The 55,102-nt window shown below is 65.6% G+C and carries 57 protein-coding genes and 1 pseudogene (2 of these 58 running past the window's edge); 15 read left to right on the forward strand and 43 right to left on the reverse strand.

The features are described from left to right. From AC0QDI_RS02430 to AC0QDI_RS02475, 10 genes are all read right to left on the reverse strand, one after another. A protein-coding gene (locus AC0QDI_RS02430; protein ID WP_474664900.1) for a YcaO-like family protein crosses the window boundary here: on the reverse strand, nucleotides 1-970 show its 5' portion. Its footprint begins 794 nt before the window's first position; only the first 970 of its 1,764 coding nucleotides appear in the window; its start codon is at nucleotides 968-970; its stop codon lies off the left edge, out of view. 172 nt (nucleotides 971-1,142) lie between these two features. After that, a complete protein-coding gene (locus AC0QDI_RS02435; protein WP_474664902.1) occupies nucleotides 1,143-2,381 on the reverse strand; it encodes a cation:proton antiporter in 1,239 nt (412 codons plus the stop codon). Nucleotides 2,382-2,529: 148 nt separating this feature from the next. After that, nucleotides 2,530-4,017 carry an MATE family efflux transporter gene (locus tag AC0QDI_RS02440; RefSeq protein WP_474664904.1) on the reverse strand — a complete coding sequence of 496 codons (1,488 nt, stop codon included), beginning with the start codon at nucleotides 4,015-4,017 and terminating at the stop codon, nucleotides 2,530-2,532. Continuing rightward, on the reverse strand, nucleotides 4,014-4,643 hold the full coding sequence (locus tag AC0QDI_RS02445) for a TetR/AcrR family transcriptional regulator (protein ID WP_474664906.1): 630 nt from the start codon (nucleotides 4,641-4,643) through the stop codon (nucleotides 4,014-4,016). Before AC0QDI_RS02445 ends, AC0QDI_RS02440 begins: the two co-directional genes overlap by 4 nt. Nucleotides 4,644-4,877: 234 nt before the next feature. Then, on the reverse strand, nucleotides 4,878-5,324 hold the full coding sequence (locus tag AC0QDI_RS02450) for an RNA-binding protein (protein WP_474664908.1): 447 nt from the start codon (nucleotides 5,322-5,324) through the stop codon (nucleotides 4,878-4,880). An 84-nt stretch (nucleotides 5,325-5,408) separates the two neighbouring features. Further along, nucleotides 5,409-5,627, reverse strand: coding sequence for a DUF1918 domain-containing protein (locus AC0QDI_RS02455; protein ID WP_474664910.1), 219 nt, complete (start codon nucleotides 5,625-5,627; stop codon nucleotides 5,409-5,411). Nucleotides 5,628-5,725: 98 nt separating this feature from the next. Next, complete coding sequence (locus AC0QDI_RS02460) at nucleotides 5,726-6,076, reverse strand: hypothetical protein (RefSeq protein WP_474664912.1); 351 nt, start codon at nucleotides 6,074-6,076, stop codon at nucleotides 5,726-5,728. Continuing rightward, entirely contained in the window at nucleotides 6,073-6,882 is an 810-nt protein-coding gene (locus tag AC0QDI_RS02465; RefSeq protein WP_474664914.1) for a succinylglutamate desuccinylase/aspartoacylase family protein, read from the reverse strand. The genes AC0QDI_RS02460 and AC0QDI_RS02465 overlap by 4 nt, the downstream gene beginning before the upstream one ends. 94 nt (nucleotides 6,883-6,976) lie before the next feature. Continuing rightward, nucleotides 6,977-7,153: a hypothetical protein gene (locus AC0QDI_RS02470; protein ID WP_474664916.1), complete on the reverse strand. Its 177-nt coding sequence runs from the start codon at nucleotides 7,151-7,153 to the stop codon at nucleotides 6,977-6,979. Between the two features lie 75 nt (nucleotides 7,154-7,228). Beyond that, nucleotides 7,229-7,906: a type 1 glutamine amidotransferase domain-containing protein gene (locus AC0QDI_RS02475; protein ID WP_474664918.1), complete on the reverse strand. Its 678-nt coding sequence runs from the start codon at nucleotides 7,904-7,906 to the stop codon at nucleotides 7,229-7,231. Between the two features lie 150 nt (nucleotides 7,907-8,056). Here AC0QDI_RS02475 and AC0QDI_RS02480 point away from each other — a divergent pair, with 150 nt between their 5' ends. Continuing rightward, nucleotides 8,057-8,521: an Hsp20/alpha crystallin family protein gene (locus tag AC0QDI_RS02480; protein WP_474664920.1), complete on the forward strand. Its 465-nt coding sequence runs from the start codon at nucleotides 8,057-8,059 to the stop codon at nucleotides 8,519-8,521. 201 nt (nucleotides 8,522-8,722) lie between these two features. On the opposite strand, the gene AC0QDI_RS02485 is transcribed toward AC0QDI_RS02480, so the two are convergent. Next, nucleotides 8,723-9,724, reverse strand: a complete 1,002-nt coding sequence (locus AC0QDI_RS02485; protein ID WP_474664922.1) for a DHH family phosphoesterase — start codon at nucleotides 9,722-9,724, stop codon at nucleotides 8,723-8,725. Between the two features lie 149 nt (nucleotides 9,725-9,873). Here AC0QDI_RS02485 and AC0QDI_RS02490 point away from each other — a divergent pair, with 149 nt between their 5' ends. Together AC0QDI_RS02490 and AC0QDI_RS02495 are read left to right on the forward strand one after the other, a co-directional pair. Next, nucleotides 9,874-11,052: a thiolase domain-containing protein gene (locus tag AC0QDI_RS02490; protein WP_474664924.1), complete on the forward strand. Its 1,179-nt coding sequence runs from the start codon at nucleotides 9,874-9,876 to the stop codon at nucleotides 11,050-11,052. Then, the gene (locus AC0QDI_RS02495) at nucleotides 11,049-12,497 is read left to right on the forward strand and encodes a zinc ribbon domain-containing protein (protein ID WP_474664926.1); all 1,449 of its coding nucleotides are present in this window, start codon (nucleotides 11,049-11,051) and stop codon (nucleotides 12,495-12,497) included. Before AC0QDI_RS02490 ends, AC0QDI_RS02495 begins: the two co-directional genes overlap by 4 nt. A gap of 140 nt (nucleotides 12,498-12,637) precedes the next feature. Here the strand turns inward: AC0QDI_RS02495 and AC0QDI_RS02500 are convergent, their stop codons facing one another. From AC0QDI_RS02500 to AC0QDI_RS02515, 4 genes are all read right to left on the reverse strand, one after another. Beyond that, nucleotides 12,638-13,297 (reverse strand): hypothetical protein, encoded by a 660-nt coding sequence (locus AC0QDI_RS02500; RefSeq protein WP_474664928.1) that lies wholly within the window; start codon nucleotides 13,295-13,297, stop codon nucleotides 12,638-12,640. A 124-nt stretch (nucleotides 13,298-13,421) separates the two neighbouring features. Further along, nucleotides 13,422-14,420: an ornithine cyclodeaminase family protein gene (locus tag AC0QDI_RS02505; RefSeq protein WP_474664930.1), complete on the reverse strand. Its 999-nt coding sequence runs from the start codon at nucleotides 14,418-14,420 to the stop codon at nucleotides 13,422-13,424. Between the two features lie 84 nt (nucleotides 14,421-14,504). After that, entirely contained in the window at nucleotides 14,505-14,717 is a 213-nt protein-coding gene (locus AC0QDI_RS02510; RefSeq protein ID WP_226041891.1) for a DUF8015 family protein, read from the reverse strand. 296 nt (nucleotides 14,718-15,013) lie between these two features. Further along, nucleotides 15,014-15,439 (reverse strand): DUF3054 domain-containing protein, encoded by a 426-nt coding sequence (locus AC0QDI_RS02515; RefSeq protein ID WP_474664932.1) that lies wholly within the window; start codon nucleotides 15,437-15,439, stop codon nucleotides 15,014-15,016. Between the two features lie 349 nt (nucleotides 15,440-15,788). Here AC0QDI_RS02515 and AC0QDI_RS02520 point away from each other — a divergent pair, with 349 nt between their 5' ends. Beyond that, on the forward strand, nucleotides 15,789-16,502 hold the full coding sequence (locus AC0QDI_RS02520) for a J domain-containing protein (RefSeq protein WP_474664934.1): 714 nt from the start codon (nucleotides 15,789-15,791) through the stop codon (nucleotides 16,500-16,502). On the opposite strand, the gene AC0QDI_RS02525 is transcribed toward AC0QDI_RS02520, so the two are convergent. The 11 genes and pseudogenes from AC0QDI_RS02525 to ligA form a co-directional block, all read right to left on the reverse strand. Beyond that, a complete protein-coding gene (locus tag AC0QDI_RS02525) occupies nucleotides 16,487-17,113 on the reverse strand; it encodes a toll/interleukin-1 receptor domain-containing protein (protein WP_474664936.1) in 627 nt (208 codons plus the stop codon). The two genes, AC0QDI_RS02520 and AC0QDI_RS02525, sit on opposite strands and share 16 nt — an antisense overlap. A 58-nt stretch (nucleotides 17,114-17,171) precedes the next feature. Then, nucleotides 17,172-17,606 (reverse strand): DUF8159 domain-containing protein, encoded by a 435-nt coding sequence (locus tag AC0QDI_RS02530; RefSeq protein WP_474664938.1) that lies wholly within the window; start codon nucleotides 17,604-17,606, stop codon nucleotides 17,172-17,174. Between the two features lie 79 nt (nucleotides 17,607-17,685). Beyond that, nucleotides 17,686-18,330 carry a triose-phosphate isomerase gene (gene tpiA, locus AC0QDI_RS02535; RefSeq protein WP_474664940.1) on the reverse strand — a complete coding sequence of 215 codons (645 nt, stop codon included), beginning with the start codon at nucleotides 18,328-18,330 and terminating at the stop codon, nucleotides 17,686-17,688. Between the two features lie 76 nt (nucleotides 18,331-18,406). After that, nucleotides 18,407-18,949 carry a multiprotein bridging factor aMBF1 gene (locus AC0QDI_RS02540; protein WP_474664941.1) on the reverse strand — a complete coding sequence of 181 codons (543 nt, stop codon included), beginning with the start codon at nucleotides 18,947-18,949 and terminating at the stop codon, nucleotides 18,407-18,409. An 83-nt stretch (nucleotides 18,950-19,032) separates the two neighbouring features. Further along, on the reverse strand, nucleotides 19,033-19,650 hold the full coding sequence (locus AC0QDI_RS02545) for a CDP-alcohol phosphatidyltransferase family protein (RefSeq protein WP_474664943.1): 618 nt from the start codon (nucleotides 19,648-19,650) through the stop codon (nucleotides 19,033-19,035). Beyond that, nucleotides 19,647-20,201, reverse strand: coding sequence for an adenylate kinase family protein (locus tag AC0QDI_RS02550; protein ID WP_474664945.1), 555 nt, complete (start codon nucleotides 20,199-20,201; stop codon nucleotides 19,647-19,649). Before AC0QDI_RS02550 ends, AC0QDI_RS02545 begins: the two co-directional genes overlap by 4 nt. Further along, nucleotides 20,198-21,352 carry a histidinol-phosphate transaminase gene (hisC, locus tag AC0QDI_RS02555; protein WP_474664947.1) on the reverse strand — a complete coding sequence of 385 codons (1,155 nt, stop codon included), beginning with the start codon at nucleotides 21,350-21,352 and terminating at the stop codon, nucleotides 20,198-20,200. The genes AC0QDI_RS02550 and hisC overlap by 4 nt, the downstream gene beginning before the upstream one ends. A gap of 137 nt (nucleotides 21,353-21,489) precedes the next feature. Further along, nucleotides 21,490-21,663: a hypothetical protein gene (locus tag AC0QDI_RS02560; RefSeq protein ID WP_474664949.1), complete on the reverse strand. Its 174-nt coding sequence runs from the start codon at nucleotides 21,661-21,663 to the stop codon at nucleotides 21,490-21,492. 76 nt (nucleotides 21,664-21,739) lie between these two features. After that, nucleotides 21,740-21,907 (reverse strand): annotated as a pseudogene (locus AC0QDI_RS02565) (ATP dependent DNA ligase); the annotation flags it as partial. Between the two features lie 6 nt (nucleotides 21,908-21,913). Beyond that, nucleotides 21,914-22,693 carry an SDR family NAD(P)-dependent oxidoreductase gene (locus tag AC0QDI_RS02570; protein ID WP_474664951.1) on the reverse strand — a complete coding sequence of 260 codons (780 nt, stop codon included), beginning with the start codon at nucleotides 22,691-22,693 and terminating at the stop codon, nucleotides 21,914-21,916. A gap of 136 nt (nucleotides 22,694-22,829) precedes the next feature. After that, entirely contained in the window at nucleotides 22,830-24,611 is a 1,782-nt protein-coding gene (ligA, locus tag AC0QDI_RS02575) for an ATP-dependent DNA ligase LigA (protein ID WP_474664953.1), read from the reverse strand. Between the two features lie 103 nt (nucleotides 24,612-24,714). On the opposite strand from ligA, the gene AC0QDI_RS02580 reads away from it, so the two are divergent. After that, complete coding sequence (locus AC0QDI_RS02580) at nucleotides 24,715-26,268, forward strand: glutamate-cysteine ligase family protein (RefSeq protein WP_474664955.1); 1,554 nt, start codon at nucleotides 24,715-24,717, stop codon at nucleotides 26,266-26,268. Between the two features lie 33 nt (nucleotides 26,269-26,301). Here AC0QDI_RS02580 and AC0QDI_RS02585 read toward each other — a convergent pair whose 3' ends face one another. Continuing rightward, on the reverse strand, nucleotides 26,302-27,699 hold the full coding sequence (locus AC0QDI_RS02585) for an FAD-binding oxidoreductase (protein WP_474664957.1): 1,398 nt from the start codon (nucleotides 27,697-27,699) through the stop codon (nucleotides 26,302-26,304). 255 nt (nucleotides 27,700-27,954) lie between these two features. Here AC0QDI_RS02585 and AC0QDI_RS02590 point away from each other — a divergent pair, with 255 nt between their 5' ends. The 3 genes from AC0QDI_RS02590 (at nucleotide 27,955) to AC0QDI_RS02600 (ending at nucleotide 31,205) form a co-directional block, all read left to right on the forward strand. Continuing rightward, nucleotides 27,955-29,388, forward strand: coding sequence for an FAD-binding oxidoreductase (locus tag AC0QDI_RS02590; RefSeq protein WP_474664959.1), 1,434 nt, complete (start codon nucleotides 27,955-27,957; stop codon nucleotides 29,386-29,388). Between the two features lie 61 nt (nucleotides 29,389-29,449). Continuing rightward, entirely contained in the window at nucleotides 29,450-30,442 is a 993-nt protein-coding gene (gene cofD / locus AC0QDI_RS02595) for a 2-phospho-L-lactate transferase (RefSeq protein WP_474664961.1), read from the forward strand. Nucleotide 30,443: 1 nt separating this feature from the next. Continuing rightward, entirely contained in the window at nucleotides 30,444-31,205 is a 762-nt protein-coding gene (locus AC0QDI_RS02600) for a tRNA-dihydrouridine synthase (RefSeq protein ID WP_474664963.1), read from the forward strand. 136 nt (nucleotides 31,206-31,341) lie between these two features. Here AC0QDI_RS02600 and AC0QDI_RS02605 read toward each other — a convergent pair whose 3' ends face one another. The 9 genes from AC0QDI_RS02605 to rpl7ae form a co-directional block, all read right to left on the reverse strand. Next, nucleotides 31,342-31,902 (reverse strand): hypothetical protein, encoded by a 561-nt coding sequence (locus AC0QDI_RS02605; protein ID WP_474664964.1) that lies wholly within the window; start codon nucleotides 31,900-31,902, stop codon nucleotides 31,342-31,344. Nucleotides 31,903-31,904: 2 nt separating this feature from the next. Continuing rightward, entirely contained in the window at nucleotides 31,905-32,294 is a 390-nt protein-coding gene (locus tag AC0QDI_RS02610) for a hypothetical protein (protein WP_474664966.1), read from the reverse strand. 163 nt (nucleotides 32,295-32,457) lie between these two features. Further along, entirely contained in the window at nucleotides 32,458-35,508 is a 3,051-nt protein-coding gene (locus AC0QDI_RS02615) for an FAD-binding and (Fe-S)-binding domain-containing protein (RefSeq protein WP_474664968.1), read from the reverse strand. A 190-nt stretch (nucleotides 35,509-35,698) separates the two neighbouring features. Continuing rightward, on the reverse strand, nucleotides 35,699-36,301 hold the full coding sequence (gene sod, locus AC0QDI_RS02620; protein WP_474664970.1) for a superoxide dismutase: 603 nt from the start codon (nucleotides 36,299-36,301) through the stop codon (nucleotides 35,699-35,701). Between the two features lie 216 nt (nucleotides 36,302-36,517). Beyond that, nucleotides 36,518-36,937: a DUF7344 domain-containing protein gene (locus AC0QDI_RS02625; protein WP_474664972.1), complete on the reverse strand. Its 420-nt coding sequence runs from the start codon at nucleotides 36,935-36,937 to the stop codon at nucleotides 36,518-36,520. Nucleotides 36,938-37,199: 262 nt separating this feature from the next. Beyond that, entirely contained in the window at nucleotides 37,200-37,664 is a 465-nt protein-coding gene (ndk, locus tag AC0QDI_RS02630) for a nucleoside-diphosphate kinase (RefSeq protein ID WP_098726848.1), read from the reverse strand. Continuing rightward, a complete protein-coding gene (locus tag AC0QDI_RS02635) occupies nucleotides 37,661-38,035 on the reverse strand; it encodes a 50S ribosomal protein L24e (protein ID WP_474664974.1) in 375 nt (124 codons plus the stop codon). The genes ndk and AC0QDI_RS02635 overlap by 4 nt, the downstream gene beginning before the upstream one ends. 3 nt (nucleotides 38,036-38,038) lie before the next feature. Then, nucleotides 38,039-38,263: a 30S ribosomal protein S28e gene (locus AC0QDI_RS02640; RefSeq protein ID WP_006184658.1), complete on the reverse strand. Its 225-nt coding sequence runs from the start codon at nucleotides 38,261-38,263 to the stop codon at nucleotides 38,039-38,041. A gap of 11 nt (nucleotides 38,264-38,274) precedes the next feature. Beyond that, the gene (gene rpl7ae / locus AC0QDI_RS02645) at nucleotides 38,275-38,637 is read right to left on the reverse strand and encodes a 50S ribosomal protein L7Ae (protein ID WP_098726850.1); all 363 of its coding nucleotides are present in this window, start codon (nucleotides 38,635-38,637) and stop codon (nucleotides 38,275-38,277) included. 315 nt (nucleotides 38,638-38,952) lie between these two features. Here rpl7ae and tmcA point away from each other — a divergent pair, with 315 nt between their 5' ends. Then, on the forward strand, nucleotides 38,953-41,241 hold the full coding sequence (tmcA, locus tag AC0QDI_RS02650) for a tRNA(Met) cytidine acetyltransferase TmcA (protein WP_474664977.1): 2,289 nt from the start codon (nucleotides 38,953-38,955) through the stop codon (nucleotides 41,239-41,241). 303 nt (nucleotides 41,242-41,544) lie between these two features. Here tmcA and AC0QDI_RS02655 read toward each other — a convergent pair whose 3' ends face one another. Further along, nucleotides 41,545-42,285, reverse strand: coding sequence for an SDR family NAD(P)-dependent oxidoreductase (locus tag AC0QDI_RS02655; protein ID WP_474664979.1), 741 nt, complete (start codon nucleotides 42,283-42,285; stop codon nucleotides 41,545-41,547). A gap of 167 nt (nucleotides 42,286-42,452) precedes the next feature. Between AC0QDI_RS02655 and AC0QDI_RS02660 the strand changes: the two genes are divergently transcribed. Further along, complete coding sequence (locus AC0QDI_RS02660) at nucleotides 42,453-42,938, forward strand: DUF456 domain-containing protein (protein ID WP_474664981.1); 486 nt, start codon at nucleotides 42,453-42,455, stop codon at nucleotides 42,936-42,938. Nucleotides 42,939-42,982: 44 nt separating this feature from the next. Then, complete coding sequence (locus tag AC0QDI_RS02665; protein ID WP_474664983.1) at nucleotides 42,983-43,153, forward strand: DUF8014 family protein; 171 nt, start codon at nucleotides 42,983-42,985, stop codon at nucleotides 43,151-43,153. A gap of 80 nt (nucleotides 43,154-43,233) precedes the next feature. Here AC0QDI_RS02665 and AC0QDI_RS02670 read toward each other — a convergent pair whose 3' ends face one another. From AC0QDI_RS02670 to AC0QDI_RS02685, 4 genes are all read right to left on the reverse strand, one after another. After that, complete coding sequence (locus AC0QDI_RS02670; protein ID WP_474664985.1) at nucleotides 43,234-44,958, reverse strand: glutamate--tRNA ligase; 1,725 nt, start codon at nucleotides 44,956-44,958, stop codon at nucleotides 43,234-43,236. Between the two features lie 128 nt (nucleotides 44,959-45,086). After that, entirely contained in the window at nucleotides 45,087-45,764 is a 678-nt protein-coding gene (locus AC0QDI_RS02675; protein ID WP_474664987.1) for a DUF8159 domain-containing protein, read from the reverse strand. 163 nt (nucleotides 45,765-45,927) lie between these two features. Beyond that, nucleotides 45,928-46,980, reverse strand: coding sequence for a geranylfarnesyl diphosphate synthase (gene idsA3 / locus AC0QDI_RS02680; RefSeq protein ID WP_474664989.1), 1,053 nt, complete (start codon nucleotides 46,978-46,980; stop codon nucleotides 45,928-45,930). Nucleotide 46,981: 1 nt separating this feature from the next. Next, a complete protein-coding gene (locus AC0QDI_RS02685; RefSeq protein ID WP_474664991.1) occupies nucleotides 46,982-48,334 on the reverse strand; it encodes an RNase J family beta-CASP ribonuclease in 1,353 nt (450 codons plus the stop codon). 445 nt (nucleotides 48,335-48,779) lie between these two features. Here AC0QDI_RS02685 and trkA point away from each other — a divergent pair, with 445 nt between their 5' ends. Next, entirely contained in the window at nucleotides 48,780-50,111 is a 1,332-nt protein-coding gene (gene trkA, locus AC0QDI_RS02690) for a Trk system potassium transporter TrkA (protein WP_474664993.1), read from the forward strand. A gap of 185 nt (nucleotides 50,112-50,296) precedes the next feature. Beyond that, complete coding sequence (locus AC0QDI_RS02695) at nucleotides 50,297-51,835, forward strand: TrkH family potassium uptake protein (RefSeq protein ID WP_474664995.1); 1,539 nt, start codon at nucleotides 50,297-50,299, stop codon at nucleotides 51,833-51,835. Between the two features lie 51 nt (nucleotides 51,836-51,886). Here AC0QDI_RS02695 and AC0QDI_RS02700 read toward each other — a convergent pair whose 3' ends face one another. Then, nucleotides 51,887-52,627 carry an isopentenyl phosphate kinase gene (locus AC0QDI_RS02700; RefSeq protein ID WP_474664997.1) on the reverse strand — a complete coding sequence of 247 codons (741 nt, stop codon included), beginning with the start codon at nucleotides 52,625-52,627 and terminating at the stop codon, nucleotides 51,887-51,889. Continuing rightward, the gene (gene mvk / locus AC0QDI_RS02705; protein WP_474664999.1) at nucleotides 52,624-53,610 is read right to left on the reverse strand and encodes a mevalonate kinase; all 987 of its coding nucleotides are present in this window, start codon (nucleotides 53,608-53,610) and stop codon (nucleotides 52,624-52,626) included. The genes AC0QDI_RS02700 and mvk overlap by 4 nt, the downstream gene beginning before the upstream one ends. A 126-nt stretch (nucleotides 53,611-53,736) precedes the next feature. On the opposite strand from mvk, the gene AC0QDI_RS02710 reads away from it, so the two are divergent. Both AC0QDI_RS02710 and AC0QDI_RS02715 read left to right on the forward strand, forming a co-directional pair. Beyond that, a complete protein-coding gene (locus tag AC0QDI_RS02710; protein WP_474665001.1) occupies nucleotides 53,737-54,006 on the forward strand; it encodes a hypothetical protein in 270 nt (89 codons plus the stop codon). A 213-nt stretch (nucleotides 54,007-54,219) separates the two neighbouring features. After that, nucleotides 54,220-55,102: the 5' portion of a DUF354 domain-containing protein gene (locus AC0QDI_RS02715; RefSeq protein ID WP_474665003.1), read on the forward strand. The gene runs 317 nt beyond the window's last position; the window shows 883 of its 1,200 coding nt (coding positions 1-883); the start codon lies at nucleotides 54,220-54,222; its stop codon lies off the right edge, out of view.

Genomic DNA, 55,102 nt, shown 5'->3' on the forward strand with positions numbered 1-55,102 from the left:
CGGGCTGGGGGAACTGGACCGCCGCGGCGGGCAGGTGTGTCGGGTCGCCGGTTTCGAGGGCCTCGCCCGGCACCCAGCGGTGTTCCTCGGCGGAGTCGTACGCCGGTGCGTCGTCCGGCCGTACGAGGTCCGTCGGCGCGACGGCGTTCTCGAGGTCGTCCTCGCTCGCGCGGACGAACGCCGAGTCGCGGTAGACGCCGGCGCAGTAGCGCTCGAGGCCTTCGCCGACGGCTTTCATCAGGGCAGCGTTCCAGTCGTCGGCGACGCCGGCGGCCTGCCGGGGCGCGCTCGCGTCGCTGTAGGCGGTCGTCTCCGCCACGGTCGCCAGATAGTAGGGGGCCGGGAACGACTCCACCTCGGCGATGCTCGAGACGGGACCGACGCGGTCGTCGATCGCCCGTTCGGCGCGTTCGACCGCTCCCTCGAGGGCGAGCGTTTCGGCGTCGCGCTCGAGCGATCGATCCCGATCCGCATCGGCGCACGCACAGCCCGGAACGGGCAGGAGTTCCCGGCGGGCGTGTGGCACTTCGCGTACCTGCCCGATGATCGAACCGTCGTCGCCCGAGAGGACGCGAACGCACTCCCGGCCCGCGATCGCACCGACGAGTCGCGCTCCGGCCCGATCGGCTTGCGGGGTGTCGGCTCGGTCCTCGAGATTCGACGCGACCCGGGCGCGGAGGCAGTCGAAACAGCCGGTAGCGGGCGCGAATCCCGAGATAGCGGCGTCAACCGCCGGAATCGGGTGGCCGCCGACCCCGCCGATCTCGACGGCGATCCAGGGCGTTCCGCCCGAACGGGCGGCCTCGTTCGCCCGATCGAACGTCGCCGAACCGGCGACGTCGCTGACGACGGCGAAGCGTGCATCGGCGAGATCCGACGGCTCGGCGTCACGGACGCCGATATCGATGTCATCGAGTGCGGCGACGACCGCCTCGCGGACGGGATCGTCACCCACGACGTGAACGTACATACCCCTACCTGCTGGCGCGGGCGGCAAAAACGCCCCGCTCGAGAGTCACCGTGGCTATCTTCGAGCGGCGACGCTATCACGAACGTCGTGCACACGGTCAGCTGTCACTGCGTCCCAGTACACCCGCGACCTGCCGTACGGGTGCGTCGAAACTGACCGACGGCCGTCCGATTCAGTCCTCGGTCGGAACCGCCGAATCGACGTAGACGAGTTCGTCCGCCGCCTCGAGCAGGCCCACGCCCCAGGTGACGGTCACGGGGACGAGCGCGGTCGTGAAGACGGCGATAAAGACGAGAATCGAGAACAGCTCCGCGTCGATGACGCCGGCCTCGTAGGCGACCTGCGCGATGATGATCTCGACGGTCCCGCGACCGTTCATGCCGAAGCCGACGACCAGGCCCTCGCGCGAGGTGAGCGACGTCGGGAGCGAGAACAGCCAGGAGCCGACGATCTTGCCGAGGAACGCGATGGCGACCAGGACGGCGAGCACGGCGAACGAGTCGAAGAAGACGTCGAACGTGATCTGGAACCCGACCGTGACGAAGAAGACCGGAGCGAACAACCCCATCGCGAGGTCGTACATGACCGTGTGCATGTGCTCGTAGAGGCCGGGCTCAACGTCGGACTGTCGGAGGAACATCCCCGCCATGAAGCCGCCGATGATCATGTGCAGGTCGGCGAGCGTCGCGAGCTGTGCGAACAGCAAGGAGACGAGCAGCGCGAACGTAAACGCCGTCGTCCGATCGACGAAGCCGTATCGTGCGCGCTGACGTTCGATGTACCGCCACGCGATCGGGAGGAACCGATAGCCGATCACGAGCGTCGCCGCGAAGAAGCCAAACGCCTGCAGGAGGATCACGCCGATCTCGTTCGGATCGAGTCCGCCGGCGGTGACGTAGCTATCGACGCCCGCGTACGCGATGAGCACGCCCACGTCGGAGGCAAGCGCGCCGCCGAGTAATACGTTCGCGATCCGGGTGTCCAGTAGCTCGAGGTCGGCGAGGATCCGGGACTTCGTCGCGAGCGACGTGGCGGCCATCGCGAGTCCGAGGAAGAGCGCCGCGCCGACGGAGATTCCGAGCCAGACGCCGGCCGCGTAGCCGAGTCCGAACGGGATGACGAACGCGCCGAAGGCGATCAACAGCGACTGCGGGCCGAGCGCGAACAGTTCGCGGAGGTCGACCTCCATGCCGACGTAGACCATGAGGAGGAAGACGCCGAGTTCGGACAGCACCGAGAGCAGTTCCGAGGGGTGCAAGAGGCCGAGCAGCGCGGGACCGAAGGCGATGCCGGCGAACAACTCCCCCATCATCGTCGGGTAGCCGAGGCGCTCGGCGAGCGCGCCGAACACCCACGCGACCGACAGGACGAGCAGAAGGCTCAGAATGTCGATACTGACGGTCTCGACCATCGGCTACCTCCCCGCAGCGCGACTCGAGCGGTTGGCTCTCCGTTCTCGGTTGTCGAGCCGCCAGTACGAACTGTCGAGGCGGAATCGCATAGTGACTCGGCTCGTGAGTTCGTCACCTCACGGGCACTTTACTGAATGGGGTGGTCCGTTAGTCGTTCGTGCTCGCGTCCGTCTCAGCGACCTCGAGGTCGTCGCCGAGACCGGGAGCCGCCGGCCCGTCGGTCACGTCGGCGTCGCGCCAGGTCCCTCTGCGGTACCAGCCGTAGGCGAGGCCGGCACCGACGACGTTCGAGGCGGCGAACGCGAGCCAGATTCCGCGGTACTCCATCGCCCCTTGCGCGAGGACGTAGGCGATCGGGAGTCGGACGACCGCGTAGGTCACGAGGACGATCGCCGCCGCGGTGAGCGTCTTCCCGGTGCCGCGGAAGCTCCCGTTGTAGGCCCGCATCACGCCGATGAAGCCGAACGACGGCGCGACGTACCGGAGGAACGTGACGCCGACCTCGATGACTTCGGGATCGTCGGTGAACGCGGCGGTGATCGGTCGTGCGCCGAGCCACGCCACGACGCCCAGCGCCCCGAGGACGACGAACGTGGTTCGAGCGGCGAAGTTGGCGGCCGCTTCCGCGCGCTCGGGTTTGTCGGCACCGACGTTCTGTCCGGTCATCGTCTCGACGCCGCGGGCGACCGCGATCGCCGGCAGGAAGATGACAGAGAACACGCGGGTGCCGATGCCGTAGGCCGCGACGACGTAGGTCGGGAACAGGCCGACGATCACCAGTAAGAGGTTGATCGACAGGGCTCTGCCCATGCCCTCGATCGACGCCGGAAACCCGATACGAACGAGTTTCGTGGCGAACGAGAAGTCCGGACGCATCTGGCGGAGCCGAATCCGGACGCCCCGCGTCCCACGGAACATGATCACCAGCCCGACGACCAGCGCGAGGGCGCGGGAGAAGACCGTGGCGATCGCCGCCCCCTCGATACCGAGTTCGGGGAACGGCCCCCAGCCGAAGATCAGGAACGGGTCGAGGGCGACGTTGAGGAGAACGGAGCCGAGCATCACCAGCATCGGCGTGATCGTGTCGCCGTAGCCCCGCATCAGCGCGATGAAGACGAAGAACCCGAACATGAAGGGCATCCCGAGCGAGATGACCTCCATGTAATCGGTCGCCAGCGGCAACACGTCCGGCGACGCGCCGAGGAGCCCGAGCAGTCCGTCGACGAAGACGTAGCCGATCAGTCCGAGGATCAGCGCACCGAGCAACGAGAGGGCGACGGTCTGCGAGGCGGCGTACTCCGCCTCGCTCTCCTCGTTCGCGCCGATGTGCTGGGCGACGAGTACGCTCCCGGCCACGGACAGTCCCATGCCGACCGAGATGAGTAAGAAAACCATCGGGAACGCGAAGCTGATCGCCGCGAGCGCTTCGGTGCTGTACTGGCCGAGCCAGAACGTGTCGATGAGGTTGTAGGCCGTCTGCAACAGGTTGGTGACGATGATCGGCAGCGAGAGGTAGAACAGCGGTGCCGCGATGCCGCCCTCGGTCAGATCGAACTCTTCGCGGCCCTTGAACAGCCCGGAGAGTCGATCGAGACGCCGCGAGAGCCACTCCGCGAGGCGACCGAGGAGGCTCATTCGACGGCCTCCGCGTCCTCGTCAGTCGTCGCATCCCGCTCGGTCGCCCCGTCCGGCCGCAGGATTTCGTCGATGTACTCGTGGACGTACTGGCGCGTCCGTTCGGGCGGGCGATCGACCGCGGCCGCTCGCGTCTGTGCGCCGTGAAACAGCGTGACGAGGAAGTCGGCCGTCTCGTCCGGATCGATAGCCGCACGGAACTCCCCCGCCTCGAGGCCGTCCGCGACGAGGGTCGCGATGCGCGCTTGGAGCGCGCGGTCGAACGCGCCCAGTTTCTCCCGATACACCTCGTTGTACGGCGCTTGAGCCTTGATCTCGAGGATCGCCGTCCGGAACTCCTCGGCGGACTCCTCGTCCGTCGGCGTCAGCAGCTCCTCGAGGAATTCGTGGAGCCGTTCGGCCGGCGTTTCGCCCGGAATCGTCTCGGTTCGCTCCTCGAATCGGTTCAGGAGATACTCCAGAAACGACTCGAGGAGGTCCTGCTTGCCCTCGAAGTGATAGTGGAGGGTCCCCTTGCTTTTGGTCGATTCCTCGGCGATATCCTGCATCGTCAGATCCGCGTAGCCGTGCGTACAGAGCGCTCGATACGTCGCTTCCATAATATCGTCGATCGTCTCGTCAGTCATTCAGTGCGTATCGGAACTTACTGACTGGCCAGTCAAAAGCCCTTCGTCCCCGGTGAACCGCGTCCGGTCGGATCCGCGAATTGTGCCCGGCGGAGCGCGTTCAGTCGGGTCGGCGCGTTCCGCTGGCGGACGAGAGTGGCGGGACACGGCGGGCCGGCTGCCGCCGCTGAACGGTAGCAATCGGCCGAAAACGGCGTCCGAGGGTGAGATTTCAGCGAGCGACGGCGAAGACGGTTACTCCCGCTCTCGGAGTCGCTCGAGGACTTCCTCGGCGTTTTCGACGGCCCGTTCTTTCTTCGCCGGGTAGGCCTCGACCTTTCCGCGGAAGGTGATGCCCTGTCCGAGGCGGACGTCTCCGGCGAAGGCCGCCTGCTTGTCGAGCCGCAAGAAGAGTTCGGTGTTCTCGGTGACCCGCTCGTCGAGTTCGTCGATCAGTTCGTCGAACGACTCGAGGTCGGCCAGCCGCGAGAGGACGTGGCGGACGTCGTCGGCCTTCTCCACGCGTGCCGAGAGGACGAGGATGCGATCGCCGTAGTGGCCTTCGCTCTCGGCGCGTTCGATCTCGAACGGCTCGTCGCCGCCGGGGAGGAACGTTCGGAGCGCCTCCTCGACGCGTTTCTCGTCCTCGGTGGCGTAACAGAACGTCCGTAAATCGACGTAGTGAAGCGGAATTTGTGGCATCTGCGATTCGAAATTCGGTCTGGTGGGCGCGGTGGTGACGGTCGCTGAGACGGGTCGAGGGGCGAACCGACTCGCGAACGGGCTCTATTCCTCGTCGGCGTCGGCGTCTGTCTCCTCGTCGGCGTCGTCGGCCGCCTCGAGGTCGTCCTCGGGGACGCCGGCCTCCTGGCCGTCGTCGAAGCTGATCGTGTAGGTGATGTCGCCGAACATCGACTCCATCGTCTGGGAGACGGTGCCGATCTCGCCGTCGAACTCGCTGTGCTCGTCGTGGAGGACCACGCGGTCGTCTTCCTCGAAGCTCATGGGTGGTGATTCCCCGTCTGCGTGTAAAAAGGGACTGATTCGTTGCAACAGGGACCGTCACGCACGATCGTCCATCGGCCGCGGTCGAAAGATCGTCCCTATAGCCGGCCGCTCGAGCCGCCACCCTTCCGATCGCGCCACCACTCGTAGCCGAAGCCGACGACGGCGGCGATGCCGGCGGTACCGCCGAGGAACGGCACCCAGTAGACCCAGAAATCGAGACGCGGCGCGATGACGTTGCCGATCGCGGTCCCGATGGTAAAAATCAGGTAGCCCGGCAGTGCGAGCGGCGAGAAGAGCCGCGTCTCGAGCCAGCCCAGTCCGAACGGGACGACCAGGAGCGCGAACGTGGCGAGCGTCGCCGGACTCGTCGCGATCCGACGGAGCGACACGGGCAATAGACCGTCGCGCTCACCGTCGGTGGGCCGGCTTCGATTTCCGACAGTCATGCGCCACCCCCGACCTCGAGCAGGCCGTGTAGCTCGAGGACGTGTGCGGCCGCCAGTCGCGACATGTCGACCATCGTGGCGTGATCGAGCAGGAACTCGGTGGTCTCGAAGAGGTACGCGGTCGCCCCGAGTTCGCGCGCGGCGTGTTGGAACAGCAACGGCCCGGTGAGGGAAGTCTCACCGGCCGTGAACTTGTGGAACGGCAAATACCACGGGACGGCATCTTCGTCGAGACGGTCGGCGAGTCGCTCTCCGTGGGCGTCGGGGGAGTGAAAGATCGCCTGCCCGACGAACTCCCGATGGAGGCCGTAGACTCCGAGGGACCGATGGAGGTCGAGCACGACGTCCGGCTCGTGAGCTTCGACGGCGTCCCAGACGCCCGCTGCGAGTTCGCTCCGGGGCTCACGGTCGGCCGGAAACTGCCGATTCAGATCGCCGTCGACGCCGCGCTCGTCGTTTTCGACGGCCACGCGATTGGTCTCGGGAACGACGACGAGCGTCCCCGCGTCGGGACGCCAGTCGGAGATTTCGCGAGCGGCCTCGATCCCGCTCCGTTCGTCGCCGTGGACGCCGCCGAAGACCATCGCGGTCGGCCCGTCGTTCGGCGCGTCGATCTCGTACAGCGACGTCTCGTGGGCGGTTCCCGAAAGGATCGTCTCCGTGTTCGACCTCCCTTCACCGGTACCGGACGGCTCGCGAGCCGCCTCGAGCAGGCGCTCGTTGCTCGGCGGCCGACTCACAAATCCTGACACGGCAATTCCTGCGAGCACGCTCGCGCCGCCGGCCAGATACGTCCGACGTCTCATTGGACGGGAGAAGAACGGACGAGCTAAAGCCCCTTGTCATTCGTGACGCGAACAGTGTCAATTCGGTTGTAGGTCGACGCGGAGCGGGCGTCGCTTACCGAACGCTTTCGAGCGCGACGGCGGTGTCCGACATGAGCCACGCGTCCTCGCTGTCGACGCGTTCGATACTGAGCGCGAAAAACGACTCCCGTCCGTTATCGACGGTGATGCGGTAGCCGCGACTCCGTACCGGCCCGGTCCGTGCAGCGGTGTTCGATTCAGCGGGAACCACAGGTACTCCTTGGATGGCGCGCGTATAACGGACTCGGATCGAGCGGGCCGCGGATCGAGCGGGTCGTGGGGCCGATCAGACGTCCAGTTCCTCGAGCAGGGTCTCGGCCGCGGCGCTCGAGGAGCCGGGGCCGCGGGCGGTGACGAGGTCGCCGTCGACGGTGACGCTCGTGTCGGCATCGAGTTCGGCGTCCCAGTTTCCGCCCGCTTCTTTCACTTCGTCCTCGACCCAGTAGGGGAGCTTGCGGCCGTCGGGCATGCGATCGGCCTCGTCGACGATGCCCTCCTCCCACTCGTTGGGGAAGCCGGTCACGTCCCGACCGTTGACGATGAACGCGCCGTGGCTGTCGCGCGCGAAGCCGAGCATGCCGACGGCGTGGCAGACGACCAGCGCCTTGCCGTCACCCTCGACGATGTCCCGGAGGAGTTCGCGGGCGTGTTTGTCCTGGTTGATGTCCCACTCGGTGCCGTGGCCGCCGGGGAAGACGACGGCGTCGTACCCCTCGGCGTCGGCCTGTGCGACCGGGATCGGATCGTTCAGTCGCTCGTCGGTCTCGGCGACCTCGCGGACGTGCTCGGCGGTCTCCTCGCCGACCTGTTCCGGATCGAGCGATCGCTCGTCGACGACCGGCGGATCGCCCGACGGCGTCGCCACCGTGATCTCGACGCCTGCCTCGGTGAGCGTCTCGAGGGGCTCGACGCATTCCTCTCCCCAGTACCCTTCTTCGCTGACGACGAATAGTGCGTCCGTCATATGCGTTCCTAGGACGGCCGGCGTAAAAACGACCAGCCCACCCCTCGGTTCTGCCGCAATCCCCCGCAAACACGTTGGTCGGGGAGACAGTCACTCCGACCGAGGGTGGCCTTTTTCGCCGTCGGTCGTCTACGTTCGGTAGGTGACACCATGGCAGATCGACCGCGTCCGTTCGACGGTATCGACGACCTGCTCGACCGATTGAACCGCCAGATCGAGACGGCGGCGCGCTCGTGGGAAACGCAGGTCGACAACCGGAGCAAGCTCGACCTCTCGACGGGCGGCTCGACGACGAGTCTGGACCTCGCCGACGAGGGCGACGAGTTCGTCGTCACCGTCGACGTCCCCGGCTACGAGAGCGACGACCTCGAGTTGCGCCTCTCCGGCGAGTCGCTGGCCGTCTCCGGGCAGCGAGAACATAGTCAGGAGACGGGCGGCGACGAAGAGAACTACATCCGTCGAGAACGGAAGACCGAATCGTTCAGCCGGCAGATTCGGCTTCCCGACCCGGTCGACGCCGACGCGGTGCAGGCCAGCGTCAACAACGGCATCCTGACGGTGCGGCTGCCGAAGCGCGAGGCGGACGACGAGGCGCACTCGATCGACATCGACTGAGACGGTTTGCTGTGACGATGTACCGGCACAATCGCGAACCGTCCTGCGAGTGCGCCGGTACATCGGGATAGCAGACCGTCTGAAGCGCTCCGCATCGGTCGAACAGCCGGCGACGAGTCTAGCGTCGGTCGAACGGTCATCGACGAGTCGTGTGTCGGTCGAGCGACCATCGACGGGGCGGACCGTTCGTCGGCTTCGGCATCAATCGTCGAGGTTCAGGGCGTCGAAGAACCGACGGGTGAGCCGCCCGCCGACGAACTCGAGGAGTGCGCCGTCGTCGTCGTCGTCCTCGTCCGCGAAGAGCCCGAGTTCGATCCGGCCGCCGGCCATGTCGTGGTGGCCGCCGACCGCACCGAGTTCGTCGAAGCCCTCTTCTAGCGTCTCGCCCATGTGAACTCGCGGATCGATCGAGCGACCGCTCAATCGGATCGCGTCGCCGACGACGCCGTAGACCAACACGGTGTCCACTCCCTCGAGGTTGAGCAGGTAGTCCGCCGCCTGCGGAAGCGCGTCGGTTTCGCCGGTCTTGCCGACGCTCGCGACGAGGGATGAGCCGCGCCGCTCTCGACTGGCGATCGCCCGGCCGATCGCGTCGAGCGTCCCCGGAGAGAACGCGCTGCCGTACAGCTGCTCGAGGATCTCGAGATCGGCGTCGGGATAGACGGCGAGCGCGGCCTCGTACTCGCGTCGCGTGGGTTCGCGGACGAAATCCAGCCGCTCGCGGTGGAGCGCGAAGAGGAGCGCGGAGGCGAGCCGCGTCGTCAGGTCGACCTCGAGTTCCTGTAGATACTCGATGAAGATGGTCGCGGTCGCGCCGTACTCGGCGCGAACGTCCTCGAACGCGGCGTCGGCCGACTCGCCCGGGTGGTGATCGACGACGACGTCGGGAGTGACGTCCGCCGGCACTTCGGTGTTCGCCCCCGGCCTGGTGTGGTCGACGAAACTCAGGCTGTCGTACTCCCCGATAGCGGTCCGCGAGAGCGGCCGGAGACTGATCTCGAGGAGGTTGACGAACGCGCGGTTTTGCTGGTGGGATATCTCGCCGCCGTAGGCGATCGTCACTTCCTCGACGTCGTGGTCTCGGGCGATCGCTTCGAGCGCGAGCGCGCTGGCGAGACAGTCCGGATCCGGATTGTCGTGACAGACGATCGCCAGCGAGTCCGTCGCCTCGAGGACGGACACGAGCTCGGCCGCGCGTGACATACCGGATTTACGGTGACGAGACGCTTGAATCCCGCGTCGAGTCTCACGGAGTACGACAGGCCGTCGGCTCGATAAGCGGACGGACGTTCGTGATGATCGACCGTTACAAAGCGTACAGTTATTTCACACCGGGCATCCGAACCACGTGTATGCGAGACGCGTACCTCGTCGGTGCGGGGCAGTCGGATTACGGGGCTTTCCCGTCGGAGAGCTACCGATCACTGTTCCGGACGGCGTTCGATGCGGCGACGGACAGCGTACCGAAGGGACTCGAGGCCGACGACGTCGACGAGGCGTTCGTCGGTAACCTCGGCGTCGGCGGCCGCCAACTCGGCCTCTCCGGACCGGCGGTAACCGAACACGTCGGCCTCGACGGCGTCCCCTGTACCCGCGTCGAGAACGCCTGCGCGGCCAGCGGCTTTGCGGTGCGACAGGCCGTCCAGGCCGTCAAATCGGGAATGGCGGACGTCGTCCTCGCGGGCGGCTTCGAGATCATGTCGGATATGAGCTCGGACGCGACGAAGTACTGGCTCGGCGTCTCGGGTGAGACCGAGTGGGAACGCCTCTCCGGCACCACGTTCTCCGGCGTCTACGCCCAGATGGCCAGCGTCCACATGGAACGGTACGGGACCACGCGCGAACACCTCTCCCGGGTCGCCGTCAAGAACCACTCGAACGGCGCGAAGAATCCCCACGCCCAGTTAGGATTCGAGTGCTCGCTCGAGGACGCCCAGTCCGCCCCGGTCGTCGCGGACCCGCTCAATCTCTATCACTGCTGTCCGACTTCCGACGGCGCGGCGTGTGCGCTGATCGTCAGCGAGGACGTCGTCGACGACTACACGGACGACCCGATCCGGGTCGCCGGCGTCGGTGCCGGGAGCGACACCGTCGGCCTCTTCCAGCGCGATACGTACACCGGCGTGCCGGCGAGCCAGCGGGCGGCCGAATCGGCCTACGAGATGGCCGGCGTCGAGCCCGACGAGCTCGACTTCGCGGAGGTCCACGACTGCTTCGCGATCGCGGAACTGCTGGCCTACGAGGATCTCGGGTTCTGTGAGAAAGGCGAGGCCGGAGAGCTCATCGAGTCCGGCGCGACCGAACTCGGCGGCGACCTCCCCGTCAACACCTCCGGCGGACTGAAGTCCAAGGGCCACCCCATCGGTGCGACGGGTGCCGGACAGGTCGTCGAGGCGTACAAACAGCTCTCCGGGAAGGCGGGCGAGCGACAGGTCGAGAACCCCGCCCGCGGACTGACCCACAACGTCGGCGGCAGCGGCGGTGCGTCGGTGATCCACGTCTTCGAGAAGGAATCGGAGGTGGACGCATGAGCGCGATCACCGGCGTCGGCGCGTACGCGCCCCGGTTCCGCATCAGTTCCGAGGCCTTCGAGGAAGCGTGGGGCCAGTTCCACGCCGCCGGCGTCACCGAGAAGGCCGTCCCCTCGGCCGACGAGGACGCCCTGACGATGGCCTACGAGGCGGCGACGCGAGCGCTCGAGGCGGCGGCGACCGATCCCGCCGACATCGACTGGCTGGGCGTCGCGACCTCGCGACCGCCGGCGGCCGAGGAGGACCTGACCGTCCGGCTCGGGGCGATGCTGGCCTGCTCCGAGTCGGCGACCGGACAGGTGTTCACCGGCAGCACCCGCGCCGGCACCCGCGCGCTCTGGGCCGGCATGGACGCGCTCGAGGCCGACGCGACGACCGCGCTCGTCGTCGCTGCCGACGCGCCACAGGGCGACCCCGACGACGGGATCGACCACGCCGCCGGGGCCGGCAGCGCGGCGTTCGTCCTCGGGCGCGAGGGACCCGCGGAGATCGTCGATCGCGCCGAATACTCCGCGCCGTATCCCGGCACCCGGTTCCGGGACACCGGCGAAGACGAGACGCAGGGGCTGGGCATCACCCAGTACGACCGGCAGGCGTTCACCGAAACCATCGGCGGTGCCGTCGACGGCCTCGAGGTCGACCCCGATCCCGAAGCGGCCGCGATCCAGGCTCCCGACGGCAAACTTCCCTACCGCGCGGCCGGCGCGGCCGGCGTCGGTACCGACGAGATTCAGGCGGCCGCCACGGTCCACGAGCTGGGCGACCTCGGTGCCGCGAGCGTGCCACTATCGCTCGCACGGGCGCTCGAGGACGGCTACGAATCTATCCTCTCGGTTTCCCACGGTAGCGGGGCGGGTGCGGATGCATTCGTCGTCAGCGTTGCGTCGGAGACGCAACGAAGCGAGGGTGACGTGCCGACCGTGACCGCACTCGAGGGCGACGACCCGCTCACCTACGCCGAGTACCTCCGGCAGCGCGGCATCGTGACCACGGGGCCGCCGTCGGGCGGCGGCGCGTACGTCAGCGTCCCCTCCTGGCGGCGCTCGCTTCCCCAGCGCTACCGGCTCGAGGCCGGCCGCTGTTCGGAGTGCGGGACGCTCTCGTTCCCGCCGGAAGGCGCCTGCGACGACTGCGGTGCGCTCGCCGAGTACGAGCCGGTCGAACTCGCCGGCGAGGGAACGATCGAGGCCGTGACGACCATCTCTCAGGGCGGCGCGCCGCCGGAGTTCGCCGAACAGCAGGCCCGTTCGGGCGACTACGCGGCCGCAATCGTCGCGCTTGAAACCGATAGCGGCGACGAGACCGTCAGCGCCCCGGCGATGGGAACCGACGCCGATCCCGCGGACTTCTCGGTCGGCGACCGAATCGAGACGACGATCCGCCGGATTTACACGCAGGAAGGCGTCACCCGGTACGGGTTCAAGATCCGGCCCGCGGGCGAGTAGCGAGTTCGATCTACAGACGGCTCGAGGCGGTTCTCACTCGATCGGACGGGCCGTCGACGGTCCGTGGTGGGAATGAGGGCTATCGCTGTAGCTGACAGCCGATACCCCGTGAAAATTCGCTGCCCGTCTCGGTGCGGGGTCTACTCCGCGACGAGTCGAACGTCGTCGAAGAACCGTCGAACGCCGGTCTCCCAGACGACATTCATGCCGACGGCGAGCGTCACGATCCCCTCGAGATCGCTCACCGAATACGAGTACGTCTTCCAACCCGCGTGGTCTTCGATGTCCTTCTCGCGGTTGAAGTCTCCCTCCGAGAGCCCGTCGCGCGGCTTCGCTCCGGCGAAAAAGGCCACCTGTGACATGCGATTGAACGACTCCTGTTGGCTGTAGACGTCGACGGTCACCGCGTCGGCGGACGTGATGTTCACCGGCTGTTCGACCCAGATCGTCCCGTCATCGGCGACGCCGTCGATGAACAGCGCCATCGAGCGGTCGCCGTCCGCCGACCGTTCGGAGGTGACCGCGACGGAATGGTCGACTAGATCGGTCGGTTCCCCGGGAACCGTCGGGAGATCCGTGCCGACGGTCCATCCGTCGAGGTACTCCTCGAACGACGGGTTGTGCAGACACGCGGGGGACGGCGTCGGTCGCGTGATTCCCGAGGACGGTTCCGAATCGCCGGACTCGTTTCGCTGGTCCGTTGCATCGTTCGAGTCGCTACCACCGAACGGTACGGCGTGGGCGAGGCCGACCGCGATGGCACCGCCGAACCCTGTCATGTACGATCGTCGTCGCATCATTTACGCCCAACTCGGCGAGGTGCAGTAAATGTCACACAAGCTTAAACAACGATTTGAGTAACCGGTCGAACCGCTTCCTTTCCGCGCCGGCCCACACCGACCGTCTCGGTCGCCTCTCGAGCGCTCAGTTCCCCGTCAAGGCCTCGCTCGCCGGCGAGAACTCGATTTCGGTCCCGAGTCCCTCCTCCCGCGCGCGCTCGTAAAGTAGGTACGCCGCCGCGACCGTCTCGATGCCCGTTCCGCCGCTATCGAAGACCGTGATCTCGTCGTCGCTTTGCCGGCCGGGTGCGTTCCCGGCGACGATCTCGCCCAACTCCGCGTGGATGTGATCCTCCGTAACGGCTCCCTCCTCGAGCGCCTGTATGAACGACCCGGCGTCGAACGTCGCCCGCTCGCGGAGATCCGGGACGTACGTCGCCCGCTCGATCGTCGTCGCGTCCAGTTCGCGCTTGTCCGGCGAGTACTGGCCCATCGCGGTGACGTGCGTACCGGACTCGAGGTCGTCGCCGTCGAAGACCGGCTCGCTGGCCCGCGTCGCCGTGATGACCACGTCCGCGCCGGTTATCGCGGCCTCGCTCGAGGCGACCGGATCGACCGAGGCCTCGAGGTCGTCGTCGAAATCGGCCGCGAAGGCCTCGCGGTTTTCGGGCGTCGGCGAATAGATGCGGACCTCGGCGAAGTCGCGAACCGTGGCGGTCGCGCGGAGCTGTCCGCGCGCCTGGGCACCGCTGCCGATGACCGCGAGCGTCTCGGCGTCCGCGCGAGCGAGTTCGTCGACGGCGACGGCACCGGCCGCGCCGGTCTTGAACGGATTCATGCTGGCGCCGTCGAGCAGGGCGAGGGGCGCACCGCTGTCGGCGTCGAATAGCGGCGTCATGAACCAGGCGTCGGTGGCACCGAACCCCGCGCTGTACATGTATCCACCCATCGCTCCCGTCTCCGGAAGGATGGCGGCGTAACTCGTGAACATCCCGTCTGGGTCGGCGCGGAAGAACTTCGATCGCGGCTGTGCCGGTGCGCCGTTTCCGCGCTGTCGATAGCCGTCACGAACGGCGTCGACGTATTCGGTTGGCGTCGCGAGGTCTTCGACGGCGTCGCTGGGTAGAAACAGGGTCTCTGTCATGATCGATACGAGGGAGCGAAGCGACGAAAAGGAACCGGAAGCGGGTATAGAGGAAAACGAGAGACGGAAGACGGCAGGAATTCGTTAGTCCGCGTGCGGGGGACGCGCAGACCGGGGCTCGTCGGCGACCTCGGCCGGCGTGTTGACGAACATCGCGTGCCCGATGATCGTCATCGCGACGAGCGAACCGATCGGCACCGCCGCAGTCAACGAGATCCCCACGACGGTCAGGGCTGCGGTGATACCGAGCAGTGCGACTGGGATGAGGCCGAGAACAATGTCGTAATATCCAGTCATAATGTATCCTATAGTATGGGGAATATCCATATAAGTGTTTCCCATAATCGGCTCGTGGTGGACCCATCCCTAATCGATATCCACAGGGTTGTATCTTCATAACTTATCAGTTGGTTATAAATCGCGTATTTTCACTCGAGTGCGTCTCTTCCCAGTTATGTATGGTATATGTTCTATCGAAACTCACTACGTACGCCGTCAATACGGGAATATCGACCAGTATCGGGATTCAATGATGAATATTCGACTACTCCACGTCGGACCGTTTCGGCGAAACCAAATGAAAATGGCGTGACTTATCGTGACCGTGAGGTGAGTAGGGCGTATCCGAGTCGCCAACCGAGCAGGGCGACGAGCACGGTGCCGGTGATGACGAGCGGAAACGGCCAGGTCGTGCCGCCCTCGAACAGCGGCGACCCGCGAAGCACGAGCCCGACGTTCGCCGCCGCGATCCACGCGATCGCCGTCAGACGAACGCCGTCGGTCCCGATGAGATTGTCGCGCGTGTACACTCCCGCGAGCGCTGCAACGACGATCCAGCCGATCACGAACGGGGCGACCGTCTCGAGCGATGCGAGCGGTTCGGCGATCGGGTTGCCGCCGTGCTCGACGTTCCCGAAGAGAACGAGGCCGACGACGATACCCAGGTCGACGACGCCGATACCGACCCGTTCGCGGTCGATCGATCCGTCTCGGGAGTCGGTCTGAACTGCCGTGTCCATATCGGTACTCGTCGTCGGAGTCATATCGGTTTCCCGATTCCGATCGGGGCGAACGGACCTGACAGGAGCGGAGGAACCCGGCGACGGCGAGCCGCCGAGTACCGTCCAACGGACGGAGCGTCTCCGTGCGAGGGGAACCTCGCACAGTCTAGCGGTCGGCGGATGGCCACTTTGTTATCGCTTCCGTTCAGGGTCGGTCGTCGGACGGCCCGAGGGGAGTTTCGCGAGTAATCAGTTGCTACAGGGACCGATTCAGACGGGCGTTCGGCCGAGACGACGCCGCGAACCGACGCCGATCGTGACTGTCAGCAGAAGAACTAATAAAGGACGAACACGAACGGATGGCGTGATGGCTGTCGTCGGCGACGAACCGGCCGGCTGTGATGGCTGCGGTCGAACGGCTCCGCTCGAAGAACTGACGACAGTGACGATGCCGGACGGCGAACGGGTCGTCTGCTGTCAGCACTGTGAGCCACACGCCAAAGCGGTCGCCGAAGAAGGCGGTTCGCTCGACCAGCGTCGGGACGCGTGCGACGGCTGTACCGGCACGTTCCTTCTGGCCCAACTCGAGGACGTGGTGCTCGACGACGGAACCGTGGTGACCTGCTGCCCGTCGTGTGTCGCGCAGGCTCCAAATCGCGGCGGTAGCGACGGGTCCGATACTGACGGCACTGCCGATGGTACCACGGGCGGAACCACAGCCGTGACCGACTCCGAGCGTTCCACCGAATCGAGTTCGGACGGGGACCGACGACGCTGTAGTCAGTGTCGCGAGCAGGCCTCCGAGGAACTCTTTCGCGTTACCACGATCGACGAGCGCACGGAACGGTTGTGTGTCGACTGCAAGTCCGACGCCGAGGAGCGGGGCATCGTCGCGGCCGTCGAGATGCGAAAGACGAGGGCTCGCGAGGTTCTCGGCGTGGACGCCGGCGCGAGCGACGAGACCCTCCGCAAAGCGTATCACGAGCAGGTCAAACGCGCCCATCCCGACCGCCCGAGCGGGAGCCGGTCCGCCTTCGGGCTCGTCACCGACGCTTACGAGCGGCTTCAGGACGACGATTGACGCTCGATTCCGTCCTCGCGGCCCAGGAATCCGATCGTCGCCGGGTTGAAGTAGTAGGTCGACTCACAGACCGCACACGACGTCGTCAGGTGTTTTCCGTGGCTGTGGAGTTTCCAGAGCTTCGTCTGTCCCTGCTCGAGTTCGAGCGTGACCGGGTGGCCGCAGTCGGGGACCGTACACGGGAATCGGATGTACCAGTTCGGTACCGATAGCGCCCCCAACGGTGCGAGCTCGCTCCGGAGTCGAGAGAGCAAATTGAAGATCGTCACCGAGAGATCCCCCCGATCGATCGTCAGTCCGTCGACGTCGCCGACGTATCCGCGGCGGCTGACTCCCTCGTCACGAAGCGGCACGACGGGGATCCCTTTGGCCACCGCGTAGCCGATTTCCTGATCGATCCACGTGGTATCGGTTGCGTCCTCGGTCAGCACCGCGACGACGACGTCGCTGTTGGCGAGACGCCCCTCGAGCCGCTTTCGCGATCGACCGGACTCGACCTCCTCGAGCGCGAGGTGGACGCCGAACGGGAAGTTCTTGACCGTCGAGAACAGGTCCTGGACGAGCTCGAGATCACCTGGCGCGTGCGAAACGTACACCTGTTCTCCGGTCATTAAATCGTCTACGACAAGAAGGCGCGTGAACCGTTATTAATCTACCTCTGCGACGTATTTAACGGCTATCGTGTTCGCTTTGGTAATTTTTGATGGTGTTCAGCGCGCGCCGGGAAAACTCGAGTTGCGAGAGATCCGAACCGAGGCGCTCGAACCACTCGCGTTCGACGTACCACCAACCGCGGGTCTCCCCGTCGGTCGTCAGCGACGTCACCTCGAGGCGTCCCGGCGTCCACTCTCGTTCGTCGCCGATCGCCAGCAGCGCCCGCACTACCGCGCCGACCTCGTCTCTCGTGATCGCGGGCGATTCGGATACGGTTTCGTACTCGAGTTCGATCCCGGTTCCGTCGGCGACGGGGGGATCGGCTGGTTCCATCCACGCGAACGACGTGACGTAGATCCCGTGGCTCATCAACCGGTTCTCGAGCGCGACGGCCACGGGTCGCTCCCCGGCCGCCGAAGTAGCCACGGATTCGGGCCCGTCGTCGGTCATACCCCCCTCTACGACGGACGGGGAGAAAAGTCGGTCGGCGACGTGCGTTCGCAGATCCGTCTCGAGTTCGCGACCTGGTTCACAGCGGCGCAACGAGGTCCTCGAGGGCCGCTTTCGGGTCGTCGGCCTTCGCGACGCCGCTGGCCAGGAGGACGCCCCCGGCACCGAGATCGCCCGCCGAGACGACGTCCTCGCCCGTACTGATGCCCGCGCCACAGAGGACCGAGACGTCGGAGTCGACGTTCGCGGCGGCGTCGACGGCGTCCTCGACGACGTCCGGATCGGCCTGGCTGACCGGCGTGCCGGTTCCGATGAGTGCGGGCGGTTCGACGGCGACCGCGTCGGGCCCCAACGCGGCGGCAGCGCCGATCTGGGCCGGATTGTTCGCGCAGACGATCGTCTCGAGGTTCGCTCGCTCGGCGGCCCGGACGGCACCGTCGATATCGGCCAGTTTCAGTCGCCGTTCGGAGTGGTTGAGCAGCGTCCCGACCGCGCCCGCGTCGGCGACGGTCTCGGCGAGCGTCTGCCCGGTATTGCTCCCGTGTTCGATCGAGTCGACGTGTTGGGCCCACGTCTCCGCGCCCGTTTCAGCGACCCGCTCGAGGTGGGCCGCCTGCGGCGCGACCGCCAGGCGGGCGTCAGTGGTCTCGTCGACGTCGCGGACGGCTTCCGCGACGGCGATCGGATCGCACGGATACGTCTTCAGGTTAACGAGGACGAACATATCGGCAACCCCACCCGCCCGAAGGAAATAGCTTGCGAGTCCGCGACGCCATCGAGAGCGGGAGCGAGGATTTGATTCAATCCTTGCGCTTGACGACGTCGCCCAGCGTGTAACTTCCCGTCGAGGAGCCGCCGGACCACTCCGAGTCCTCGCCGGAACTCCCCTCGGCGTTCAGATCGATCTCGAGGAAGTTCTCGAGTTTCGTCTGGACGCGATCGCTCGGGAGGGTGTCGCCGCGCTCGATCTTGCGAATCAGGCTGGCCTTCTCGTTGAGTTCGTTCGCGAGATCGGACTGGCTCAGTCCGTTGTTCTCGCGAGCGTTGCGCACCCGCTCGTCGTAATCGGTCGCTAGTTCGTCCATGTCGTCGAACATGTCCGACCGGCGCTGACTCGAGCCGCCCGAACTCGCTGAACCCGCGCTCGAACCGGTGGACTGGCCACCGCTCGACGAGGACGAACTCGAGTCGGTCGAGTACTTCGTCGACGACCCCGAACTCGAGGTCTGTTTGACTTCAGTGCCGAAGTCCGTGCAGTCCGAACACACGTCTAGCTTCGCGCCCTCGACTTTGATGGTTTTCGGGGACGACGTCTCGGCCCCACACATCTCGCACTGAACCATGTCCGTCTCTATATTCCGATGAGGGATAAAGGATGCGACGCGCCATCAATCAGTCAAACGCCCCGTTCAGCCGGTTGAAACGACTATCGCTCGAGGGCGATCCACGAGTAGTAAAATCGCTGCAGTGCCGTCAGGTGGCCGACGACCGCGAGGAAGACCAGCAGCAAGCCGACGAGTGTGAAATCGCCGACGATCGGTCCCGAGAGCGGATAGGCGAGGAAGCCGGCGACGCCGATGATCGCCAGCCGGTCGGCCCGGCCGACGAGCCCGCCGTACACTCGGTCGAGGCCGACGGCCTGAGCCTGCGTTCCGAGATAGGAGGTCATGACGACTCCCGTGACGGCCGCGAAACCGAGCAGGTAGTCCTCGAGCCCCGCGGCCAGCCCGGCGATGACGACGATGTCCGCGTACCGATCGAGGACGTGATCCAGCAGGTCACCGCCGGCCGAGGCGACCTCCTGTTCGCGCGCGAGCGCGCCGTCGACGATATCCAACCAGCCGTTCAGAAAGACCAGCGTCGCCGCGACGGCGTACCAGACCGGATCCTCGAGTCCGCCGAGCGCGAACGCCACCGCGGCTAGAATCGCCATCCCGAACGCGACCACGCTCACGCCGTTGGGCGTCATTCCGACGCGGTCAAAGCCCTTGACGAACGGCTCGAGGAATCGGGAGACGTACGGACGGAACTTGTCGAGCGTCATGTCAGGTACCCCACGTAGTCGACCTCGCCGGCGCTCGGTTCGCGCTCGCCCGCCGCGACCGCTTCGAGTTCGTCCGCGACGCCGGCCGGCTCGCGCTCGGTCGTGTCGATTTCGTAGACGGACTCGAGGCCGTGTTCCTCGACCGCTTCGGATAGAATGACGTCCAGCGCCTCGCTCTCTGCGTTCTCGCGGGCTTTCGCCTCGGTTTCGCCCCGCTCGAGCAACCGCTCCTCGAGCGTCTCCGGATGACACCGCAGAACGGCGACTCGATCGGCGTCGACGTGATGGGAGAGGTGCGATTCGATCACGACATCGTCGCGGCCCGCGACGTGCTCGCCCAATGCGTCGAGATCGGCCACCTTGCTCTCGCGGTCGGCGTCGATCTCGGTGTAGAGTCCCTCCTCCTCGAGCACTCGGTTGAGGTGGATCACCTCGAGAGCCGGCGTCGACGCGTCGTGAGCGTCCGTCACCGCGTCGGCCAGACGGGACTCGAGCAGTTCCGTCGCGGTCGTCTTCCCGGTTCCGGGGGTGCCGGTGACGGCGATTCTCATCGGTCGGCCACCTCCGCGTCCGGATCGTCGGCCTCGTCCGTCGGGTCCGTCTCGAGTCCGAGATCAGCGAGGACGTCGTTGAGCGTCGCGACCGCCCGCTCGGTCTCCTTCTCGGTACCGCAGGTGATGCGGAGACAGCCCGGGAGGCCGAAACTCGAGCAGTCGCGGACGATGACGCCCCGCTGTTGCATTTCCTCGGCGACGGCCGAGGCGTCGCCGACGTCGACGAGGACGAAGTTGCCCTCGCTCTCCCAGACGCGGGCGTCGATGTGCTCGCGCATGTACGCGCGAGACTCGCGAGCGGTCTCGACGGTTCGCTCGACGTGTTCGTCGTCGTCGACGGCGGCGATACCGGCCCGGCAGGCGAGTTCGCTCGCCGCGAAGGGGGTGTTCACGCGAGCGTAGGCGTCGGCCCATTCCTCGGGCACGATGGCGTAGCCGAGTCGAATCCCGGCCAGCCCGTAGGCCTTCGAGAACGTTCGCAGGATCGCGACGTCGTCGCGGGCGTCGAACCCGTCGCGGCCCTCCAGCAGCGCGATGGCGCTGTCCCGGTCGGCGAATTCGCCGTAGGCCTCGTCGACCGCGATTAGCGTCTTCTCGTCGGTTTCGTCGGCGAGCCGTTCGACTTCCTCGAGCGGCATCGTCGAGCCGGTGGGGTTGTGCGGGCTGGTGAGCCAGACGATTCGTTCGCCGTCGTAGCTCTCGAGGACCTCGTCGGCGTCCTGCTCGAAGTCGTCGACCCTCGAGAGTTCGTACTCGGAGACGTCGCCGTGGTGGAACCGGGCGCTCATGCCGTAATACGCGAATCCCGGCGTCGGGACGAGGACGTCGTCCCCCGGCTCGAGGGTCGCTCGGTGGAGGTAGTCGATGGCCCCGTCGCCGCCGTTTGCCAGCCAGACTTGCCCGTCGTCGATGCTCCAGCGGTCGGCGACGGCGCTCGTGAGGTCGGCGTGGGCGGCTTTCGGGTAGGAACTCACGCTCGAGGCCGTCTCGCGAATGGCCACGGCGGCGGCCGGCGAGGGGCCGTGCGGGTTCTCGTTCGAGGCGAGTTTGACGAATTCGGAGGGGGCGCGCCCGAGTTCGCGGGCGACCTCCTCGATGCCTCGACCCGCCTCGTATGCGACGTGATCGGACAGGTCGCGCGGTTGCATACGGGAATCCTGTTTCCCGTGGCTCTTAAGGGTGCTTACATGTGGTCAGTCGGGAGCGACTGACAGTTCACGAACTATCGCGCTTGTTTCCGTCCGACACCGATTCACTCACCCGATCGCCTCGAGCCGTGGCCGCGTTAGCTCGCTCGTTTCAGTATTTGCGGGACGACCGTGATCTCGAGAACTGCGAGACCGAGCACGAGCCATCGCATCGTTCCGTCGAGGAAGGCGAAGGCGACGACCGTCAGTACCGCGGCACTGCTGAGGCCCATACCGTAGCGGATCGCCGGACTGTCGAACGCGGAGGACATACACAGAAATAATTACCCGTCCGATATATTAGTTTATATTTAATTATCGCCGACAGGTAGACTCCGCAAGCCACGATCACCGTCCCTGCAACCGCTCGAGGCGCTCGAGCGAATCCGCATCCTCCGGATCTTTGTCGGACCGAACCCCGACGAACCGCGGGAATCGTAGCGCGTACCCCGACGAGTAGGTCGGCGAGGACTGGATCTCCTCGTAGCCGACCTCGAAGACGACCGCCGGCTCGAGTGCCGATCAATCATCTTTACAACCCCAACCGAACGCCGTCCAGCCGCCATCGGCAGTGAGCACTTCGCCGGTGACGAAGTTGTCTCCCGAAGCGAGGAACTCGACGCAGTTCGCGACTTCGTCCGGCCTTCCGAACCGATCGAGCGGCGTCCGATCTCTGACGTCCTGTTCGTCGAACCCCGTCTCGTCTTGTGCCTGTTCGACCATCTCCGTCATGATGTACCCCGGTGCGAGCGCATTCACGTGGATATCGTGTTCCGCCCACTCGACGGCGAGACACCGGGTGAGATTGTTGACGCCTCCCTTCGTCGTATTGTACGGCGTTCGATCCTGTTGGCCCATACTCCCCATCATACTCGAGATGCTAACGATCTCACCGCCGTCGCCCTGTTCGATCATCCGGGCTCCGGCCGCCTGTGCACAGAAGAAGACGCCCGTCAAGTTCACGTCGACGACCTGTTGCCACTCTTCGGGTGTCATCTCCTCTGCAGGACCGCGGATGTTGATACCCGCGTTGTTTACCAGAACGTCGAGACGACCGAACCGGTCGACCGTTTCATCGATCAAGTTTTCGACGGACGATTTCTCGCTCACGTCGACTTCGACCGCGTGAGCGGTGCCCGCTTTCTCGTCGAATTCGTCGACGACCCGTTCACAGTCGTCGAGCGATCGCGAACAAATAACGACGTTATCGCCGTTTTCCACGAATCGCTCCGCGATACTCCGTCCTAATCCTCTCGTCGAGCCCGTTACGATAACCGTTCGCGTATCCGGTTTACTGGCCATGGTATAATCGATCCCCATGCAAATATCCTTAATTATTTTGATAACGGGCGAATATAACGGTAGTTCGTGTGGATGACACTCGAGACGAGTTCTACGCTCCGTTCGGGGAACGAATCGAGCGACTCGTCCCCGTCGTTCAGTGGCCGCGTAGTCGCTCCAGTCGCTCGAGCGAGTCCGCGTCGTCCGGATCCTTGTCGTGACGCACGCCCTGAAACCGCGGGAACCGCAGTGCGTACCCCGACGAGTACGTCGGCGAGGACTGGATCTCCTCGTAGCCGACCTCGAAGACGACCGCCGGCTCGAGCTCTACCTCCTGGCCCTCTTCGGCCGCGATGTGCGGCTCGAGCAGCTCCGTCAGCTCCGCGAGTTTCTCGTCGGTGATCCCGGTCGCGACCTTGCCGACCGTCTCGAGGTCATCTTCGGCCCGTACCGAGAGTTCGAAGGTCCCGAGGAAGGTCGCGCGCCGCCCCTCTCCCCACTCCGCACCGGTCACCACGCAGTCCAGCGTCTCCACGTCCGGTTTGCGTTTGCGCCAGTGTTTCCCGCGCCGGCCCGGCGAGTACGTCGAGTCGGGATCTTTGAGCATGATCCCCTCGTGGCCGGCCTCGAGGGCGTCGGCGTCGATCGACTCGATCTCATCGGGGTCGTCGGTGCGCCAGAGCAGCGAGAGGCCCTCGATATCCTCGTCGGCTACGGATTCGGGGTCGGAATCGGCGTCCACCAGCACCGATCGGAGCCGATCGTGGCGCGTCGTCAGCGGCTCTGCGAGCAAGTCCTCCCCGTCGGCGTGCAGACAGTCGAAGAAGACCGGCCGGACCGTCACGTCTTCGCGGGCCTTCGCGACGTCGTGTTTCCGTCGAAAGCGTTTGAGCACCTCCTGAAACGGCAGCGGCGAGCCGTCCTCGTCGATCGCGACGACCTCCCCGTCGAGGATCGTGGGCTCCTCGAGCGTCTCCTCGGCGAACTCGACCACTTCGGGGAGCGCGTCGGTGACGTCTTCCATGTTCCGCGAGAAGACGCGCGTCTCCGCCTTCCCGTCCCGATCGGCGCCGACGGGATCGTGGTGCAACTGAATCCTGGCCCCGTCGTACTTCCACTCGACTCCGACCTCCTCCCACTCCTCGAGCGCGTCGGTCACCGTCCCCGCCTGGGCGAGCATCGCCTGGACCGGCCGGCCGACCGCGAGGTCCAGAGCGTCGAGCCCCTCGACCCCCTCGTCCCGCGCGATCCGGGCGACCTGCCCGTAATCGTTCGAGACTTGCAGCGCGCGTTCGACCCGATCTTCGGGGACGTCGAAGGCCTCAGCGATCGAATCTCGAACCGTCCCCTCGCCGACGCCGATGCGCATCTCCGAGAGCACGATCCGGGCGAGGTAGCGCGCCTCCTCGCTCGAGCAGCGGTTGAACAGCCCGAAGAGCAAGTCGACCTTGCGGTCCTGACTGCCCGCGCCTTCGGTATCGGCGAGGGCCTCGAGGGTGTCGTAGACCTCGCGAACGGTGAGGTCACCGCTACCATCGCCACTAGAGTCGTCAGCGCCACCGCCGGTGAACGCACCAAGTCCCTGCTGGCCGCCGAACTCGTAACTCGCCGCCACGTCGCCGATTTCGCCGATCTCCGCGAGGCGGTCCTCGACGTCGTCGCTGCTCACGTTCGTCCCCGCTGCGCGAGCGATCGCCTCGTAACACGCGCTCGGTCCGATATCGAGCGTCGTCGAGTCCCAGGCCGGAAACACTCGTCCCTGTGCGAAACGCGCGACGATCTCGAGGGTCCGCGGTTCCACCGCATCGTCCGCGGAACGTCGTTTCTCGCTCTCGTCTCCCGCTTCGGCGAGCAGCTCCCGAACGTGAGCCACGATCTCGAGGTCGGCGGGTTCGGCGTCGATCGTCCCGGCGCGGTCGGCGAACGTGGCGAACTCCATCGGCCGTCTGTACCGCTGCGGGGGGTAAAACGGTTCTGAGACCGAGCCGGAACCGCGACTCGAGAAACGTGCTTTCAAGGCGTTTGCGCGCGGACCCCGTGGTATGCCAGAGGAGGAACTCGCCGCGCGGGTCGCTGACGTCCTCCGGGTCGATCCCGACGACTTCCGGGAGCGGGCCGAGTCGGACGCCGAGGTGATCAAAGACGCCGTCGAGGAGGGGGTGTTCGACAACCCGCAGGCGATCGTCGGCCTCGAGTACGAGTTCTACGCCGTCAAGGCCGACGACTGTACGCTGCGGCGAGTCCCGCGCCGACTGCTCGAGCTGATCGGCTTCGAGAAGGAGCTCGGACTCCACAACGCCGAGATGACGACGAGTCCGCAGCCGCTGAACGCCCACGGACTGCGGGCCCAGGAGTCGGAGGTAAAGTCCAGATTACGGACGGCGCTGGACGTGACCCAGTCCGAGCGGATGCGGCTGGTGAGCGACGCGCTCTGGACGATCCCGCCGGAGGGCGAGGCGGCGAGCACCTATCTCACCGACAGCGTCGAACGCACGACGACCGCGCCGGACGGGACGGAACGCACCGTCCGCATCGCGACGAACATGAGCGATTCGGCCCGCTACCACGCGATGGCTAACACGGCCCAGGCCGACTCCGCGGGGATGTGCATCGACGCGCCGCACGTCTCGCTGCAGGACGATACCGTCATGCCAGAGAGCCTCATCACGTCGATCCAGCCCCACTATCAGGTTTCGCACGCTCCCGACCTCCCCGACTACTTCAACTACGCTCTCCGGGTCGCGGGACCGCTACTCGCGCTCGGCGTCAACTCCCCGTTCTTCCCCGCCGATCTGTACGACGAGGACGCGACCGCCGACGAAATCCTTCGAGATGCCTGGATGGAACACCGGATCAGCGTCTTCGAGACCGTCCTCAACGATCCCACCACGGGGGAGGGAAAAGTCCGCTTCCCGCGCGACCTCGCGGACGTCGACGAAGCGATCGAGCGGATCGCCGCCGACGATACGATCGTCCCCATGCCGGTCGAGGCGGGCGAACGCTTCGACGACCAGTTCCCCCACTTCAGCCGCAAACACGGCACCTACTGGCGGTGGATCCGGCCGGTTTTCGGCGGGCCGACGCGCTCGGCCGCCAACGCTCGCATCGAGTTCCGGCCGATCCCCGCCCAGCCCACGGTCCGCGATTCGGTTTCCTTCCTCGCAGCCTTCGCCGGGCTGATGGAGAGCCTGACCCGCCTCGAGCACCCCGTCGTCGAACTCGACTGGCAACTCGCCCGCGAGAACTTCTACGCCGCGATGGTCGACGGCCTCTCGGCCGACCTGAACTGGATCACCAACGACGGCAAGGAGACCACCGACTGCCTCGCGCTCTACGAGGACCTGCTGGCCCACGCCGAGGACGGACTGACCAACCGCGGGCTGAGCGAGGAGGAGGCCGCGAAGTACCTCTACCCGCTCCGGCGCCGCGTCCGCCAGCGGGTGACGCCGGCCAGCTGGAAGCGCGAACAGGTGCAAGCGGCGCTCGAGGACGGTGCCGACCTCGCCGAAGCCATCGAGGGAATGCAACAGCGGTACGTCGCTCGGCAGTCCGAGACGCTGCTCGAGGGGAGCTTCGCGGACTGGATCGGCGACTAACGCCTCGAACGCGGCGTGGCGTGTGAAAAAGGATTACCGGGCCGGTTCGACGTTCTGATTCATCCGGAACAGGTTGTCCGGGTCGTATGTCGTTTTGACCTCGCTCAGCCGATCGTAGTTCTCGCCGTACCCGAGGTCTTCCTCGCCTTCGTCCTCGCTGATGAAGTTCACGTAGACGCCCCCGGTCGCGTACGGGGCCATCGCGTCGAAGAACTCCCGGGACCACGCGATGCACTCGTCGTCCATTCCGGGATCTTCCCAGCGGGTGTGGACGTTCATCCCGTACTCCGCGTCGCGGTGCGGGAACGCCGTCGCGTCCGACGGCACCCGTCCCATCGCGCCGCCGATCTGTCCGAAGAAGATCTCGGACAGCGGTGACGGGAGCCGTCGCGCGTAGTCGACGACGGTATCGATCGCGTCGTCCGGAATCGAACTGAAGTTGTGCGACTTCCAGTAGTTGCGAGCGCCGTCGGTCAGCAGCGGATCGAACGCCTGCTGGAACTCGGCGTACCGGTGTGGGCCGACGACGTCGGCGATCGGCTCACCGTACTCCCGAACGGGGGCCAGCACCGCTTCACCCTCGTCGATATCACCGGCGTAGAACGGCACTACGACGATGACGTCCTCGCCGTGGACGTCCTCGGGGAGGAACGGCAGCGGCGGCGCCTTCCGGAGGACGACCCAGACGGTCGATTCGTCCGGCGCGTCCTCGTTGAAGTCCCGAACGTGTCGGAGGACGGCCGGCGCGTCCGCGCCGCGATAGACGACCATTCCGGCCAGCACCTCCGGACCGACCTCGTGAAGGTCGAACTCGAACGACGTGACGACGCCGAAGTTCCCGCTGCCGCCCCGAAGCCCCCAGAAGAGATCCGGGTTCTCGGCCTCGCTCGCGTGCCGCAGTTCGCCGTCCGCGGTGACGATATCGACCGACCGCAGGTTATCCACGGTCATGCCGAACTTGCGAGTCAGCCAGCCGAACCCGCCGCCGAGCGTGAGCCCCGCGACGCCCGTCGTCGAGTTGATTCCCAGCGGCGTCGCGAGTCCGAACGCCTGCGCCTCGTGGTCGAAGTCCGCGAGCGTCGCGCCGGGCTCGACTCGAGCCGTCCGGTCCGCCGGATCGACGCGAACCGACCGCATCGCCGAGAGATCGAGCATCAGTCCGTCGTCACAGACCGCGTTTCCCGCGATGTTGTGTCCGCCGCCGCGAACCGCGAGGAGTAGATCGTGCTCCCGGGCGAAGGTCACCGCCGCGATCACGTCCGACACGCCCATCGCTCGAACGATGAGTGCCGGTCGCTTGTCGATCATCCCGTTCCAGACCGCTCGAGTCTCGTCGTAGTTCGGCTCCTCGGGACGGAGCAACTCCCCGTGGAGTCCCTCGCCGAATCCGTCTAGTACTCCGTCGTCTACGTGTGTGGTTGTGACTGCCATTGTCCCTCAGTATTCGTACGCCTCGCTCGGAGATATAGTTATACATAATTAATAATTAAGATATGATGCCGGTCGGGACACACTCGAGATCCGGCACATCGACGGCCGGAACGGGAGTGACTGACTTCCCTGAAAATCGCACGATCGGCAGCCCCGAAAACTGATTCGATCGGTGCGCTTCCGACATATCTGCCGAACGGATCGTCGTGTTGGATAGACTACTATTTTATCTCCGATGGACTCGTATCGTGCTACATGGGAACATTAAACAAACACCGTGGCGAGGCCGCGCTCGAAGAACTTCCGGACGACGCCGTTCGGGCCCTCGTCACGCGATTTCACGGGGACGTACTGCGCCCGTCCGACGAGGAGTACGACGATGCTCGAGCCGTCTGGAACGGAATGATGGATCGGTATCCCGCGCTCGTCGCGCGCTGTTCCGATGTCGCCGACGTCGTCGCGGCCGTGACCTTCGCCCGCGACCACGACCTGTTGCTCTCGGTGCGGGGCGGCGGGCACAACGTCGCCGGGACGGCCGTCTGCGACGGCGGGATCGTGGTCGATCTCGCGGAGATGAACGGCGTCCGGATCGACCACGAGAAGGGGACCGTGCGCGCCGAAGGCGGGGCGACGCTGGGCGACGTCGACCGAGAAACGCAGCGCTTCGGCCTCGCGACGGCCCTCGGCGCGGTTTCTCAGACCGGGATCGCCGGCCTGACGCTCAACGGCGGCTACGGCCACCTGAGCCGCGAGCACGGGCTGGCGCTGGACAATCTGGTCAGCGTCGATATCGTGACGGCCGACGGCCAGGTGCGAACCGCCAGCGAAGAGCGGAACGAAGACCTGTTCTGGGCGGTCCGCGGCGGTGGCGGCAACCTCGGCGTCGTCACGTCGTTCGAGTACGCCCTCCACGAGGTCGGCCCGGAAGTGTACGCGTTCTTCGTCTGGTTCCGCGGCGACGACGCCGACGCGGCGTTGGCGGCCTTCCGCGAGTGGACCGAGACCGCGCCCCGAAACGCGGGCGTCCTCGCCTTTACCGCCCACGTCCCTGAGCTCGAGGAGTTCCCCGAGGAGACGTGGGGCGAGCCGACCGTCGCGTTCCTCGGCTCCGCTCGCGGCGACCTCGAGGAGGCGCCGGCGGTCTACGACTCGCTTCGCGAGGTCGCGACGCCAATCGCCGACATGAGCGGGCCGATAGCCTACGTCGACCTGCAGTCGATGCTCGACGAGGACTACCCGGACGGGCTGCGGTACTACTGGAAGTCGGTCTTCCTCGAGGAACTCACCGACGAGGTCTTCGATCTCATGGGCCGGTACAACGAGTCGACTCCGTCGGCGCTGTCGACGATCGACTGCTGGCACCTCGGCGACGCGGTCGCCGACGTGCCGCGGGACGCGACCGCGTTCTGGCACCGCGACAAGCCGTACATGCTCACCGTCGAGGCGAACTGGGAGGAGCCCGGTGACGACGACGCGAACGTGAACTGGGCCCGCGAGTTGTTCGCCGACGTGCAGGCGCTGCCCGTCGCATCGGGCCGCTACGGTAACTTCCCGGGGATGAACGAGGACCCCGCGAAACTGCTCTACGGCGAGAACTACGACCGACTGGTCGATGTCAAGACGGAATACGACCCGGACAACCTGTTCCGATCGAACGCGAACGTCCCGCCGCGGACGACCGGTGCCTGAGGGCATCGGCCGCGCGAACCGGCCGAAAGCGATTAAGTAGCCTCGCTCGAGAGTTGTGCGTATGGTAACCTTCCTCTCCGGGGGCACCGGAACGCCGAAGCTGTTAGACGGCGCCGCTGCCGCGTTCTCGCCGGAGGAGACCACGGTCGTCGCCAACACGGGCGACGACATCGAGCTCGGCGGGCTCTTCGTCTCGCCGGACGTCGATACGCTGCTGTTTCAGGGTGGTGGGATCCTCGACCGCGAGACGTGGTGGGGAATCGAGGGCGACACGCATCGGACGAACTCGGCGCTCCTGGACATCGCGTCGGCCGCCGGACTGCCGGAGGGACCGCAGTACCTCTCCGAGGAGAAACAGACCGACGGCCGACGGCTCGCGAACTGGCGGCGCTTTTCGGGGGTCGCCGAGTTTATGACCATCGGCGACCGCGACCGAGCGGTCCACATCACGCGGACGAGTCTCCTCGACGAGGGGAAGACGTTGAGCGAGGCGACCGAGCGGCTCGCGAGCGCGTTCGGACTCACGATCGATCTCTTTCCGATGAGCGACGATCCGGTCGCCAGCCTCGTCCACACCGACGAGGGCCTCATGCACTTCCAGGAGTACTGGGTCGCCCACCGGGGCGAGCCGACCGTCGACACCGTCGAGTTCCGCGGCTCTTCGAAGGCCGAGCCGGCGCCGGGCGTGCTCGACGCATTGTCCGACACCGTCGTCATCGGCCCGTCGAACCCGGTCACCAGCATCGGTCCGATGCTCGCGCTGCCGGGTGTGGCGGACGCGCTCGCCCAAGCGACCGTGATCGCCGTTTCGCCGTTCCTCGGCGACGACGCCTTCTCCGGGCCCGCCGGCGATCTCATGGCGGCCGTCAACGCGGCGCCCAGCACCGATGGACTCGCGACCGCCTACCCGTTCGCGGACGCCTTCGTGATCGACGAGAGCGACGACGCGGACTTCGACCGGCCGACGATTCGAACCGATATCAAAATCGACTCCCGCGAGGACGCCGGACGCGTGATCCGTGCGGTCACCGACGCGATCGATCGCGTGAGCTGAGATGACCGGACACGTCCCGTTCGCGCCGCCGCTCGCGCTCGCGAGCCTCAGCGGCGAGGCCGACGCCGACTGGGCGCGAGCCGGCGCTGACTACGCGGGTGTCGCGTTTCTCGGCGGAATCGCACTCGACGCCGACTCGAGAGCGGCCGCACGCGACCTCGTCGAACGCGATCGGAGCGAGTTCCTGCCGGACGATCCGCTCGCGTTCGTCGACCGCGAACTCGAGTCGCTCGCGGACGTGCCGATCCGGCCGGCGTTCAACGTCCGGAGCGCGACCGCCGAACCGATTGCGGAGGCCGCTCGCGTCTGTCGGGATCGGGACGCCTTCCTCGAGATCAACGCTCACTGCCGACAGGACGAACTCTGCGCCGTCGGCTGCGGTGAAACCCTCTTGCGAGACGCCGACCGGCTCGCGGAATACGTCGAGCGAGCGACCGAGACGGGCGCAACCGTCGGCGTGAAGGTCCGCGCCGAGGTTCCCGGCGTCGACCTGTCGGACCTGGCCCGGGACCTCGAGCGCGCGGGGGCCAACTTCGTCCACGTCGACGCGATGGACAGCGAACCGGTCATCGCCGACGTTGTCGACGCGACCGAGCTGTTCGTGATCGCCAACAACGGCGTCCGGGACGACGAGACCGTCCGCGAGTACGTCGAGTACGGTGCCGACGCGGTCAGCGTCGGCCGTCCCAGCGACAATCCGAGAGTGCTCGAGCGGGTTCGCGCGGCCGTGGATCGGCAGTTCGGGCTCGAGACGATCAGTTAGTAGCTCTCGAAACCGGCGACACCATTCGCGGCGGTGGTCGTTTAATCGGTCAGTCTCGGTGAGGAACGTCCCTTTCGGACGAGATGAACGGCAATCGTCGGTCGGAGAGCCGGTTCAAAGGGACCGATAATAGCCGTTAGTCACCGTGGTATTTGCTTCGCAGTCGAGTAACGTACTGCCGATCCCACCCTTTCGTCTCGCCGTAGTACGTCAATGCAGCATTTACGTACCGACTATCGAGGATTCCGTGCTCGGCTAGCACGCACAGAACGTGTGGAGTCGTGAACAGCGTATTCCGGTTATCGAGTGCTAAGGAAACGAAGAGATAGTTCGTGGCGTTAAATTCATCGGTAACGAACATCGAAGCGGGAAGCTCGTTCGCTAGCCAGATTCCGTGTGATTCGCCAGTATCAAGCCCGTAAGCGAGTGGATCATCGAGTTCATCGTCTACCTCGTGAGTGGTCAGATGATGCGAGGCCTTTAGAACCGTGTCCGCGGCTGCCGCAAGTAAATCGCCACTCCCCGCTGCCTCACCGACTTCCCCGAGGACGCTCGATGGAACGTGGACGTCGTACGCCGTGAGAACGACCTTGAGCGGGTCTTCACCCGTCGGCGCCCGGGACCGCCCGTCAACGACCGGTGTTGCGAGGTTCAGGAGGACGTTCGTATCCACGACGACGATCGGCTTCTCCTCCATCGCTACGTGCGCGTCTCTGCATCATCCGACTCCTCATTCGGCGTCCATTCCGCAATCGCGCTCTCGTAGAACTCTTCCTGCGGCGGAAGATCGGCATCCATCCGCGGTTCGGGTGGGTCGCGGTCCAACGATGCTCGCAGTAGCTTCATCCGCATCGCTTCTTCCGTCCCGAGAACCGATTCGACGACGTCGAACTCGATCTGGTCGGCGTAATACGCTTCGCTGAGTCTCCGCCGAAAACCGTCATCGGTGGCGAGATCGTCGATCTCGTCCCGTAAGGCATCGATGAGTAGTTGCGTTCGGGAAACATCGAGAAGGTCGGCGATAGTGTCGACCCGCTCGACCAGCGACGCAGGGGCGTTGAAATCGACCCGGGTTTTCTTCTCCGCCATCACGTCTATGTGTAGGTCCTACACATGAATAAATCCGACGGTGAATCGTCGCAAACCGGTGGAGATCGCTCCCCCGAGGCGATCGGTCGAGCCGAAGAACTCAGGACGATATCGACGTGTTAAATCGAGCACCTAGTGCTGCCAATTCGTCGGACTGGATCCGCTACTCCGTTACGAGACCGCGAGCGAGCAACTCGACGGGATGTGCCGGCCGATCGTACCCCTCGAAGTCGCCGATCTGCGTCCGACAGGAGGTTCCGGGTGCCACGACAGTCGTCCCCTCGCGTTCACCGGTCTCTGCTCCATCGCGCGCGGAGCAGCGGCTCCGGCTCTCCTCGAGTTGATCCCGCAATAGCGAGCCGATCGCCTTCGAGAGGTCGTAGTGTTCGGCTTCGTAGCCGAAACTGCCGGCCATGCCACAGCAGCCCGAGTCGACGGGATCGACGGCGTAGCCGGCGCGCCGAAGGACGCCGACCGCGTGGTGGTCCGCGCCGCGGGCCTTCTGGTGGCAGTGGCCGTGGAACGTCAACTGCGCTGATTCGGTCTCCGTCCGATCGAACGACAGTTCCTCGTCCAGCCGGTTCCGATCGAGGTACTCGCATAAGCCGAAGGCGTTCGCCGCGAGCGTCTCGACTCGGTCGTCTCCGAGCAACGAGCGGTACTCGTCGACCACCATCGCGGCGTCGGAGGGCTCGACGAACAGGATCGACCAGCCGCGCTCGAGATAGGGCTCGAGGTCCTCGAGCAACGACGCTCCCTCTTCGGCGGCGACCTCGAGCATCCCCGCGGAGTACGCCGCCCGGCCGGTCGGCCCGAGATCGGGAATCGCGACGCGGATGTTCGCGGCCTCCAGCACCTCGACGGCGGCCTTTCCGACCGCCGGATTGGAGTAGTTGGTGTCCGTGTCTGGGAAGAGGACGACGCCCGCAGTGGCCGACTCGGGATCGACGCGAGGGCCTCGCTTCGCGAACCAGTCGACCAGCGACTCCCGCCGGAACGTCGGGAGCGTCCGATCGGCCGCGATCCCGGCCGTCTTCTCGAGGGCCGCCCGCGCGCCCGGTAGTTTCGTGGCGCGGTTCGCCAGCGGCACGACCGCGCTCCCCAGCGCGGCCAGCCGGTCGACATCCGCGAACAGCCGCTCCCGGTGGCTCGTCCCCTCGCGGTCGTGGTACTGGTGTTTGACTTCGGCCTTGAGCTTCGCGAGGTCGACCCCTGTGGGACAGTCGCTCTGACAGCCCTTGCAGCCGATACAGAGGTCGAGCACGTCCTCCTGGAACCGCTCGCCGTACAGTTCCTCGGGGTCGATCTCGCCGCTGATGGCCGCCCGAAGCAGGTTGGCCCGCCCGCGCGTCGTCGCGATCTCCTCCTCGGTCGCCCGATACGTGGGACACATCACGTCGCCGTCGGTCTGCCGGCAGGTGCCACAGCCGTTACAGAGTTCGACGAGGTGCGAAAAGCCGCCGTCGTCCTCGAAGTCGAGGGTCGTCCGCGGCTCGAGCGAGGCGTAATCCGGGCCGTATCGTAGGTGTTCGCGGATGTCCGTCGGATTCTCATCGCGGTAGACGACTTTGCCCGGGTTCATCCGCCAGTCCGGGTCGAACGCCGACTTGAGGGCCTGAAACGCGTCCCAGATCTCGGGGCCGTACAGCTTGGGATTGAACTCCGTCCGAGCGAGGCCGTCGCCGTGCTCTCCGGAAAAGGAGCCGTTGTGCTCGGAGACGAGGTCGGTAACGTCGTCGGCGATCGCGCGCAGCTTCTCGACGTCGCCGCCCTCCTTGAGGTTCAGGACCGGCCGGATGTGGAGCGTGCCGACCCCTGCGTGCGCGAAGTACGCGGCCGTGGTGTCGTGTTTCTCGAGGATTTCCCGAAAGCCCGCGACGTACTCCGCGAGTTCCTCGGGCGGGACGGACGCGTCCTCGACGAAGGGGTAGGGCTTCGGGTCGCCCGCCATGCTCATCAACAGTGGAATCGCGGCCTTCCGGAGCTTCCAGAGGCGGTCTTGCGCTGCGGGTTCGACTGCCTCGATCGAGTCGAACGCCGCTCCGTCGTCCACGAGTCGGGTCGTCGCCCCGGCGATCGCATTCGGGAGGTCGTCGACGACCTCGGAGTCGAACTCGAGCATCAGCGCCGCCGCGGTCCCCTCGGGAATCGGCTCGGCGTACTCGGCGTACTCCGCCGACTCGGCGGCCAGCCGGAACACCTCCCGATCCATCAGTTCGACCGCGCTGGCCTGCCGTTCGAGGGCTTCGGGAACGGCGGCCAGCGCCTCGAGCAACTCGTCGTAACAACAGACGATGAGTGCGGTCTCGTCGGGTCGGGTCACCAGCGACAGGGTCGCTTCGACGACGACGCCGAGGGTCCCCTCCGCGCCGACCAGGAGTTTCGAGAGATTCAGGATTCGGTTTCCCTCGGCGCCCGTCCGGATCACCTTCTGCAGATTGTAGCCGCTGACGCTGCGCTTGAGTTTCGGATACCGCTCTTCGATCTCCTCGGCGTTATCCTCGACGAGCGCTCGTACCGTCCGGTAGATCGCGGCCTCGCGATCGTCGTTCGAGACGATCCGATCCCACTCGGGGCTATCGAGGACGACGTCTCGAGTCCGGATCCTCGATCCGTTAGCGAGGACCACCTCGCATTCCTCGACGTAGGCGTCCGTGATACCGTAGCGCACCGAGTGTGCGCCGGTCGAGTTGTTTCCGATCCCGCCGCCGATCGTCGCCCGGTTCGAGGAGGCCGGATCCGGTGGGAATTTGAGGCCGTGGGGCTCGAGTGCGGCGTCGAGATCGTCCTGTACGACGCCGGGCTGGACGACGGCGGTCCGCTCGTCGGGGTCGATACTCCGGACGTCGTCCATGTGTCGCGACAGATCGAGGACGACACAGCCCAGGCCGACGGCCTGCCCGGCGAGCGACGAGCCCGCCCCGCGCGGTAAGACCGGCGCGTCGTAGGCGGCCGCGATACGCACGGCTGCGCGAACGTCGGCAGCGTCCCGCGGGAAGACTATACCCGCGGGCTGTGCGCCGTAGATGCTTCCGTCCGTCGCGTAGAGGACGCGCGTGTACTCGTCGAATCGGACGTCGCCGTCGCAGGCGGCCCGAAGGTCGGCCGCCAGCGCCTCATCGCCGGATTCTCGTTCCGTCTCGAGCGCCGATCCCCGTCGCTTTCGGTCCCGGTCCTCGACCGTCGTCCCGATGCTGCTATCCTCGGCGACCATGTGTGATATGAGATCGTCCCGCACGCAGTTAAACGATGGTAGTCACTCACAGCGCGTGCGGTGGCGGGTGATCGCGCAAGCCGGACAGAGTTCGGGACTCGAACGCGCTCCTCGACGGAGCGCGACCGCTGTCGGCCATCGGTCGCTGAGAAAATTCGGGGTTGACTAGCTCGTCTTCGAACCGACTGACCTACTCGAAGTGACCGAGGCAGGTCTGGTACTCCTCTTCGGCCTTCTCCCAGTTGACGACGTCGAAGAAGGCGTCGATGAAGTCTCCGCGGTCCGGTCCGTAGTCGTAGTAGTAGGAGTGTTCCCAGACGTCCAGCGCGAGGATGGGGTGAGAGCCCCAGAGTGCGCCCTGGTCGTGCTTGTCGACCGCGACGTTGCGAAGCTGCTTGGCGACCGGGTCGTACACGAGCAGTGCCCAGCCACCGGCTGCGCCGGCAGCTGCCTCGAATTCGCCCTTCCAACCCTCGTAGGAGCCGAAGTCCTCCTCGATGCGGTCGGCGAGGTCGCCCTCCGGCTCCCCGCCGCCGTTGGGAGACATGTTCTCCCAGAACAGCGTGTGGAGATAGTGTCCACAGCCGTTGTGGGTGACGTTCTTGAGGGCTCCGGGCGTGGAGCCGAAGTCGCCCTCCTCGCGGTTTTCCGCGAGGGTCTCCTCGGCGGAGTTCAGTCCGTTAACGTAGCCCTGGTGGTGGGTATCGTGATGCCAGGTCAGTACCTGTTCGGACAGTGCCGGTTCGAGCGCGTCGTAATCGTACGGAAGCGGTGGAAGTTCGTGATCAGCCATAGTATGCACCTCACGTTCTGTATCGGTATCTCGCCTGTTAAGTTTTGAGGAGTGAGACGATATCACACCTCATCGATCGACGGACTCCCCGTCGTGCGGTTTACCGACACCTCAGTCGATTCACAACGAATGGGGTATTAAAGCTTTCAGCGATCGGTGGTTGCCCACTCCCCCAGTTGCCGTTCGATGCTGCCAGCCGATTCGATATCCCTGCGACTACGCCGTTTCCTTGTGCTGGGCATGCTCGAGCCATTCCTCGACCGACGGCTGGCTCCAGTATCGAACCGTCTCACTCCGTGTATCGTGTTCGAGAATCCCCGCGTCCTCGAGTTTCGGAAGGTGGATGTGCTGGAGTTCCATTCGAACGCTCGCTCGTTGGTCCGACGAGGCGTCAGCCGGATCGTGCCCGGATACCGTCCCCGTCTCGGCCGTCGTCTCCTCGTCGGTGTCGGTCGACCGTTCGAGAGCGATAACGTTCTTCGTGAGGTTTTCGATCGTCGCGACGCCGTCCGACTGATCGTTCAAGTAGTACAGTGCGTATCGTCGTCGGCTGTCAGAGAGGAGATCGAAAACGAGATCTAGCGACGGTGTTGCGGCCGACGCCAACGCTGTCGCCTCTCCCTCCGTTTTACGCATCCACGAACCACCTACCGTGTGTTACCATTCGAAACCACCACGGGCCTCTACTGCAGCCGACACATTAGATGTTACGTCTACCTAGAAAAATAGGTGTATTAAATGCGTCATTATTCCAGAGTTATATAATATAAATACTACTGAAACGCGATCCGCCGGCAAACGTCTTCACCTCGCCGAACGATGACCGTCGACGATCGGTCGAAACGCATTCAGCGAAGCGACCTACCACGATCGGGACTCGTCGACCGAGCGAAGCCGGTTACTCGTAGAGCCACTCGGCGTCGTGCTGATCGTAGTCGATCAGCTCATCGTCGTCGAAGTGGATTCCGATTTCGCGCTCGTTCGCGCCCTCGTCCTCGTGGTCTGCGGCGTGAACGACGTTCCGACCGAGATCGAGCGCGTAGTCTCCGCGGATCGTTCCGGGAGCCGCCTCGAGCGGATCGGTCTCGCCGATCATCTGGCGGACCTGTCGGGTCGCGTCTTGTCCTTCCCAGACCATCGGGACGACAGGCCCCGACGTGATGAAGTCGACGAGGTCGTCGTAGAACGGCTTGTCCTCGTGTTCGCCGTAGTGTTCTTCCGCCCGTTCGCGGGGCATCGTTTCGACTTTGATACCGACGAGCTTGAGCCCGCGGTCCTCGAGTCGGGAGACGACGGTTCCCACGAGCCCGCGCGCGAACGCGTCGGGCTTGACCATCACGAACGTGCGCTCGTGATCGCTCATGCTTCCTCGGCTTCGGTTTCCTCGGCTTCGGTTTCCTCGGCTTCGGTCGCCTCAGCGTCGGTCGCCTCGGTTTCGTCCTCTGCGGACACGTCTTCTGCCGCTTCGTCGTCGGCATCCGTCTCGAGGTCCTCGTCGTCGACTGCGACCTGCTCGGCTTCCTCGTCGGCAGGTGCGTCTTCCTGGGCGGGACCCTTGCCGCGACGACCTTCTTCGGTCCACTCGAGGTCGCGCGGTTCGCGCCCGAGCTTGAAGTTTTTCTCCGCCTTGGAGTCGACGAAGTGGAGCACGGTACCGTTCGTCTGGACGTACATGATGCCCGTGCCGGGTTCGATCTCTTCGCCCGTGTAGTCGCAGGTACGTTTCTCGACCATTGGTTATTGTCCTCCGATGGAGTCCGCCTCACGAGCGGTCTCGCGAAGCTGGAGTACGTCCCCTTCGCGGACCGGCCCGAGGCAGTTTCGGGTAATGATTCGTCCCTGATTCTCGCCCTCCTTGATCCGGCACTTGACCTGCATGGCTTCGCCGTGCATGCCGGTCTTACCGACGACCTCGATGACCTCGGCGGGCGTAGAGCCGCTTTCTTCCTCTTCAGCACTCATCTCTGATCACCTCAGTCGAGGTCCTCGACCTTGTCGGCGATGTCCTCGACGTCGTCTTCGGCTTCGCCGGCGTCGACGATCGCCGCGGCGGCCGAGCCGACCTCGAGGCCGGCGGCGTGGCCGACGTCGTCCTGCGTCTCGATGAAGACGACAGGAATCCCCTTCTCGTCTGCGAGTTCGGGCAGATGCATGACGATCTCCTCGGGGGAGACGTCTTCGGCGACGTAGACGAGCTCGGCGTTGCCGCGCTCGATCGCCTTCGTGGTTTCGTTCGTTCCTTTCTTTACTCGACCGGTGTCTCGTGCGACCTCGAGCGCCTCGAGGGCGTCATCTGCGAGGTCGGCTGGGATGTCGGTGGTTACGTAAACTGACATTGGTTGTTCACCTCTCCTACACGTGGGCTCGCGCTCCCCTGCCGTCCGGGCACTGGGTACCCGTGCCGGGCGGATCCCGGCGGAAGTCCTGTGAAGCTAGGAGCATCATCAACCCCGCGTAGGGTGTACACTCGAATAGCGTTGCCCCCCTTAAAAGCGTGTTCAAACGCGTGAGGCTGTGGGACGCCACCGCACGGATCCTTCGATCTCGCGGATCCTCCGACGTGAACGGCGGCGAATGTGTCATAACTGACAGTTTCGCGGCGGGCCGTCGCGGGTCGGTGGCTATTACTCTCGAGGCACCAATCCGAACGCATGGACGTCGATGTCGTCGGACTCGCCGAATCGCTCGCCGAGGAGGCGACGCGAGCGAACGAGCGACGGATGCTGGTGCTCGCGGGCGATCGCGAGCGGGGGTACGACGCGCTCGCGTCGATCCTCGATACGCTCCCGGTCGGAATCACCAAAACGACGCTCGTCGGTCCCGACGACCGACTCCGCTGCGAACTGGTCCCGCAGGTCAACGCGGGCGACCTCCTCGGGACGACGCGGGACGTGATCGCTATCGACGCTCACGATGACCTCCAGCCGAACGCGCTCGGAAAAGTCGTCGGTGCGGTCGACGGCGGGGGACTCCTCGTGTTACTCACACCGCCGCTCGAGGCGTGGCCGGATCGCCGCGACGGGTTCGACGCCTCCCTCGCCGTCCCGCCGTTCGAACTGGACGACGTCACCGGTCGGTTCAAGCGGCGGCTCGTCCAGACGCTGCGGGAACACCGCGGTATCGCGATCGCCGACCTCGAGACCGATCGACTCGAGGCCGACGGGCTGACCGACCCGCCCCCGCGGCTGTCACCGGCGCCGCCGTCTCCGCCGCCGGACCATCGGTTTCCGGCCGCGGTGTACGAGGCCTGTCTCACGACGGATCAAGTCGACGCAGTCGCCGCGTTCGAGTCGCTCATCGAGGCCGAGCGGGCGGTCGTCCTCGAGGCCGATCGCGGCCGCGGCAAGTCCAGCGCGGCGGGCCTGGCCGCGGGAGCGTTCGCCATCCGCGGCGAAAACGTCCTGGTAACCGCTCCCGCAGCGCGCAACACGTCGGAGCTGTTCGACCGCGCGGGCGAACTCTGCGAACGGCTCGAGGGCGATGGCGCGACCGTCGAACCTCGCCGAATCGAGACGAGTGTCGGGGGCTCGGTCGAGTTTCGCGAGCCCGCGGACGCGATCGAGGAACTCGAGTCGGCGGACGTCGTCGTCGTCGACGAGGCCGCCGCGCTCCCGGTCGCCACCCTCGAGTCGCTGCTGGCCGCCGATCGCGTCGCCTTCGCGACGACGATCCACGGTTACGAGGGAGCGGGTCGGGGGTTTTCGGTCCGCTTCCGCGATCGACTCGCCGAGAGCGACCGCGCGGTGACAGACTGCACGCTCGTGGAACCCATCCGGTACGCGGCGGGCGATCCGATCGAGGTGTGGGCCTTCCGTGCGCTGTTGCTCGACGCGCGCCCGCCGGTCGAGCCGCTCGTGACCGACGCCGCACCCGAGACCGTCGACTACCGTCGACTCGAGCCCGACGACCTGCTCGCGGACGAACGTCTGCTTCGGGAAGCCTTCGGGTTGCTCGTCCTCGCGCACTACCGGACCGAGCCGAACGACCTCGCGCGATTGCTCGACGCGCCGAACCTCGAGGCCCGCGCGCTCGTCCACGACGGTCACGTGGTTAGCGTCGCGCTGCTCGCCCGCGAAGGAGACCTCTCGGCGGAGACTCGCGCGATGATGTACGAAGGCGGTCGCGTCCGCGGGAACATGCTGCCCGACATACTGACGAGCCAGCTCCGGGACGAGGCGGCGGGCGAGCCGGCGGGGCTCCGCGTCGTCCGCATCGCGACCCACCACGCAGCGCGCTCTCGGGGACTCGGCTCGCGCCTGCTCGAGCGAATCGGGGAAGAGTTCACCGCCGGCGAGGGAAGCGATGGCAGCGACGCGACGGACGGGATCGACTGGCTCGGGACCGGCTTCGGCGCGACGCCCGGCCTCCTCGCGTTCTGGCGCGAGAACGGCTACCGAACGGTCCACGTCTCCACGACCCGCAACGACGCCAGCGGCGAGCACTCCGCACTCATGCTCGCGCCGACCAACGACGCGGGACGGACGTTACACGACCGCCACGCCGACCGGTTCGTCAGCCGGTTCGCCGCGCTCTGCTCGGACCCGCTCGACGATCTCGAGGCCGATATCGCCCGCGCGGTGCTCCGGAGCGTCGACGGCGACGCCGGGCCGCCGCTCGCGCTGACCGACCACGAGTGGCGCGTCGTCGCGGGTGCCGCCTACGGACCCGGGCTGTTCGACGTCGATCCCGGCCCGTTCAGGAGCCTCGTCGTGCGATACTTCGTGGACGACCCCGCCACCGTCGACCTGAGCGATCGCGAGGAGCGGCTGCTCGTCTCGCGCGTCCTCCAGGGACGTGACGCGGAGACCGTCGCCGAACGACTCGAGTATCACTCGTCGGGACAGTGCATGCGAGCGCTCGGTGACGCGCTCCGTCCGCTCGTCGATCACTACGGAACGGACGCGGCGCTCGAGGTCCGGGAGCGATTTGTCGATGAATGATTTCGACTCCCGCTACGATCGATGGGAGAAAGAGAGGAAAGACGCTCAGCACAGGCAAACGTATACTGCAGACCAGCCAATGGTATGCGGTGGCGCGCACTGGCGACCGGCCGAACGAGAGTGAGGCCGGTCGATGACACTGCGCGAGGGATGAGTGAGCGACGCAAGGAGCGAGCGAATCGGCTGGGGAGGGCGTGGTAATCCCCTGTTGTCACGATAGCAGGACGCTTCGTCTCACCCACTACCTATCAGTTACCCACCGTTCCATTCGCTAATACACTGAACACGCCTCGAGCGTCGCCCTCACAATAGCCGTCGAAGCACCGGTTCCGGAACCAGATCGAGAACCCACGCGATAGCTCGCCAGCGCCGAGTCACGTAGGCGTGACTCCGCTCTTTCCGGATCGCTCGAGCGATCTGTTCGGCCGCCGTCTCGGGCGAACACTCCCAGAAGCCGCCCATCGAGAGTTCGGTGTCGACGAAGCCCGGTTCGATGGTCGTTATCGTCACGTCGGCGTCGCGATCGGTCTGCCGGTAGCGCAACCCCTCGAGGTAGGTCGACACGTAGGCCTTCGAGGCGTTGTACGCCGGCGCGTCGCCGTTGCCGACGTGAGCCGCGACCGAGGAGAGTCCGACGAGGTGGCCGTCCGACTCGCTCGCGCAGTCCGGATTCCGCTCGAAGTACTCCACCGCGGCCGTCGCGACCGCCGTAAAGCCCCGGACGTTCACGTCGATCGTTCGCTTCTCGGGTTCCCACTCGAGGTCGCGATTGCGGGCCGCGGTCCCGGCGCTGATGACGACGAGGTCGACCGACGGCATCGCTTCGGCGAGTTCGAAAAAGCCCGCTCGAGCGTCCTCGGTCGCGGTGACGTCCATCGTCGCGACGTACGATTTCGTCGGGAGGGCCGCGCCGATCCGCTGCATCCGTTCCGTTCGCCGGGCCGCCATGCCGATCTCGTAGCCGTCGTCGGCGAGTCGGCGGGCCAGCGCCTCGCCGATTCCCGACGACGCGCCGACGATGATCGCGCCGCGCTGGTTGGTCATGTTCCACACGTTCGGCCCCTGATACGTATACCGTTCGCTGTCTGTCCGCACCCGACTCCCGACGATCGACTCCGCCGGCACCCGTAGATCCGCGAACTTCTTCCAGCGGCTGACATACCAGTACCGAAGGCAGTACGCCTTTCCCGCGGTCCGTCGTCACCGCCGGTATGGTCGACGTCATCACCGTCGTCGCGGTCGCGTTGCTCGTGGGTGCCATCGCCGGAGCCGCCGTCCCGATGGTCCCGAGCGGTCTCCTCTCGCTTGCCGGACTCGGCGTCTACTGGTGGGGGGCCGGACTCGCGGAACTGAGCGTTCTCACCTTCGCCGTCCTCGTGTTCATCGCCGTCGTCACGGCGCTCGTCGAGTTCTTCGGCGGCTCGATCGCCGCCCGGGCCGGCGGCGCCTCGTGGCTGACCACCGGCGCCGCCGCCGTCGTCGGCATCGTCCTCATGATCGTCACCGGCCCGCTGGGGCTGCTCGCCGGCCTCTTCGGCACCGTCTTCGTCCTCGAGTTCGTTCGAAACGGCGAACTCGAGGGGAGCACGCGATCGGCGATCTACACGACGATCGGCGTTCTCGCGTCGACGGCGGTGCAGGTCCTGCTGACGGTGTCGATCCTGCTCGGATTCCTCGCGGCCGTCTTCGTCCTGTGATTTCGGGGAAACACTGAAGCCGTGGGTGTCGTTGACACGACTAGATGGAGTGTTCCGAGGCCGACTGCGAGCGCCCCGCCGCCGTCGAGTTGCACATCCCCTGGGACGAGAACCGCCTCGTCTGCGCCGCCCACGCCCGCGTGCTGGGGCGTCAGGACGGCGTCGTGGCCGACCCGGACCCGGAACGAGGCGACGATCTGCTCGAGGAAGGGTAATCCGCCGACTTTCGATGTGAGAGCACCAAAACGGGAACCGATCGGTTCGGGGGCGGTCGCTCGACGAGCGACGGACCCGTTCAGGGATGCGCGTAGTACGCGACCGTCTCCTCCGCTTCCTCGTCGTGCCGGTCTATTCTCGCGAAGCCGACTCGTTCGAACTGCACCATCTCGTCGCTCTCGAGGTCGCCGACGCCTGGTTCCGCGTGCCCCCGGACGTCGCCCTCCATCGTTCGCATGCGGACGGGAACGCGCTCGTCGGCTGGAACCCAGTGGACGACGTCCACGTCGCCCTCGCGGACGACCTCGATGTCCTCGCCGGTGTACTGGAGGACATCGCGGGTGAACTGGAAACAGCCCAGCCCCTTGAGCCAGATGCGCTCCTCGCGCCCGGGGAGGTCATCGGGCTCGAGCATGACCGAATCGCCGACGGGGATCTCGCGAACGCCGCGCTCTTCGTGGTTGGGATGGAGCGGCGGCGTCCCCACCTCGGGCGGACTCCCGCCGAGGGGGATCTGGTTGCCGTCCCGGACGAGGAATCGGCGGTCGGTCTCCTCGTCGACCAGCTCGCGGTTGTTCGCGTAGATCGAACTCATCGCGAGGTCGACGTCGGTGGTCGAGGTGCCGAGCCCGGTCATCGACTCGACGATGGCCTCGCCGCGGATGCCCCGCCGGCGCAGACTCTTCAGCGTCGGCGCTCGCGGGTCGTCCCAGCCGTCGAGTTCGCCGTCGTCGATCAGTTCCGAGATGGTCGACGTGCTCATCTTCACGTCGTAGTCGTCGAGTTGGACGTGACCCCAGTGGATGACCTCGGGATACTCCCAGCCGAAGTAGTCGTAGACGAACTGCTGTCGTTTGGCCGAATCCTGCAGGTCGATCCCGCGGATGATGTGCGTGATCTCGAGGAGGTAGTCGTCGACCCCGGACTGGAAGTCGAGCATCGGCCAGCAGCGGTACTCGCTGGCCTCCTCGCGGGGGTGGGGCGTGTCGATCATCCGGAACGCGACCCAGTCGCGCAGCGCGGGGTTCTTGTGCTCGATGTCGGTCTTGACCCGCAGGACCAGCTCGCCGCTGCTGTACTCGCCGTCGATCATCCCTTCGAACTCCTCGAGCACGGTCGCCTCGTCCTTCTCGCGGTGGGGACAGGCCTCGCCCGAGTTCTTCAACTCCGAGAACGCCTCGCCCGAACACGAGCAGGTGTAGGCCCCGCCCATCTCGATCAGGTCGCGGGCGTGGTCGTAGTAGGTCTCGAGGCGGTCGCTCGCCCTGTAGGTCGCGTCCGGCTCGAAGCCGAGGTAGTCGAGGTCCTCGAGGATCGCGTCGTAAGCATCGAGATCCGGCCGTTTGGTCTCGGGATCGGTGTCGTCGAAGCGGACGCAGAACCAGCCGTCGTATCGCTCGCGGTAGGTGCCGATGACGGCGGGCATCCGGGCGTGGCCGACGTGCCACGGGCCGTTCGGGTTCGGCGCACACCGCATCCGGATGGCGTCGTAGTCGTCCGCGTTCGGCAGGTCGGGGAGGTCGTGCTCGTCTTCCTCCTCTTCAGCCTCGATCTCGGCGAGTTCCCCGGGTGCCAGTTCCTCGAGGCGAGCGCGTTTGTCCGCGTACGAGAGGTCGTTCGTTCGACCCACGACGCCGCCGACGATACCCGGAATCTCGTCGCCGTGCTCGCGGAAGTCGGGGTTGTCGCCCATCAGCGGCCCCATGATCGCGCCGACGTCGGCGTCGCTCTCGTGTTTCACGGCGTTCAACAGCGCGTGCTTCTCGGCCTCGCGCTCGACGCGCTCGCGTAACTCGTCGTTCATTACCGGGCGGTAGTCGCGCCCGTCCCAAAACCTTCGCGATTCACTGTCTCGTCCGGTCCGGTGTTCGACACCGGCTTCGGCGTCCTGAGCCGCCGATACGGTTCCGATTCGGAATCTCTATGGCGTCCTCAGTTCTCGACGTCGTCCTCGTACACCCGCGTGTTGAGGACGTTACTCATGAGGATCATCGCGGCCTGGTCCACCGAGGACGCGTCGCTTTCGGCCGTCTCGGTGCTATTGTCGTCGTCCGCCGTTTCGTTGGAACCGTCCGACTCGTCCGTGCTGTTCTCCGCATCGGTCGCCCCATCATCACTATCGGTCTCGTTGTCGCCGCCCTCGCTGTCGGCGACGGTCGCATTGTATCGTTCACACCACTCGGTCTTGACGCCCCAGCCGTAGGCCTGCCCGTCGAACGGGTTCGTGACCTCCGCGTAGAGCATGTCGACCTCGGCGTCGTTTTTCACGAGGTTCTCGTTGTAGACGGTCGTGATGACTTCGATTTCCGTCGTCGACTCCGATTCGGTCGCGGCACTCGAGTCGTACCGGAGGACCAGGTCCGATCCGTCCCACCGGAGCGATTCGACCGGAATGTCGTTTCGCTCGACGAGCGTGTAGAACTCGCCGGGCGTCCCCTTTCGGGGCTCGCTGGGCGCTTCGGGTTCGATCTCGTTTTCGTTCGAATCGGACGTATCGAGCAGCGATCCGACGCAGCCGGCGGTCGCGGCCGTGCCGGCGGCCGCGGCCGCACCGAGAAACCGTCGTCGAGAGGAGGGAGCGGCGGTTACGTCGGAGGTGTCGTCAGTCATGTCCTTCGCTCGGTGTGGGACCCGCAAAAAGACCCGGACGATATCGAACGCTGAGTTCGGCCGAGAACGAACCCGTTCCGCCCGGCTCGAGCGGGAAGCGCACGGAACACGACTCGAGCGATGAGCGTGCAGAAAATCCGCGAAACAGCGGCCGGAGATCCGTTCAGTAACCGCGTTCGATCAGGTAGTGAGCGATTTCACAGAGGAATTCGCGCGCCTCGTTGTCCGGCAGGACCTCGAGTCGCTCCTTCCCTTGCTCGACCAGCTCCTGGGCGGTCTCGTTCGCGTACTCGATCGAACCGGCCGCCTCGAGTTCGGCGACCGCCTCGTCGATCTCGGCCTCCGTGACCGCGTCGACGTCGTCTGTGTCGACCAGTCCGTCGATGTCGACGCCCTGCTCGCGGGCGTGGACGGTGATCAGCGTCTGTTTGTTCTCGACGAGGTCGCTTCCTCGCTGTTTACCGAGTTCCTCGCTGGGGACCGTCAGATCGAGCACGTCGTCTTGAATCTGGAACGCGCGGCCGATGTCGAGTCCGTAGCCGTAGAGTTCGTCGATCGTTTCGTCGTCGGCTCCGAGCAAGATCGCGGGAAGACAGGCCGAGGCAGCGTACAGGACGGCCGTCTTCTGTTCGACCATCTCCAGGTACTCGTCGGGGGTGACGTCGGTTCGCTGCTCGAAGGTGACGTCCAGCGATTGTCCCTCGCAGATGTCCGTGCAGGTGGTGGCGAGGACGGAGAGCGCATCGACGATTCGATCGGACGCCGCTCCCGTCTCGAGCATGATCTCGAAGGCCTTCGAGTAGAGCGTATCGCCCGCGAGAATGGCCGTCTCAAGGTCGTACTCCTTGTGGACGGCGGGGACGCCGCGGCGGAGGTCGTCGTCGTCCATAATGTCGTCGTGGATCAGGGTGAACGACTGGATGACCTCGACGCTGACCGCGGCGGCCATCACGTCGACCGGCCCGCTCTCGTCGAGCGGAGCGAACGATCGATACTCCGCCGAGAGCGGATCGACGTCGGTCAGCGCCTCGGCCGTCGTCAGGAGGACGGTCGGGCGGAGCCGCTTGCCGCCCGCGTCCAGCAGGTATCTGGATGCCTCGTAGAGCCGTTCGGGCCGCTGGATCGGTAGCTCCTCGGGAATCGCGTCGTTAACCAGCTCGCGGCGCTGCCGGACCGCCTCGAGCACCGCCTCTTCGCGTGCCTCGGGACTCGTCATATCAGTCGACTAATTGGATGAGGTTCCCGTTGCGCGTGACGTGGAGGTCTCGTCCCATCTTGTACCCCTCGCTCTCACAGAGATCAACGTAGCTCGAGTAGCCCTTCATGTCCTGGTGGGCGGGAATGATGTTCTGCGGTTGCAGTGCGTCGAGCATCTCGTAGTGCCCCTCCTGATTGAGGTGGCCCGAGACGTGGATGTCGTCGTAGACCCGCGCGCCCTGCATGCCGAGCAGTTTCTCGGCCTGATAGCGCTGGCCCTCGTTGGTCGGTTCCGGAATCACGCGGGCGGAGAAGACGACCTTGTCGCCGTCCTCCAGTTCGTACGGCGTCTCGCCGCGGGCCATCCGGGTGAGCATCGCGCGGGGCTCGCCCTGGTGGCCGGTGACGATGGGCAGGTAGTCGCCCTTGCCCTCGTTCATGATTCGCTTGAACGTGCGGTCGACGGACTTGCGGTGGCCGAACATCCCCAGATCGGAGGGGAAATCGATGAAGTCGAGCCGTTCCGCGGTGCCCGAGTACTTCTCCATCGACCGACCCAGCAACACGGGCTGGCGGCCGATGTCGTCGGCGAACTCCACCAGGGACTTCACGCGAGCGATGTGGCTCGAGAAGGTGGTGGCGACGATGCCGCCGTCGTAGTCCTCCATGCTGTAGAGCACGTCCCGAAGGTGTTCTCGGGCGACGCTCTCGGAGGGGGTTCGCCCCTTCTTGTTCGCGTTCGTACAGTCCTCGATGTAACAGAGAACGCCCTCGCCCTCGCGACCGATCTCGCGGAAGCGCTCCATATCGATCGGATCGCCGATGACCGGCGTGTGATCCATGCGCTTGTCCAGCCCGTAGACGATCGCGCCCTCGGGCGTGTGGAGAACGGGGTTGATCGCGTCGATGATCGAGTGCGTGACGTTGACGAACTCGAGGTCGACCTTGCCGGAGTCGCCGATCGACATCGTCTCGCCGGCCTCCATCTTCACGAGGTCGTTCTCGACGCCGAACTTCTGCTCGCCCTCGATCTGCTGTTTGACCAGCTCGATCGTAAACGGCGATGCGACGACCGGCGCGTTGTACCGGTGGGCCAGCTTCGAGATGGCACCGATGTGATCGAGGTGGCCGTGCGTCGGGACGATGGCCTTCACGTCGCCCTCGAGGTCGCTCATGACCCGGTCGTCGGGAATAGCGCCCATATCGATCAGGTCGAGGCTGTGCATCCGTTCGGTTTCGACGTTGTCGTGGATCAGAACCTGCGAGAGGTTCAGCCCCATGTCGAAGATAACGACGTCGTCGCCTGCGCGGACGGCAGTCATCTGCCGGCCGACTTCTTCGTAGCCGCCGATGGTTGCGATTTCGATTTCCATGGTTCCTCGTACTGAAAGTCGCTGCCTGGACTCTCGTCGAAACGGTCCGCGGACTCCCGGTTGTGCGGCCCCGGCGTCTTGCAGCACGTCGGCCATCCCGCTATGCGCTCGGTGCGACGGCGGTTCCGTCTTCGATAGCTCGCGACATCGCAAGCCCCGAACGCACTTGCCCGCGGGTTTCGCTAGTCGTTCCTACACCCTCGGGTGTTAAAAACGCAGTGGGTTGGCTCTCCAGTCCTCGTATCGCCCCTACCGTCCGTTGCGGGTGCTCCTCGGAGAACGCACGGACTCTTCAATCGGATTGCTGTGACCGTTCTCCGGCGCGACTACAGCTCGGTCGCAGTTGCGCCGAAACCGGCTGAGAGGAATCGGTATCAGGCACCGAAATCCATTTCCCCGTCGCCTCGAAACGGATCCCAATAACTATGATTTCGGAGGGACCGTCGTGTACGTAATCATCGTCGGGGCCGGCGAAGTCGGTCGATCGATCGCCGCCAACCTGGAGGATACCCACGACGTTGCCCTGATCGATCGCGACGGCGACGTCACCGAGGAGCTCACGTACTCGCTCGACGTACTCACGGTCCGCGGCGACGGCACCGACCTCGAGACGCTGCGCGAGGCCGGGCTCGAGCAAGCGGGTCTCGTCATCGCCTGTACCGACAACGACGAGACGAACGCGGTCGTCTGCGGCGCGGCGAAGGCCACGTCGGAGGTGTTCACCATCGCACGCGTTCGTCGCCGGACGCTGCTCGAGACGTGGCAGGGCTCGAAGGGGGCCTTCGGCGTCGACTTCATGGTCTGTACCGACCTCCTGACCGCCCAGGCCATCTTCCGGATTTCCGGGTTGCCGAGCGCGCACGACGTCGATACGTTCGCCGGCGGACTCATTCGCATGGCCGAGTTCGACATCCCGGTGGACAGCCCGATCGCGGATCGGACCGTCAGGGAAGCCGACTGTTACGATTCGCTCACGTTCGCCGCGATCTTCCGGGACGACGAGATGGTCGTCACCAGAGGTGACACCGTTATTCAGGCCGGGGATCGGGTCGTCGTGATCGGCAGCCCGGATTCGATCAACGACTTCGCCAACGAAGTCGCGATGACGCCCGAGGAAGCGGAGGAAGTCGTCATCGTCGGCGCCAGCGAGATCGGTTATCAGACCGCCCGGGAGTTCGAGGACCACGGCTTTCGGCCGCGGCTGATCGAACGCGACCACGAACGGGCCCGCGAAGTCGCCGAGTCGCTCCCGAATACGATGGTCATGGAGAGCGACGCGACCAATCAGGAGTTCCTCGCCCGCGAGCACGTCGGCGAGGCCGACGTCGTGATCGCCGCCCTCGACAGCGACGAGAAGAACCTCCTCGTCTCCCTGCTCGCCGACCGCCTCGGCGTCGACCGAACCGTCGCGATAATCGAGAACCCCGAGTACGCCGACCTCTTCGAGACCGTCGGCGTCGACGTCGCGATCAACCCCCGAGAGGAAACCGCGGAGGAAATCGTCCGATTCACCCGGACGGACAACACCGAGAAGGTGGCGATGCTCGAGCACGATCGCGCGGAGGTCATCGAGATCGAAGTCGGCCCGGAGAGCGTCCTCGTCGACCGAGAGATCGTCGACGCGACGAACGACCTTCCGGAGGGCGTCGTCATCGGTGCGATTTCGCGTAACGGGACGCACATCACGCCGCGCGGATCCACGGTCGTCCAGTCCGGCGACCACGTGATCATCTTCGTCGCCGCCGACGCTCTCGACGAGGTCATCGAACTGATCTAACTGACTGCTCACTCACCCCGCCCGTCGATCGCCGTTCGATCGGATCTCGTCGTCCCGATCGCACGTCACGAGCGCACCGAGACACGAGACGGATCCTTGGAACGCGAGTTGCGATGGATTAATAGGACCTACCCGAAATCCGTTACGTACCGTGCTCAGACGTGACTGCGCGAGTGGAGTGTTCGATGCGGCTTCGAACTGACTGGCGCGCCAGTTTCGCCCTCGTCGGGATCGTCCTCAAATACCTCGCCATCCCACTGGTGATCCCGCTCATCGTGGCGCTCATCTACGGCGAACCCGTCTTTCCCTTCGTCGCGACGATCGCTCTCACGATCGCCGTCGGCCACGGCCTCGAGCGACTCAGCCCCGATCCGGACCTGCAGGTCCGCGAGGCGATGCTCTTCGTCGCCATATCATGGCTGGCAGTGGCGATCATCGGTGCAGTGCCGTACGTGCTCGCGGGCTGGGGCACCGAATCGACGCTCGCCCATCCCGTCAACGCCTTGTTCGAGTCGATGTCCGGCTTTACGACGACAGGAGCGACGGTGCTCGGGGAGATTTCGCTCGAGCAACACTCACACGCCGTGATGATGTGGCGGCAGCTGACCCAGTGGCTCGGCGGAATGGGGATCATCGTCCTGATGGTCGCGATCTTGCCGGAGCTCGCGGTCAGCGGTGCACAGCTCGTCGAATCTGAAGCGCCGGGACCGCAGTTACAGAAGCTCACGCCGCGAATCGCCGAGACGGCGCGCATCCTCTGGCTCGTCTATTTCGCGTTCACCCTCGTTTTTATCCTTCTCCTCTACGGTCTGCACCTCGCAGGGCTGGCCCCCAACATGGGGCTCTACAACGCCATCGCTCACGGGTTCACGACGCTCCCGACGGGCGGATTCTCGCCGGAAGCGAACAGCGTCGCGGCGTTCTCCGCGATCGTCCAGTGGACGTTCATTCCGTTCATCGTTATCGCCGGGACCAACTTCGCCCTGTTCTGGCACGTCTTCAGCGGCGAGCGACGGCGCTTCGTTCGCAACTCCGAGTTCCGCGCCTACATCGGAGCGATCGGCGGTCTGACGGTGCTGCTTGCGGGAATTCTCTACACCGGTGCCGCGCCGGCACTGGCGGAACTCGGCGGCGTGACGGAGGGGACGTTCGGGAACTCGCTGCGACAGAGCGCCTTCCAGATCGCGTCGCTGTTGAACTCGACCGGCTACGCGACCAGCGACTTCGCCGAGTGGAGCTCGACGGGCAAAATCGTGCTCCTCTTCGCGATGCTCGTGGGTGGCTGTGCGGGCTCGACCGGCGGTGGCGTCAAGGTCGTCCGGTGGCTCATCGTGTTCAAGATCCTGCGTCGGGAGCTGTTTACGGCCTCCCACCCCGAGGTCGTTCGACCGATCCGTCTCGGCGGCAACGTGGTCGACGAGGACGCCGTTCGCGGCGTGCTCGGCTTCACCTTCATGTACCTCTTCATCTTCGGCATCGCAGCGCTGGTCATCGCGCTCGATGCCGGTCGAATCGGCTACTCGCTGACGCCGCTCGAGGCGTTCAGCGCGAGCCTGGCAACGATCGGGAACATCGGTCCCGGGTTCGGATCGCTGGGCCCCTTCGGAAGCTACCTCGCGTTTCCGATGAGTTCGAAACTCCTGATGATCTTCCTCATGTGGATCGGCCGCCTCGAGATCATCCCCGTGCTCGTCATGTTCACCGGCGGGTTCTGGACCCGCTGACAGGAGCGTCGTGCCGTTCTCTTCCGGTGGTCCGTCGATCGTTCGTTGGCCTCAATCGATCGTCGTCCCCGGATTCGAACCGTCGAGGAACGCCTCGAGCGCGTCGAGGCCGAAAATCGACGCCTCGGCCTCGAGATCGAGCAACGTCCGCACCTTGCCGGCCATCCCGCCGGTCACGTCAGTCGCGTCGCTGGCCCCGAGCACCGCGGCCACCGCGTCGAAGTCGTCGATCCGATCGATCACCGCGTCGTTTTCGTCCAGTACGCCGGGCACCGTCGAGCAGAGACCGACGCGGTCCGCGGTGAGATCTCGGGCGAGTACCGCCACGAGCTCGTCGCCGCTGATCACCGTCGCACCCGCGCCGGCGTGGGCGATCACGTCACCGTGGAGGACGGGAACGAACCCCTCCTCGAGCATCGTCTCGATCTGTCCCGTTGCCAGCTCGAGTCGCCCCTCGCGATCGCGATGCGCCGCCGAAAACGGATGGACGGGGACCGCGTCGACGTCCCGCTCGAGCAACCGACTCAGAACGAACTGGTTCAGCGTCTTCATCGCGCCGTGGATGTCCAGCACCGCGTTCGCGTCGTGGGTCCCCTCGGTCGTACTGACGCCGCGTTCGCTGGCGTTGTAGTGGCCGAAGCTCCCGCCGCCGTGGACGACGACGAGGTCGTCGAGCCCCGCCTCGAGCGCCACCGCGATGGCGTCCGCCGCTCGCGCGAGGGCCGAACCATCGAGGGTTTCCGGCCGATCCTTCTCGGTGACGACGCTCCCGCCGAGTTTCAGGACGATCATTCGAGCCGCGTCACCCCCTCGTCGGCGAGTTCGGCGCGGAACGCGTCCTCACACCCAGGGGTAAAGGAGAGGGCCGTCTCGGTCTCGGGCGTCGGGTCCAGCGCGACGATACAGCCGCCGCCGCCGGCACCGGTCAGCTTCGCGCCGTACGCGCCCGCATCGCGGGCCGCCCAGACCATCGTATCGAGCGAGCGTGAGGACACCCCCAGCGCGGAGAGCAGGCCGTGATTGAAGTCCATCAACCGACCGATCTCCTCGATGTCGCCGTCGGCGAGCGCGTCCTCGCCGTTCCGGACCACGTCGCCGATCGCTTCGACCGTGTCGGCCGCGAAGTCGTACTCCGCGCGGAGATCTCGAACGCCGGCGACCAGCTGCCCGGTATCGCCCGCGCCGCCGTCGAATCCGATCACGATCGGCAGGTCCGGGGCCTCGAGCGTGCGACAGTCCTCGCCCTCGACGCGGACCGCACCGCCGGTCGCAGAACAGAACGTGTCGGCCCGGGAGGCCTGGCCGTCCTGAACCCGGGACTCCGTCTGATAGGCCCGCTCGGCGAGTTCGGCGGGCTCGAGGGTGACACCGAGTTCTCGAGTCGCGGCGTCGATCGCGGCGACGACGACGGCCGCAGAGGAGCCCAAGCCCGCGCCGAGGGGAATGTCGCTCTCGATCGTCACGTCGAAGCCGGCGTCGTCCTCGCCGGTGACCTCGCGGACCTGCTCGATCGCGCCGTCGACGTACCCCATCGCCGCGCTGACGAGCGATTCCGAGACGTCGATGTCGGGTCCGCTCTCCGTCGTCCCGTCGTACTCGACGGTGAACCCGTCCAGACTGAGATCGTCCGCCCGAACGCGGAGCTTGCCGTCGTCGCGTCGTTGCACGCCGACCCGCGCCCGCCGCTCGATCGCACACGGGACGGCGGGCTCGCCGTAAACCACCGCGTGCTCCCCGAACAGGTACACCTTCCCGGGAGCGCTCGAGAGTGTCATGCCCGGCCGTTCGTCCGAGGGGAAGTAATACCTGTCTGTGTCTTCGCCGGTGTCCGTCGGCCAGTCAGCCGTCGCGTAGGCGGACTTGTGACCTTTCAGTCGAACGGCGGTCGTCTGTCGTTCGTCTTGCCGGCGAACTCGTCGATCGGTTTCTGCCGATGGTTCGAGCGATGTCGGCCGCGCTTCGCCGAGCGCGGGCTGACCCGACGGGATATCGCACCGGAACTCGGCGTCACCCCGGCTGCGGTCAGCGAGCACATCACCGTCGATACCGCCGAACTAATCGCGGACCCGCTCGGCCGTGTCGGGACGGCAATCTTCGGTTCCACCGCCGGTCCGCTGAACGGACCGATACCGGATTTCGATTGTCATTTATCGCCGTGGAAAAGGCTGTGATAACCGAACTCCCCGACGGGTAGCCGAACCTGCGACCGATGAAACAGTTGTAACTGGCGGTAGTATCAGTGAGACGGCGTCATCGTCTCGTTTCATTCTTCGAGACGCCGTATTCCATAACTGGGTCGCGGGTGGATTTAAGGGAACCATTGGTACTGAAACCATACTTAAAATATCAATAATAAGGAACCTCCCATCGCTTCTTTCATTCGAATGGGGATTATCGTCACGATACAGCACGGGGGTAACGTTCACTTCTTCAAGCACCTCATACGGAAGCTTCAGGCAGCCGATTACGACGTTCACGTGTTCGCTCGAGAGGCCGAGGTCGTCGGATCGCTACTGGACGCCTACGACATCGATCACGAACTCCTCTGTGAAGAACCGGATACGCTACTCGAACTCGGATTGACCCAGATACGATACGAAGCGACGATCCTCAAACGTGCACTGGCTATCGATCCGGACTACATCATCAGTAGTCACGGTATCGCCGCCTCTCACGTCGCCACGCTCGTCGGAGCGGAGAGCCACGTGTATATCGACACCGAGACGCTGATCAACCACGGAAATCGTCTCACGATTCCGTTCGCGGACCGCGTCTACACTCCATCCAGCTTCAACGAGCACATCGGGAAGAACCACGTGAGATATCTCGGCTATCACGAACTCGCGTACCTCCACCCTAACCGGTTCGAGCCCGATCCCGAACTCCTTCGTCGAAACGGGGTCGAGCCGGACGAACGGTACGCCGTCGTCCGCCGCGGCGCGTTCGACAGCAATCACGATATCGGCAAGCGCGGCATTTCTCCGGCGGGGTATCAGCGGATCGTCGACGAACTCGCGCGGGACGGGACGGTGTACGTCTCCGACGAGAGTGACGGTTCGCTTCCGGCAAACGCGGAACCGATTCCCGTCGATCCGTCGAACTTCCACCAGTTGCTCGCGTTCGCCGACCTCGTCGTCGGTGACGTCGCCACCACGACGATGGAGGCCGGTATCCTCGGGACCCCGACCGTTCGAATCAGTCCGTTCGCCGGATCGTCGGACATGGGGAAGTTCCTCGAACTCGAGGAGTACGGCCTCGTCAGATCGT

It is taken from the genome of Natrinema sp. LJW11 (genome assembly GCF_056135975.1).

Coding starts and splice junctions, on each gene's coding strand:
- AC0QDI_RS02435 (WP_474664902.1), bottom strand. CDS start 2,381: ATGGTCGAGACCGTCAGTATCGACATTCTGAGCCTTCTGCTCGTCCTG.
- AC0QDI_RS02440 (WP_474664904.1), bottom strand. CDS start 4,017: ATGAGCCTCCTCGGTCGCCTCGCGGAGTGGCTCTCGCGGCGTCTCGAT.
- AC0QDI_RS02445 (WP_474664906.1), bottom strand. CDS start 4,643: ATGACTGACGAGACGATCGACGATATTATGGAAGCGACGTATCGAGCG.
- AC0QDI_RS02450 (WP_474664908.1), bottom strand. CDS start 5,324: ATGCCACAAATTCCGCTTCACTACGTCGATTTACGGACGTTCTGTTAC.
- AC0QDI_RS02455 (WP_474664910.1), bottom strand. CDS start 5,627: ATGAGCTTCGAGGAAGACGACCGCGTGGTCCTCCACGACGAGCACAGC.
- AC0QDI_RS02460 (WP_474664912.1), bottom strand. CDS start 6,076: ATGACTGTCGGAAATCGAAGCCGGCCCACCGACGGTGAGCGCGACGGT.
- AC0QDI_RS02465 (WP_474664914.1), bottom strand. CDS start 6,882: ATGAGACGTCGGACGTATCTGGCCGGCGGCGCGAGCGTGCTCGCAGGA.
- AC0QDI_RS02475 (WP_474664918.1), bottom strand. CDS start 7,906: ATGACGGACGCACTATTCGTCGTCAGCGAAGAAGGGTACTGGGGAGAG.
- AC0QDI_RS02480 (WP_474664920.1), top strand. CDS start 8,057: ATGGCAGATCGACCGCGTCCGTTCGACGGTATCGACGACCTGCTCGAC.
- AC0QDI_RS02485 (WP_474664922.1), bottom strand. CDS start 9,724: ATGTCACGCGCGGCCGAGCTCGTGTCCGTCCTCGAGGCGACGGACTCG.
- AC0QDI_RS02490 (WP_474664924.1), top strand. CDS start 9,874: ATGCGAGACGCGTACCTCGTCGGTGCGGGGCAGTCGGATTACGGGGCT.
- AC0QDI_RS02495 (WP_474664926.1), top strand. CDS start 11,049: ATGAGCGCGATCACCGGCGTCGGCGCGTACGCGCCCCGGTTCCGCATC.
- AC0QDI_RS02500 (WP_474664928.1), bottom strand. CDS start 13,297: ATGATGCGACGACGATCGTACATGACAGGGTTCGGCGGTGCCATCGCG.
- AC0QDI_RS02505 (WP_474664930.1), bottom strand. CDS start 14,420: ATGACAGAGACCCTGTTTCTACCCAGCGACGCCGTCGAAGACCTCGCG.
- AC0QDI_RS02510 (WP_226041891.1), bottom strand. CDS start 14,717: ATGACTGGATATTACGACATTGTTCTCGGCCTCATCCCAGTCGCACTG.
- AC0QDI_RS02515 (WP_474664932.1), bottom strand. CDS start 15,439: ATGGACACGGCAGTTCAGACCGACTCCCGAGACGGATCGATCGACCGC.
- AC0QDI_RS02520 (WP_474664934.1), top strand. CDS start 15,789: ATGGCTGTCGTCGGCGACGAACCGGCCGGCTGTGATGGCTGCGGTCGA.
- AC0QDI_RS02525 (WP_474664936.1), bottom strand. CDS start 17,113: ATGACCGGAGAACAGGTGTACGTTTCGCACGCGCCAGGTGATCTCGAG.
- AC0QDI_RS02530 (WP_474664938.1), bottom strand. CDS start 17,606: ATGACCGACGACGGGCCCGAATCCGTGGCTACTTCGGCGGCCGGGGAG.
- tpiA (WP_474664940.1), bottom strand. CDS start 18,330: ATGTTCGTCCTCGTTAACCTGAAGACGTATCCGTGCGATCCGATCGCC.
- AC0QDI_RS02540 (WP_474664941.1), bottom strand. CDS start 18,949: ATGGTTCAGTGCGAGATGTGTGGGGCCGAGACGTCGTCCCCGAAAACC.
- AC0QDI_RS02545 (WP_474664943.1), bottom strand. CDS start 19,650: ATGACGCTCGACAAGTTCCGTCCGTACGTCTCCCGATTCCTCGAGCCG.
- AC0QDI_RS02550 (WP_474664945.1), bottom strand. CDS start 20,201: ATGAGAATCGCCGTCACCGGCACCCCCGGAACCGGGAAGACGACCGCG.
- hisC (WP_474664947.1), bottom strand. CDS start 21,352: ATGCAACCGCGCGACCTGTCCGATCACGTCGCATACGAGGCGGGTCGA.
- AC0QDI_RS02560 (WP_474664949.1), bottom strand. CDS start 21,663: ATGTCCTCCGCGTTCGACAGTCCGGCGATCCGCTACGGTATGGGCCTC.
- AC0QDI_RS02570 (WP_474664951.1), bottom strand. CDS start 22,693: ATGGCCAGTAAACCGGATACGCGAACGGTTATCGTAACGGGCTCGACG.
- ligA (WP_474664953.1), bottom strand. CDS start 24,611: ATGGAGTTCGCCACGTTCGCCGACCGCGCCGGGACGATCGACGCCGAA.
- AC0QDI_RS02580 (WP_474664955.1), top strand. CDS start 24,715: ATGCCAGAGGAGGAACTCGCCGCGCGGGTCGCTGACGTCCTCCGGGTC.
- AC0QDI_RS02585 (WP_474664957.1), bottom strand. CDS start 27,699: ATGGCAGTCACAACCACACACGTAGACGACGGAGTACTAGACGGATTC.
- AC0QDI_RS02590 (WP_474664959.1), top strand. CDS start 27,955: ATGGGAACATTAAACAAACACCGTGGCGAGGCCGCGCTCGAAGAACTT.
- cofD (WP_474664961.1), top strand. CDS start 29,450: ATGGTAACCTTCCTCTCCGGGGGCACCGGAACGCCGAAGCTGTTAGAC.
- AC0QDI_RS02600 (WP_474664963.1), top strand. CDS start 30,444: ATGACCGGACACGTCCCGTTCGCGCCGCCGCTCGCGCTCGCGAGCCTC.
- AC0QDI_RS02605 (WP_474664964.1), bottom strand. CDS start 31,902: ATGGAGGAGAAGCCGATCGTCGTCGTGGATACGAACGTCCTCCTGAAC.
- AC0QDI_RS02610 (WP_474664966.1), bottom strand. CDS start 32,294: ATGGCGGAGAAGAAAACCCGGGTCGATTTCAACGCCCCTGCGTCGCTG.
- AC0QDI_RS02615 (WP_474664968.1), bottom strand. CDS start 35,508: ATGGTCGCCGAGGATAGCAGCATCGGGACGACGGTCGAGGACCGGGAC.
- sod (WP_474664970.1), bottom strand. CDS start 36,301: ATGGCTGATCACGAACTTCCACCGCTTCCGTACGATTACGACGCGCTC.
- AC0QDI_RS02625 (WP_474664972.1), bottom strand. CDS start 36,937: ATGCGTAAAACGGAGGGAGAGGCGACAGCGTTGGCGTCGGCCGCAACA.
- ndk (WP_098726848.1), bottom strand. CDS start 37,664: ATGAGCGATCACGAGCGCACGTTCGTGATGGTCAAGCCCGACGCGTTC.
- AC0QDI_RS02635 (WP_474664974.1), bottom strand. CDS start 38,035: ATGGTCGAGAAACGTACCTGCGACTACACGGGCGAAGAGATCGAACCC.
- AC0QDI_RS02640 (WP_006184658.1), bottom strand. CDS start 38,263: ATGAGTGCTGAAGAGGAAGAAAGCGGCTCTACGCCCGCCGAGGTCATC.
- rpl7ae (WP_098726850.1), bottom strand. CDS start 38,637: ATGTCAGTTTACGTAACCACCGACATCCCAGCCGACCTCGCAGATGAC.
- tmcA (WP_474664977.1), top strand. CDS start 38,953: ATGGACGTCGATGTCGTCGGACTCGCCGAATCGCTCGCCGAGGAGGCG.
- AC0QDI_RS02655 (WP_474664979.1), bottom strand. CDS start 42,285: ATGACCAACCAGCGCGGCGCGATCATCGTCGGCGCGTCGTCGGGAATC.
- AC0QDI_RS02660 (WP_474664981.1), top strand. CDS start 42,453: ATGGTCGACGTCATCACCGTCGTCGCGGTCGCGTTGCTCGTGGGTGCC.
- AC0QDI_RS02665 (WP_474664983.1), top strand. CDS start 42,983: ATGGAGTGTTCCGAGGCCGACTGCGAGCGCCCCGCCGCCGTCGAGTTG.
- AC0QDI_RS02670 (WP_474664985.1), bottom strand. CDS start 44,958: ATGAACGACGAGTTACGCGAGCGCGTCGAGCGCGAGGCCGAGAAGCAC.
- AC0QDI_RS02675 (WP_474664987.1), bottom strand. CDS start 45,764: ATGACTGACGACACCTCCGACGTAACCGCCGCTCCCTCCTCTCGACGA.
- idsA3 (WP_474664989.1), bottom strand. CDS start 46,980: ATGACGAGTCCCGAGGCACGCGAAGAGGCGGTGCTCGAGGCGGTCCGG.
- AC0QDI_RS02685 (WP_474664991.1), bottom strand. CDS start 48,334: ATGGAAATCGAAATCGCAACCATCGGCGGCTACGAAGAAGTCGGCCGG.
- AC0QDI_RS02695 (WP_474664995.1), top strand. CDS start 50,297: ATGCGGCTTCGAACTGACTGGCGCGCCAGTTTCGCCCTCGTCGGGATC.
- AC0QDI_RS02700 (WP_474664997.1), bottom strand. CDS start 52,627: ATGATCGTCCTGAAACTCGGCGGGAGCGTCGTCACCGAGAAGGATCGG.
- mvk (WP_474664999.1), bottom strand. CDS start 53,610: ATGACACTCTCGAGCGCTCCCGGGAAGGTGTACCTGTTCGGGGAGCAC.